Below are 55,690 nucleotides of genomic sequence, written 5' to 3'. Positions count from 1 at the left end.
TACGGCCAGTACCCCGACGCCGGAACCGTCCCGCGCCATGTCCGGTTCGCCCGTGCCATCCAGCAGGTGGCGGCCAAGGCGTCGATCGCCACGCTGATCCTGCTGACGGTGCTGTTCTTCACCGTCGTCGACCGCTCCGTCCCCTCGGACCGCTTCGTCGCCGACCACGCGGGACAGTGGGGAGCCACGCTGTACATGAGCGTGTTCTACCTCTACCTGGGTGCCGCGTCCGCCGTCTGCGCGTACCAGTGGGCGCTGGCCACCGCCGGTGCCGGGCTCCGTCATCTGCGGGTGGGCCTCGGGATGATGACCTTCGCCATGTTCATCGGGGTCGGCTACACCGTCAGCCGGACCCTGTTCCTGTGGGTCAGCGTCGTCGACACCCCGAGCGAGTCCTTCGCGCTCCACTTCGACGAGATCACCGAGGCCGCACAGGTGGTGCTCTTCGCCTTCTTCGCCGTGGGCGCCTCCATCCCCGCCCTCAGCAAGGGGCGGCGGCGCGCGAAGCTCTGGCGGGCCCAGGTCAAACTGCACGGTCTCTGGCGCGAGTTGATGACCGCCTTCCCCGAGCAGCCCTTCGACCCCCCGGCCTCGCTGGTCCGCGAACTCACCCGCTTCGACACCCCCGCGGACCTGCGGATCGACCGCTGGGCCGCCGACATCGCGGACGCGGTGGAGAAGCTGCGCCACTACGTGCCCGACACCCTGCTCCCGGCCGCGAAGGCCGCCGCCGCGGCGGACGGCGGCGCGGACCCGGACCGGGCGGGCCCGCTCGCCGAGGCGTACTGGATCAAGGCCGCGCTCACCGCGAAGAACAGCGGTGTGCCCGCCTCGACCGCCGCCGCGGTGGAGACCCAGCACGCCACCGACCAGGACGGCGAGGTGGCCTGGCTGGTCCGGGTGGCCACCGCGTACCGGACGGTCCCGCAGGACCGGGCGGCGCAGGTGCTGGCGGATGCCGCACCCGCCCCGTCCACCGCAACCGCAGCGCCCCGCACGGCCTCCACCGAGGAGACAGCATGACCTCCACCGACACCACCGAAACCACCGACGCCCCCGCATCGCCGTACACCGGCGCCGCGCGCACCGTCACCGACGTCTTCCAGCCCCGCAACCTCCTGCTGACCGGCATGCTCGGCATCGGCCTGGCCGCCGCAGGTCACTGGACCGGCCTGCTCTGGGGATTCCTCGGCGCCCTGTGCGCGGGCCTCGTACCCGCCGGGTACATCGAGTGGGAGCGGGGGCGCGGCACCTGGGGCGACCGCCATGTCGTCGACCGCACCAAGCGGGCCCCGATCTTCTTCGTCATCCTCGGCTCCATCGGCACCGGCTCGCTGGTGATGGTCCTGGGCCACGCCCCCACCGGCATCCTCGTGGCGATGCTCGCCCTCTGGGCGATGACCGTGATCCTGCTGGCCGTCAACACGGTCTGGAAGATCTCGGTGGACGCCGCGGTCGCCTCGGCCGTCGTCGCCCTGCTCGCCGCGGTCCACTCGCCGTGGTGGCTGTTCGCCTACGTGATGACGGTCGCCGTCTGCTGGTCGCGCGTCGCGCTCGGATACCACTCGGTGGCCCAGACGGTCGCCGGGGCGTCGCTGGGGGCCGCGACGGCGGGCGCGTTCCTGCTCGTCTGATCCGGACCGGTCCGCCGCGCGCGCCCCGGCGACCCGGCCTAGCGTGGCGGACATGCGGGTACTGGTCACCGGCGGAGCCGGGTTCATCGGGTCGCGGATCGTCCGCGCGCTGCGGGCGGCGGGGCACGAGCCGGTGGTGCTCGACGCGCTGTTGCCGCAGGCGCACGGGGACCGGGGTGAGGTGCCCGCCCCACAGGACGGTGAGCCGACGGTCGTCGCGGACGTGCGGGACCGCGACGCGGTGGCGGACGCGCTGACCGGTGTCGACGCGGTGTGCCACCAGGCGGCGATGGTGGGGCTGGGCCGGGACTTCGCGGACGCTCCGGAGTACGTCGGGTGCAACGACCTCGGCACGGCGGTGCTGCTCGCCGCGATGGCCGGGGCCGGGGTCCGCGATCTGGTGCTCGCGGGCTCGATGGTGATCTACGGGGAGGGCCGCTACGACTGCCCGCGCCACGGCCGCGTCCGCCCCGGGCCGCGGGCGGCGGCGGACCTGGCCGCGGGCCGGTTCGAACCGCGCTGTCCCCGCTGCGGCGCGGAACTGGTGCCCGGCCTCGTCACCGAGGACGCGCCCGCCGACCCGCGCAATGTGTACGCGGCCACCAAGCTGGCCCAGGAGCATCTGGCCGCCGCCTGGGCGCGCGCGACGGGCGGAAGGGCGGTGTCGCTGCGCTATCACAACGTGTACGGCCCCGGAATGCCCCGCGACACCCCGTACGCCGGGGTCGCCTCGTTCTTCCGCTCGGCCCTGGCGCGCGGCGAGCCGCCCCGGGTCCACGAGGACGGCGGCCAGCGGCGGGACTTCGTCCACGTACGGGACGTGGCCGCGGCCAACACCGCCGCGCTGGAGGCCCTCCCGGTACGTGAACCCGCCAGCTTCACCGCGTACAACACGGGGAGCGGGGAGCCGCACACCGTCGCCGAGATGGCCTCGGCCCTGTCCGGCGCGCACGGCGGTCCGGCCCCGGTGGTCACCGGCGAGTACCGCCTCGGGGACGTACGCCACATCACGGCGGACTCGGGGCGGCTGCGCACGGAGCTGGGCTGGCTGCCGGAGGTGGGGTTCGCGGAGGGGATGACGGAGTTCGCGACGTCCCCGCTGCGGCAGTGAGCACCGTGCCCGCCGCCGCCCCCGTGCCTCCCAGCGACATCGTCCTGCCCTGTCTCGACGAGGCCGCGGCCCTGCCCCGGGTGCTGGGCGCGATCCCCGACGGCTGGCGCGCGATCGTCGTCGACAACGGCTCCACGGACGGCTCGGCCGACCTGGCCCGCTCGCTCGGCGCGACCGTCGTGCACGAGCCGCGGCGCGGCTTCGGCGCCGCCTGCCACGCCGGACTGCTCGCCGCCGAGACGGAGTTCGTCTGTTTCTGCGACTGCGACGGCTCCCTCGACCCCGGCCTGCTCCCCGCCTTCGTACGCCGGATCGCCGCCGGGGAGACCGATCTGCTGCTCGGCCGCCGCCTCGTCCGGGGCCGCGGCGCCTGGCCGCTGCACGCGCGGGCCGGCAATCTCGTGCTCGCCCGGCTGCTGCGCCGCCGCACCGGCCTGCGGCTGCACGATCTCGGCCCGATGCGCGCCGGGCGGCGGACGGAGCTGCTGGGGCTCGGTCTCACCGACCGCCGCAGCGGCTATCCGCTCCAGATGGTGGTCCGCGCGGCGGACGCCGGACTGCGGATCGCGGAGACCGGCGTCCCGTACGCCCCCCGCACCGGGAAGTCGAAGGTCACCGGCACCTGGCGGGGTACCTGGCAGGCGGTGCGCGACATGCGCGCGGTGCTGCTCGAACCACCGGCCGCGGCAGCCGCCCGAGGGACGCCCCGATGAGCGCTCCGGCCCTCCCCTCCGGCCCCACGACCCTGCTGGTCATCGCCAAGGAGCCGCTGCCGGGCCGGGTCAAGACCCGGCTCACCCCGCCGTTCACGCCCGCCCAGGCGGCCCGGCTCGCCGAGGCGGCGCTCGCCGACACCCTGCGGACCGTGCGCTCGCTGCCCGCCCGGCGCCGCGCCGTCGTCCTCGAAGGGCGGCCGGGGCCATGGCTGCCGCCCGGCATCGAAGTGCTCCCGCAGGGCACCGGCGGCCTCGACGAGCGGCTCGCCGCGGCCTTCGCCGCCGTCACCGGCCCGACGCTCCTCATCGGCATGGACACCCCCCAGATCACCGCCGCCCACCTGGCCGCCGCGCTCGGCCCGGCCGCCTGGGACGGCTGCGACGCCTGGTTCGGCCCGGCCGACGACGGCGGCTTCTGGGCGCTGGGTCTGGCCTCCCCCGCCCCGGAGCTCCTGCGCGGTGTGCCCATGTCCGTACCCGAGACCGGCGCGGTGCAGCGCGGGCGCCTCGTCGCCGCCGGGCTGACCGTGCGCGATCTGCCCCGGCTGCGTGATGTGGACACCGCGCGGGACGCCGAGGCCGTCGCCGCCGCCGCGCCGCACGGCCGGTTCGCCGCGACCCTCGCCCGGCTGACCCGGCCGCCGCTCCGGTAGGCGGCGACCGGTCAGCCGCCCTTCCCGGCCCCGCGCCACCGCCGCACCGCCCTGCCCGCGAGCAGCAGCGCCGAGCCCGCGAACAGCACGGCCGTGATCAGCAGCCAGTTGCCCAGGAACGGATCGGGGGACAGCCCGCTGTACGGCTCGTACCGCACGGCATGACGAGTGATCAGCGGAAACCACATCAGCAGGAGCAGACCGGAGAGGAAGGCCGGTACGCGGACGTGGTTGACGAGCCCCGGACGATGCCCCATCGACCGGCGCACGACCAGGTCCGCCGACGCGTACAGCGGCAGCAGCACCAGGTCGTGCAGGAACGCGGAGCCGATGAACCACACCGCCACCGCGAACGTTTCGCCCGCCAGCAGCCGTACGCCCGCATAGCCCGCGAGGGCGAACGTGGCGCCCAGCAGCAGGAGATGCAGCGGACCCTCCCCGTACCAACGCGCCACAACCGCCCGGGGGTTCATCCGTTTCATCCGGCCCGCCCGCTTCCCGCTCACAGCGCCCCGAACGACAGCCGCGCCACCCATTTGGTGTTCAGCACACCCGGAGCGGCCGGGACGATGATCCGCGCCGGGTAGCCGTGATCCAGCGACAGTTCCTCGCCGTTGACCCCCAGCGCCAGCAACGAGCGGGGGTCGCGCACCTGGTTGTCGCGGAGCGCCGCACGGCGGAACGCGCCACCGCGCTGGACGGACTCCACCAGCACCCCCGGCGGCCGGTCCGGGTACCCGGCGAGTGCCGCCAGGTCCCTCAGCCGCACCCCGCGCCACCACTGGTCCGATGTCCCCCAGCCCTCCACGCAGGCGATCGGGAGCGCCGCGCTGTACTGGTCCATGGCCAGCAGCTGCGCCCGGCTCAGCCGGATCTCCCCGGCGGGCCCGCTGACGGTGAGCCGCCAGCCCGCCCCCGTGTCGGCCCGGGTCACCCCGACGGAGGCGGCCGTCTTGTTGATCTGGAAGCCGCTCGGCCCCTGGCCGGGCTCGGCACCGCCGTGCGGGGTGAGGAGGGCGATCTGCCGCAGCGGGCCGTCGAAGCTGCGGCCCGCCGAGGTGATCAACAGGAGCAGCGACCCGGCCCCCACCATGGCGAACGCGCCACGCCGGGAGACGGTCGGTGCGGCAGGATCGGGCGCGGCGAGCTCATCCGTTTCGCCTGGCGCCGAGCCCTCGATCCGGCCGCCCCGCAGCACCCGCAGGGCCCGGGGCAGCTTCAGTCCGGTGTGGGCGAGGAACGCGGCGAAGAACACCCACGCCCCGTAGAAGTGCAGCTGGTAGAACGACCCGGGGAACACGTACTCCAACTGGATGTTGAGCAGCCCGGTGACGAACTCGAACAGCGCCCCGCCGACGAGCAGCAGCAACGACAGCCGTTCCAGCGCGTGCCCCACGGACCGGACCGGCGGCAGCGCGAACAGCTTCGGGATCACCGACCACAGCTTCGCCAGCAGCACGGGGACGAGCACGATGCCCACCGTGACGTGCAGCCCCTGTGTCAGCCGGTACAGCCAGTGCGGACCGGTCGGCCAGGCGAAGAGATAGAACCCCAGCAGGCCCTTGTCCGGCGTCTCGTCGTCGACCGGCGCGAGATCCGGGTTGTACGCGGCGTACGACAGCAGGCCCGTCACGAACAGCAGGGTGAGCCCGGCAAGCAGGACCAGCCCGAGCACCGCCGTGAACCGGACGCCGCGCACCGGGCTGCGCCAGAACCCCGGCGCGGAGGGGAGCGGGAAGCGGAAGGCCCTGCCGAGACGTCTGTCGCCCATGGCCCGAAGCTATGCCGCGGACACCGGGCGGGCGCCGTACGACTCCTGGCGGGGCCTCGGTGTCACTCTTCGGGACGGGCAGCCGGAGCAAGACCCGCCGGTCCGGTGACGCGGCCCGGTGGCACCGCCCGATGGCGCCGCGCCCTGCATAGCGTGACCGCGTGAAGACCCCCACCGGCACCGCGGACCGCACCGGCCGCCGCCGCGACCTGCTCGCCGCCGCGGCGGGCGTGCTGCTCGTCACCGCGGCCGTGCTCGTCGGCCGGTCGATCCGGAACGCCGACCGGATCCTGTCCGTCCACTGGCCTCCCCTGCTGGCGTCCTGGCACCCGCACGCCGGCCCCGGCACCCCGGCCGCCCTCGCCGTCGCGGCGGCCGTCGTCGCGTACGGGCCGCCGCTGGCCGACCGGATCCGGCCGCGGGCGCTGCCCCCGGCCGCCTGGGCGGCCTCGCTCGCCTGGACCTTCTCGCTGGCGCTGATCGACGGCTGGGGCCCCGGTGTCGCCGAACGGCTCACCACCAGGAACGAATACCTGTCGGCCGTCGACCGCTTCCAGGACATCGGCGCCGCCCTGCGCGGCTTCGACCAGCACATCCTGCTCGGCTCCCCGGACAACTGGCCCACCCATGTCGCCGGTCATCCGCCGGGCGCCACGCTCACCTTCGTGCTGCTCGACCGCATCGGGCTCGGCGGCGGGTCCTGGGCCGGGACCTGGTGCATCGTGGTGGGCGGCTCCGCCGTGCCGGCCGCCCTGATCGCGCTGCGCGCGCTGGCCGGCGAACGCCTGGCGCGCCGTGCCGCCCCGTTCCTGGTCCTGGCACCGGTCGCGGTGTGGGCCGGCACATCGGCCGACGCCTATTTCACCGCCGTCGCCGCCTGGTCGGTGGCGCTCCTCGCCGTGGCCGCGACCCGTTCGGGGCACCTGCCCCGCCTCGCCGCGCTCGGCTCCGGTCTGCTGTACGGCCTGACCTGCTACCTCAGTTACGGACTGACGCTGATCGCGGTCCCGCTCCTCGCCGTCCTCGTGCTCAGCCGCACCGCCCGCCCCCTCCCGTTCGTCCTCCTCGGGGCGCTGGTCGTCCCGGCCGTCTTCACCCTGGCGGGCTACGACTGGTGGGAGGGCTACCGGCTGCTGATCGAGCGCTACCACCAGGGTGCGGGCGGGCTGCGTCCGTACTCCTACTGGGTGTGGGCGAATCTCGCCTGCACCACGATCGCCGCGGGCCTCGCCACGGTCGCCGGCCTCCGCCGCGCCCTGGCCGGTGCCCCGGCGGCCGTACGCGCCCTGCACGGCGGCGCCCCCTGCCCGGCCGGGCAGCTGATCCTGCTCGCCCTGGCGGCGCTCGCGGCGCTCCTGGCCGCCGACCTGTCCGGGCTGAGCAAGGCGGAGACGGAACGTATCTGGCAGCCCTTCATCCTCTGGCTGCTGCCTGTCGGCGCCCTGCTGCCCACCGCCACCCGGCGCGGCTGGCTGACCGCACAGGCCGTCGTCGCCCTGCTCGTCAACCACCTGCTGTGGACCGGGTGGTGACGGAGAAGCCACCGTTGAAACGGCCGTCCGGTGGGGTACAGGTGCCCCGTGCCGAACTTCGAGATCACCACCGCAAGCGCCGACGACCTCACGATGCTCGCCGAATGGGCGCACGAGGAGAGCTGGAACCCCGGACTGACCGACCACCACGCCTTCTTCGCCGCCGATCCGCGCGGCTTCCTGATCGGCCGCCTCGACGACGAGCCGGTCTCCTGCGTCTCCGTCGTCCGTTACGGCTCCGGCTTCGGGTTCCTCGGCTTCTACCTGACCCGCCCGCACCTGCGCGGCCGGGGGTACGGCAGCCGGCTCTGGCAGGCCGGCATGGCACGGCTGGACGGGCGCAACGTCGGCCTCGACGGAGTGGTGGCCCAGCAGCCCAACTACCGCAAGTCCGGCTTCCGTTCCGTGTGGACGAACATGCGCTACGAGGGTCTGCCGCCCGCCGGCCTGCCCGCCCCGGCCGGTACGGAGCTCGTCGACGGCCGCTCCGTACCGTTCGACCGGCTCGCCGCCTACGACCGCCGCTTCTTCCCGGCCGACCGCGACAGCTTCCTCGCGCCGTGGATCGCCCACCCCACGCGCACCTCGCTGGCCGCCGTCCGCGACGGGGAACTGTGCGGTCTGGCCGTGCTGCGCCCCTGCCGTACGTCGTCCCGCATCGGTCCCGTGTACGCGGAATCACCCGAGGTGGCCGGCGCCCTGGTCGGCGCACTGGCGGCCACCGACCCCGGCGTCCCGGTCGCGATCGACGTGCCCGACGTCAACCCGGCGGCCGTGCGTCTCGCCGAACAGCTGGGCCTCACCCCGTCGTTCGAGACCGCACGGATGTACACCGGCCCGGCACCGGATGTCGACCACACCGGGCTGTTCGGCATCACCAGCCTGGAGCTGGGCTGACACCGGCCGGACGGGGTCAGGTGGCGTCGGGCGTCCACGCCTGCGGGTTCCGGGTGCGGGAGGCCAGCACCGCTATGTCGTCCTCGGCACCCGGCCCGAACCGTTCGAGGACCTCGTCCAGCAGGTCGTCGAGGCTGCCGCCGGCCGGCAGCGCCAGCTCCTTGAGACGGCCGACCGAGACATCGATGTCCTCGCCGCGCCGCTCGACCAGACCGTCGGTGTACAGGAACAGCACCGTGTCCGGCTCGAACTCCAGCCGTGTCGTCCGGTACCCGCCGAACCCGGTCCCCAGCGGTGGCCCCACCGCCATCTCCTCGCACACCCGGGCCCCCGCCCGCGGATCGATCAGCACCGGCGGCAGATGCCCGGCGCTCGCCACCTCGCACGCCCCGCCGAACCGGTCGACGACGGCCAGCAGACAGGTCGCCGCCCGGTCCAGGCCGGACCGCTCGACCATCCGGTCCAGCTGTTCCAGGATCCGGTGCGGCGGCAGTTCGTCGTCGGCGAGCATCCGCAGCAGGGAGCGGTAGTGGCTCATGGCGACCGCCGCCTCCACCCCGTGCCCCATCACATCGCCCATCGCCTTGAGGTGCCGGCCGTCCCGCAGCGGGATGACGTCGAACCAGTCGCCGCCGACCATCACGCTGCGGTCGGCCGGCAGATAGCGGGTGGCGATCTCGATGTGCGGGTGCGGCGGGCGCGGTTCGGACAGCAGGGAGCGCTGGAGCTCCAGGGCGATGGTGTGCTCGTGGGCGTACCGGCGGGCGTGGTCGAGATCGACGGCGGCCCGGCCGGCGAGTTCCCGGGCGACCACCACGTCCTCGTCCGTGAAGACCGGTGAGTCGCCCGCCCGGATCAGGCCGAGGATGCCGAGCGGGCCGCTGCGCACGGTGACGGGCACGATGACCGCCGAGTGCATCCCGAGGGCGCGGTAGGCGGCGAGCCGTTCGGGGCCGGGGGCGGAGCGGACGAGCTGTTCGTCGGAGGTGAGGTTCTCCACCACCGGCTGGTTGGCCGCCAGACAGCGCTGTACGGCCGCGCCCTCCTGGTAGTCGAGGTACTCGCCGGTCAGCCCGAACCCGTCCAGCTCGTCGTCCAGTCCGGGCACGGCCCTCAGCGCCGCCCGTCGCAGCCGCAGCACCCCGGGCGGTGCGGGCCGGACCGGTGCGGCGACATCGGGCGGGAACACCTCGACCGTCGCGAGGTCCGCCAGCCCCGGCACGACGAGGTCGACGAGTTCGGCGCAGGTGGTGTCCATGTCGAGCGTGGTGCCGATCCGGGCGGCCGCGGTGTCGAGCAGGGTCAGATGCCGCCGGGCCTGCTCCAGCTCGCGCTGCTCCTTCTCCGCGGCCATGACCTCCAGCACGATCCCGGCCAGGCCCACGACCCGCCCGTCGGACTCCAGCCGGTGGAACGCCCCGTGCCAGTACCGCCGGACCGTGGCGTCCCGGGCGGTGAAGCCGCTGATGGTGATCTCGCGTGGCTTCCCGTCGGCGAGCACCGCCCGCATCATGTCCTCGCGCGCGTCGAGCCCCGGAAGGACCTCGGCGACGGTGCGTCCGAGGTGTTCGGCGGCCGGGATGCCGTTGATCCGTTCGAGGGCCGGGTTGACGTAGAGATACCGCAGCCCCGTGTCGAGCACGCCCACCCCGGCCATGGTGCCGTCGACCAGGGCCGCGAGGCCGCGGGAGTCGAACGGCACACGGCTGTCGGTGTACGCATCGGCCTGCACGTCAACCTCCTGGGCGGGCGCGGACCACCCGCTGCCCGGCCCTCAATCGTCGGCCGCCCGCCCCCGCCGCGCATCCGCAGACGGGAGCCGCCGGGCCGCCGTCCGCCGTGCGGACCGGGTCCCGGGGCAGGCGCGGGCCCCGGCCCCGCGTCAGGCCAGCGGGTGCGAGGTCCGGCCGGACGCCTCGTCGATCTCGTCGTGCGCCTTCGTCAGCATCTTCATCGCCAGTTCATTGAGCGCTCTGGCTCCCGCGATCTCCTCGCCCACCCTCGGCTGGTCCTTGTCGGAGGGGTGACGGCTCGCGTATCCGTGGGCCCGCACCTCGGTCCCGTCGGGCAGCCGCACCAGGGCCGCCGCGCGGGTGCGGTGGGTGTCCTCGTCGAATTCGAGCTCCACATGCCACCCGACAGTTGTCATCACCATGACGATCACCTCCCTACCAGGGTGCTCCCGTTCCCCCGCCCCTGCACCACGGCACCGGCCCCCGGCCCCCTCACGCCTCCAGCAGGTCCAGGTCGAGGGTGCCCGCCACCGCCGGGGCGTCCGGCGGGAGCCGGAGGGCGGTCGCGACCGGCCCGGGGAGCGGGCCCAGGCCCAGCAGACCGGTGACGATCCGGGCGGTCAGCGCGTGCCACTCCCCGGCGCGCCGGAGCATCGCGTGGTCGCTGCGCCGGATCGCGATCAGACAGGCGCGGGCACCGGCCGGCCGGGCACGGGCCGTGAGGCGCTGGGACGCGCGGGGGCTCGTGATGCGGTCGCGGGTGCTGTGCAGCAGGACGACGTCGCGGCCCGCGAGCTGGTCGACCGGATCGTCCGCCGGACACCACGGGGCGAGGCCGACCACCCCGCGCACCAGCGGGTGACCGGCGGCGCGCAGGGCGGCGCGGGCGCCCATCGAGTGGCCGACCAGGACCACCGGGATCTCCCCGGCCTCGCGGCCGAGGGCGTCCAGGGCGCGTACGGCGTCGTGCAGCGGGTCCTCGCGGGGGCCGTTCCAGCCGCGGTGGGCGTAGCGGGCGGTGCGTACGAGAACGTCTCCGCCGCCCGTCGCCCCGGCGATGGTCCGGGCGAAGGGGCGCATCCGCACGCCGGGCAGATTCAGCGGGCCGGGCAGCGGCGCGGCCAGGCCCGTCTCCGCGCCACCGTGCAGCAGGAGCACGGCCGCGGACGGGCGGACGGCGGGCGGGGGGACGGCGGACGGCGGTGCTGCCATACGTACCTCCTGGTGCGGGAGACCGGACCCGTACCGAGCATGCTGTAAGGAACACGGACGGAAAAACCCGGCAGCACCGGACCACGGAGGAACCGACATGGGATCGTCACCACAACTCGGCCTGATCGCACCGGACTTCACCCTGCCGGGCGGCCGGCTCGCCGGCGAGGACTTCGAACGCCGCGACTACGACCTCGCCGCGGCGCGCGGCCGTGCCGTGGTCCTCGCGTTCTACCCGGGCGACAACACGGCCGTGTGCACCAAGCAGCTCTGCTCGTACTCCTCGGGCATGGAGGCCTTCGGCGAGCTCGGCGCGGAGGTCTGGGGAATCAGTCCACAGGGTGTGGACAGCCATGAGTCGTTCGCCCGCGCCCACGGCCTGCGGATGCCGCTGCTCGCGGACACCGGGCGGGAGACCGCGCGGGCGTACGGCGTCGCGGCGCCCGGGATCGGGGTGCGCCGCGCGATCTTCCTCATCGGCCCGGACGGGGTGCTGCGCTGGAAGCATGTCGCGCTGCTCGGTGCCACGTACCAGTCGCTCGACACACTGACCGAGCAGCTGTCCGGCATCAAGAACGCGTAAAAGATTGCCGGAACCCGGCAGTACGGGCCGCCAGGCACGTATGGGATCATCCAGCCAGTTCGACGGAAAAATTCGGGGGATTTCGGAGATCTCGGGGAGGGTGATCACGTGACCTTGTTTCTCGGTCTCGGCATTGCGGGAATCGTCCTGCTCGTGCTGTCCCTGATCTTCGACGGAATCCTCGAAGGTCTCTTCGGAGGCGTACTGGACGGCCTCTTCGACGGCCTCCTGTCCCTCCCGGTCATCGCGGGATTCCTCTCGATGCTCGGCTTCGGCGGCGCGATCGTGCTCGGCACCACCGGCGCCGGCACGGTCGCCGCGACCGCCGCCGGAGCGCTGGCCGGGCTGGTCGCGGCCTGGCTGACCTGGAAGTTCAGCCGGGCCCTGATGCGGGACCAGACCAGCGCCACACCGCGCAGCGACGACCTCGTCGGCACGTCCGGGTCGGTCGTCACGGCCATCCCGGCCGACGGCTACGGCGAGGTCCTGCTGCGACTCGCGGGCCAGCACGTGAAGCTGGCGGCGAAGAGCGCGGTGCCGGTCGCACGCGGCACCGAGATCTGGGTGGAGGCCGCGTTGTCGGCCACCTCGGTCGCGGTCCGGCCCGTCGAGCGCTGAGCCCGGCCCGTCGAACGCCGTGCCCGGCCCGTCGGGCGCCGAGTCCGACCTGTCGTGCACCGACCACCGCCCGAGCCGATCCACCGTGCCGCACCGCGGCACACCGCCCGAAACCGAGCTGCCGTCCCCTCAGGGAGGCAGGGGGGACACCCTTATGAGCCCAGTCGTGACCGCAGTCGCCGGAGTCGTCGTACTCCTGGTGCTGCTCGCACTCGTCGTCATCACCCGCTACAAGGTCGCCGGGCCCAGCGAGGCGTTCATCATCACCGGCCGCCGCGGCAAGAAGTCGACCGACCCGGTGACCGGCCGCACCAGCATCGACAACAGCGGCCAGAAGGTCGTCGTCGGCGGCGGCGTCTTCGTCGTCCCGTTCGTCCAGCAGAAGTTCACCCTGGACCTCTCCAGCCGGCACATCCCGATCGCGGTGCGCGGCGCCGTCACCCTGCGCGGTGTGAAGTCCAACCTCGAAGGCGTCGCGATCGTCAAGGTCGGCGGCAGCGAGGAAGCGATCCGGGCCGCGGCCCAGCGCTTCCTCCAGCAGCAGGACGGCATCGTCGGCTTCACCCAGGAAGTGCTCTCGGGTGCGCTGCGCGCCATCGTCGGCCGGATGTCGGTCGAGGACATCATCCGCGACCGGGCCGCGTTCGCCGGCCAGGTGGCGGAGGAGGCCGAGGCCAGCCTCTCGGGCCAGGGCCTGATCCTGGACGCCTTCCAGATCCAGGACATCACCACCGAGGGCTCCTACCTGGAGGACCTCGGCCGCCCCGAGGCCGCCCGCGCCAAGCAGGAGGCGGACATCGCCGAGGCAATCGCCAAGCGGGCCTCGGAGCAGGCCCGGCTGAAGGCCGCCGAGGAGATCGCCATCGCCGAGCGGACCTACTACCTCAAGCAGGCCGAGATCAAGGCCGAGACGGAAGCCGCCGCGGCCAAGGCCAACGCGGCGGGCCCGCTCGCCGAGGCGGCCCGCCAGCAGGAAGTCCTCGCCGAGCAGGAGAAGGTCGCCCAGCGCCAGGCCGCGCTGACCGACCGCGAGCTCGACACCAAGGTCCGCAAGCCCGCCGACGCCGCCCGCTACCAGGCCGAGCAGGAGGCCGAGGCCCGCCGGATCGCCCAGGTCAAGGAGGCCGAGGCGGACGCCGAGCGCTCCCGGCTGACCGGTCAGGGCGAGAAGCTGCACCGCTCGGCGCTCGCCGACGCCGTCCGCATCGAGGGCGAGGCGGAGGCCGCGGCCATCGCGGCGAAGGGTGCGGCCGAGGCCGAGGCCATGCAGAAGAAGGCCGACGCGTTCGCGCAGTACGGCGACGCGGCCGTGCTCCAGATGCTGGTCGAGGTGCTGCCGCAGGTCGTCGCCAAGGCGTCCGAGCCGCTGAGCGCCATCGACAAGATGACCGTGATCTCGACGGACGGCGCGAGCCAGCTGTCGCGTACGGTCACCGACAACGTCGCCCAGGGCATGGAACTCCTCAGCTCCACCACGGGAGTCGACCTCGCCGCCCTGCTGAAGAACCTCAAGGGCTCGGGCTCCGGGGCGGAGGTCCCGGCCCAGCCGGAGGCCGCCGCCCAGGACGGCAGTCAGAACGGCAAGATCGAGATCACCGACTGATCCGGCGGACCAACGCCCGTACGTGCCCGGACGATTGCACATCGTCCGGGCACACTCGGTTCCGGACTCAATCGGCCAGATCCACCCGCACGGTCAGCAGGTTCGTACCCACCGCCCGCACGACGGCGCTGTTGTAGCGCGGCAGGGTCCGGAGCCGGGCGCGGGCGTCGTCCTGGGGCAGCGGGTGCGCGATCCCGTCGTACCAGTGACCCTCGATACGGACCCGGACCCGGGGATCGGCCCGGATGTTGCGGATGTACTGCGACTTGTCTCCGTACTCCGAGACCAACCAGAACTCCTGGCCCACGCGCCGTCCGCCGACCGGGGTGCCGCGCGGCAGACCGGAGGTCCGGCCCGTCGTCTCCAGCAGAATCTGCGATCCCGACCGCCTGGCCAGCGGGTTCACCACGTGCCGCTGGAGCGAGGTGACCGCCCTGAACTTCAGATCCCGAAAGTCCGCCATCGCGTGTCCCTTCCACCTGTCGCCGCCTACGGGCATCCCGGCCGGCCCCCGTGACGACTGCGCCCGCACGCCTACGACGCTACGCCCCTGTCGCCGCATCGCGGACGTCGCCGGAAGCGCGCGTGGCGGCGGGACCCGCGGGCGGACCCGTTTCCGCCCCTCGCCCTCGGCCTCGCTCCGGCCCCTGCTCGCCCTCGATGATCGCCGCGACCCGCTCCCGCCACGGCAGCGGATCGGGCTCGCTCTCCATCTCGGCCCGCCGGGCAGCCCAGTAGACCCGGTTCGCCTCACGGGCACACGGCCCGCACAGGGTCTCGTCCCCGACGGGGCGGAACACATGCTCCTCGCCCTCCCCCTCGCAGACGATGAACTCCCTTACCGGCGGCGGCGCGACGGGTCGGGCCGGGGCGGCCACCGGCGCCGGGAGCTTCTGGACGAGCCGGTGGCGCAGGAACCCGACAGCGGACCGTACGCCGTCCCTGGGCAGCTCACTGGTCAACGCCCGCCGCAGATCCGCAGCACTCACGCCGCGCCGGATCCACTCGGCAGCGACCTCGGCCAGCCCCCGCGCCTCCCGGACCCCGAGGTGCAGTTGCGGATTCGCATGCCGCAGCGAGAGCAACACCCGCTCGCCCTCCCCGACTTCGCAAGCTACGAACTCTTCGAACGCTTCCGACACTTCGGACGCTTCAGACGCTTCGACCTCTTCGGAGGGTGGGTGGGAGTAGTTCTCCCCACGTTCTTCATCTACCGGTTCATAACCACCGACCGCCCGGCCCCCCGGCTCACCGACGGCCGGATTCCGCGCACCCGGACGGGCGGCCGGGGCCGCAGGAGCTGATAGGGCTGATGGGGCACCAACCCTTTCGTTCCGCACCGCGGCAGCCTGTTCAACCGTCAGGGGCACATTGGCAAAGAGCTGGTCGGTCACCCAGAACCCGCGATCCCCCTGCCGCCTCCACTCGTGCACGAACCCGACCGCGATCAGCTGCCCCTTGGCCCTCTGATACGCCCGTCCCGTGATCCCGAGCTGCTTCGCGTGGTCACTGAGCGCCTTGTCGGCCTGCTCTTCGGGAAGCCCCTGTACGTACAGGAGAAGAATCTTCGCGTCACTGCTCAGACGCGGATGCCGCACGACATCGTGCGAAGCCTTCGTGTAGCGCCGAGAGGGCGCGATAGCATGCCAAAGCATCCCGGTGGACTCTCTCCACTCGTGGTGAAGGCCCTCGGAATGGTGCTGCTAACACCTCCGGGGGCCGCCCCATGCGCAGGAACACACAGAGCGTGATGACGCGATCACGGTACCGCATGAAATCGGCGCCTTGCGCCACAACCGGAAATCCCCGACCCAACCCGCCCGGCCCACCCAAAACAACCCTTCCCAGGGCGACTTGACCAACCCCGGAAGCCGACCGCGAGCCACGGGGGCGAGCGAGGCGGCGCGGTGTTGTGCGGCGGAGTGCGACTGGGGCGCCTTCTCCACGGTTGCCCACGCCGGACCGTCCAGCTACAGGCATTACAGATGCGTTCTCCGCCGGGTCAGTGATCGGAGGCGGCCATGGCTCGTTACAGCGTTCTTGGCCGTGCTGAGAAAGTCGAACCGAATCCCTCGCACCAGTGCGCGCTCGCCGCGACCGCTCGGATGGCGCCGGAGTCGGTCGAGCTGCTGGTGCGCACCTCGGATGGCGGTGAACTGATACTGCCGGGGGAACTGGTCCGCATCCTTCTGGCCTCGGCCGGTGAGCTGGCCCGCGGACATGCGGTTATGGTCCTGGCCTCCGAGGTGCAATTGTCCCCCACTGAGGCCGCTGAACTCCTGGGCCTGTCCCGGCCGTTCGTCACCCGCTTGCTTGATGCCGGCGACATCCCCTCGACGAACCTGCCCGGCAGCAGCCACCGCGTGGTCCGCCTCGCGGACGTGCCGGCGTTCCAGCAGCGGCGTGAGCGCCGCAGGGAGGGGCGGCGTCAGATCGCCGATGCTTTGGAGGGCGTCGAACCGCCCTATCGTTTGCGGGCGGGTGGATCCTGACCTGCGGCAACCGTGCCTCCGCCGCCTTGCTGGATGACGATGACACGACTGGCGCTGACCGCTGTTGACTGGCTGTACTGGTGCTCATCTGGTGCGCCGTGGCCGCCGTTCAGTCCTCCGACATCGCTCGGTCAGGCGATCGCCCTACCACCGTCGACCGACAGCTGTAGACCCGCAGCTCCGGCCTGCTGTGGAGGGATCAGCCTGTTCGAGCCGGACTGGCTTTGAGAGTGAACCCCCCGGCTTGCTAGGGCTCGCTTGAGGGAAATGGGCCAAGTCGCAGACGGTCGGCCCGCGTAATCCATTACTTTGACGACAGTATTTTTCACTAAGGCTTCTGACCATGCGCGTCGAGTAACGCCGAGATCAGATCTGGGACTGAACTATGCGGATTTGGTGGCGCGTGCTTCACCTTGACCTTCTCGCACCTAGAGGCATTATTCATGGCTTCCGGGTACTTCTCGTAAGGGAATCCACTCGGCATGTCTTTTCCGGAGAATCCCTTTTTTCGCAAGAGTTCAGAAAGCGTGCTCGCATTTATCCATGACGTGCGGTTCTCGAAATGCCAAAGTAACCAAATTTCGAAGCACGGCGAGCTGACCGCTATTTCGATGCTCGCGCGGCCAGCTTCGATGCATGCTCTCTCAAGACTGGCGTGTTCGTCCACATCAACCACGCACCAGACCGCATCGAAGGGGTCTCCGCCTTTCCCTTCGAGATCCCGAAGTCTTTTCGCTTCGCTTACCACACTCAAAGGATCTCGACCGACTCCGACTGGTTTGATGCTGACCACTCGGATGGCTTTGGCTTTTATTAATGCGGTGAACTTCTCGAAATACTATGGCTCCGTGTTGATACCTTCAGTGGCGATGAGAATCTTTGTGTGCTCGATCCTCCTGTTTTTCGACTTTGAAATTCTCTGAGGGCCCCGCAATTGGCGACGGCTCATGCTTGCGCCTCCATCTGCAGTGACGCAAGCAACTCTTCCCAGGCAAGCGTGGGGACCGCTCCGTATCTTCCGCCGAGATACCGGCGCTCCACGTTGTGGTCCTTCTTGACGGGAAAATCTGTCAGGGGGTATAGCTCCGTGACTCCATCTGGTGATTTTTCGGCAAACCACATCTCCTCCCTGTCCAGGCCATCACCCGAGAGATGCCCCATCAGAGAAGTGTCGTGTGAGGTAAATACAATCTGAGCGCCGAGCGGGTTGATCTTCGCGGACTTGAACATGGCGATGAGTGCCGATGCGAGCCTTGGGTGCAGGCTGGAATCGAGCTCGTCCACGATTAGTACCCCACCGTACCTAATCTCTCGTAGCGCAGGCAATGCAAGAGAAAGCCATGCAACCGTACCGCTACTCTCGTCGCTTAGGTCAAGATTGTGGGAGTCGTCATCGCTGGATGATCCTTGATGCCAAAAACTGATCACCTTCCTTTGCTCTTCCAGGAAGTCGGCGAAGAATTTTTCTTCATCATCCCCCTCCTCCAGGACGACCTTCATTGCCCTACGCATGTTCGACTGGGTCTTCTCATCGATCTCAATTTCCTCCAGCGAGAGGCGCTGAATCCCCAGGTCGGCGAAACGTAGCAAAGTTTGAGCCTGCCCCAGAGTCTCCTCTTCTTCAATCCATTTCTTTACCGACCTGATTCTGCTCTGTTTATAGAATTCGGAGAATGCGGCGTAGCGCAAATGCCTGGTCAGATAGTGGTGAATTCCCTGCAATTGCCCATGATTTGCCATGCTTGCCGTGGAGAGGTAAAGGTTACGGGCTCCCATCAGGCGGGCGATTCGAACGTTCTCACCCTTCAGGTTCCTACTAAAAGTCAAATCTTTTGGACTCGGGCCACTCCTGTCGAAAAGGGTGCGGCGTCGCCCCTCCGGAAATGAATAAAGCCACTCGGAAGCGACCCCTGTGGAGTTACTTTCGAATCCGTACGCGTAACGCGTCCCCTTGACCGTGAAGTCGAATTCATAAGCGGATGTTTCCTTTTTCGAGTCCTCGTCAAGCAGGAAGGGGGCGTGAGGAAAGGAGTCTCGATCACTCCATGTGGCGGAATGATTAATGGCTTTCGCGGCGAAATCCATTGCATCTAGAAGTGTGGTTTTGCCTGATGCATTCGGTCCGAAGATGCCGATGGCACGGTTCGTCACCGAGCCCCAGTCACCGTCCTTGGGGCGCACCCCTTCGAAGCTTGACTTGGTGAGCACGAGTTCAGTGGTGTCACGGATGGACTTGTGGTTGGTGACGCGGAACCTCAGAAGCATGACTACCTCACTAGCTAGGTGCAGTTTCATCCTTTTATAGGACGTTAGCCGCCCTGATCGCTCTTCAAACCGTATGCCTTGTGTAGCTACACCGCTAGCGCCGTCTGACTAGGTCGACGGAGCGGCCCTGGGCTGGAGTTGCTTTGGGGCGAGTGATCACGGCCCCGTAAAATGATGACGAGTCGGGCAGCCAGGTGGACCTGCCTGTAGAGCACGATGTTGGGGCCATGATCTTCGAGGCTCGCCCCTAAGTGGCTGCCCAGAGCCGTGGAGCCGACCGCCCCAGCCACAGCGGGTTTCTCCTCCCACCACGGTGCTCGCTCCAGCCGCGCGGCCGGCACAGCCGGGGCCAGAGCGGGCCGGAGGCAAGCGTCAGGCCCTGGCGGTGAGCCGGGGAGCGCGCGGCGAGCGTTGCGAGGCGCCTTGATGAAGTAGGAAAGTTCTACCGCGCTGGAAGCGGACACTCCCGGCTTCGGTCGTCAGGCTCCCTGCCGTGCCGCCAGCGCCGGGATCGTAGCGATCTTCTCCGCCGTAAGGGCCGGCCAGTCGACTCCTGACGGCCGGTGAGGGGTCGGGCAGACGATGGTCTCCTCGGGCGTCACGATCAGGTCGACGCTCACGTCGTGCACGGTGGTGGGGATCGGAGTCCCTGTCACCTGGAGTGCGTGGACGGTGGTGACGACCACAGTTTCCGGCGTCACCAGACCGGCTTCGGTGAGCAGGGCAAACTCGATGTCGGAGTAGCCTGCGCCCTTGCCGATGCGGGCGCCGTCGCGGTCGACGGCGACGCTGCCCAGGATGATCAGGTCCAGGGGGCGGAGGGCGTCGACCTCGACAGTGGGGGCGACAGTAGCTGCGTTGTAGCTGGCTGCGGCCTCGGTGGGTGGGACGGTGAGGGCGGCCGGGTCGAGGAGGTAGAAGGGCTTGAGGGTGGCCAGCTTCGGGACCGCCATGTAGACGGTCTTCCCCTCCTCCAGCGCCCTTGCCCGGACCGGAAGTTGGGCCTTGTCCGGAACGGCCTTGACGACGTTCGCGCGCTGCCAGGCCGGGAGCGCCGCGAGTCGGGCCGCGGCTTCCTCGGCACCCCTGAAGTTGGGGATACGGCCGTGGACGGAGTCGCCGTGGACGGCGCCTGCGGCGGTGAGGGCGTCCCAGACCTGCGTGCGTACCGCCTGCTTGGCGTGGGCCAGAGAGCTGGCTGCCATTGGTGTCTCCTTCTCTCTTCTCTCGGAACTCGTTCCCGCACTGCGGCAGCGGGCCGGCGAGGTCTGGCACCGGATGACGACCGACGGGACGACCAGCCGCTGACCGACGGTGGCCCTTGTCGATGCGAGAGTCACCCCGAACCAGGCAGGTGGATGCCGATCGGCGAGCGCGGGCTGACCGAGACCCTGCCGGTGCTGCGCGCGTCGGCCGAACTCCTCTGAGCAGGGGGAGGGAAACCCCCCACACAGGCCGATCTCGGCTGATATACGCTGCGCCTGACTTGATCGAACAGTTCGGCGAATCCGTGTCTCCGGATACGCCTGCCCGGGGGGGCATTCCTATGACTTCGCAGTCCCGCGTGGTGCTCGGCATCGCGCTCACTCCCATCCTCGCCCTGGCGGCTGCCGCCCCGGCCGCCGCCCATCCCACCGCCACGGTCGCGGCCCCGGCCACCGCCGGCACCACCGCCACGGCCGCCGTCGGGACGTATGCGCCGGGCCCGTGGGGCACCCGCACCCTGCACGCCCCGAACCCCGCCCCTGCCTCCGCCTCGGGCGGGCTGAACGTCCTGGAGTCGGCCGGGAACGGCGCCCTCGTCTCCCTCACCGGTGACGGGCTCTCCCGTTCCACCCGGATCCGGCCCGCCGGCAGCACCCGTTGGCTCGCCCCGCAGACCTGGCCGGACGCAGGCGGGTACAACACCGAACTTGTCTCGCTCGGCGACGGCTCGGTGCGCCTGGTCTGGCGGGCCAAGCGCGCCGACGACCACAACAACTACTGGCTGAAGGTGGCCACCCTCGCGCCCGGCGCGACCGCCTTCTCCGAGCCCGAGTACGTCGCCGCGGTCCCCGAGAAGGGCTATCACCACCTGGCGGCGGCCCCCAATGGCCGGCTGGTCGCCGTCTGGTCGGTCTCCGGTGTGGTGAAGGCCGCCGGGAAGACCGGCCCGCAGGCCGAGTGGACCGCTCCGGCCGACCTCAACGTGCAGCCGCCGTCCGGCAGCCGGAACATTTCCGCCATGGACCTGGCGGTGGCCAAGGACGGCACCGCTCTGCTGGTGTGGCAGTGGCAGGCGAGCAAGGCCGTCGTCGCGCTGGAGAAGGCCCCCGGCGCGTCCGCCTGGACCGCGGTCAAGGGCTTCCCGGTCCCGGGCGTGGACCTGGCGCGCCCGAAGGTGTTCGCCGGTCCGCAGGGCGGCTTCGACGTGTTCTACGACGACAACGCGCACCTCATGCACACGCGCCGGTCCGCCGGTGCCACGCAGTGGAGCACCCCTCGGTCCGCCGCCAACTACGGCAGCACGTACGGGATGACGGCGCCCGTCCACCTGCCCAACGGCGACCTCTTCGTCGCCGGCGGGCCCGGCTACTCGACCGGCCCCTGGTACGCGGTGCGCTCGGCGGCCACCGGTGCCTGGCAGCCGTACACGCAGCCCTTCTCCACGCACAAGAAGGTGCGCGCGGTGAGCGCGGCCGCCACCTCGGGCGGCACGGTCACGGTGACCTGGCGGGAGGGCTACTCGGGCGAGGAGTACACGATGGCCGCCGTCTTCAAGGGCGGCACCTGGTCCGCCCCGCGGCGGCTGAGCGCGACGAGTGCCCAGTCCACCGGGGCGCCCCAGGTGGCCGCCGACGCGCTCGGCCGGCCCGTCGTGCTGTGGGACGAGTACAAGCTGACCGGGACGAACAGCATCGTCCTGGACGGCGTCCAGGAAGCCACCACCACCAGCCGCGCGCTGCCCAAGTGGGGTGACTACACGGACGACGGCAAGCCCGACCTGTTCGGCCGGAACAGCACCGGGCTGAAGGTGTACGCGGGCACTGCGACGAAGCTGTCCGCGGGGCAGCGCGCGAGCAGCTGGCCGGCGGGCACGCTCGTGCTGCCGTACGGCGACCTCGACGGCGACCGCTGCAACGACGTGTTCGTCCGCTACCCGAAGGGCGAGGCCCGCGTCTACCCGACGGTCTGCGGCGGGCTGCCCGACCAGCAGTCGTTCCACGTCAAGGTCTCCTCGGACTGGAGCGGATACAACGCGGTCGTCTCGCCCGGCGACGTGACGGGCGACGGCCGGGCCGACCTGCTGACCCGGTCCGCCTCGACCGGGAAGCTGTACGTGTACGCGAACAACGGCGCGGGCGGCTTCAAGGCCCGCTCGCTCGCCGGGTCCGGCTTCGGCGGCTACAAGAAGCTGCTGGCCGCCGGGGACCTCGACGGCGACGGCAAGAACGACCTGCTGGCCCTCGACGCGTCGAACGAGCTGTGGCGGTTCCGAGGGACCGGCACCGGCACCTTCAAGCCCCGGTCGCTGGTCTTCAAGGACTGGGGCACCTCCTACAAGGACGTGGTCGGCGGGCTCGACCTGTCCGGTGACGGCCGGGCCGACCTGATCTCCCTCGACAAGACCGGCCGCGCCTGGCTGAACCAGGGCAACGGCCAGGGCGGCTTCGGCAACCGGTCGCAGGCCGGCAAGACCACGAACTGGTCGGACATCCGCATCTCCTGACGGTAAGTCCACTTCTATGGACGGCGCTCCGGCGCGGTGTAGACAAAGAAGAAGCCCCGGGCCGCTGGCCCGGGGCTTCTTCGTGGAGCGGGTGACCGCAACCGATGACGGATACGCGCATGGGGCCGACGAGTCAGGTCCCAGTGCCGGCCGCACCATCGCCCGTTCTCGTCCACCCGGCGCGGCCACTGGGCGGTCCGCAACCTGAGTCGAGCCGGGTCGGCAACCCTCCACACACATGCCGGGGCGCGCTGACGAAGGTCCACCGAGGCTTCAAAGCTGCCGTCAACACGCCCCACTCGGCTGGTCGGTGGAGCCAAAAGAACTCCTTGCACTGAAGCCAAAAAGTGCATACAGGCAAGAGGTCCTCCGGGTCCAGGTGGACACTTTTTTGATCTAGACGGTCACACGGGCCGCTCGCTCGCGGAGTTCCTGGGCCTCCGGAACTCCGTTGTGCCGACGCAGGCGGACGCGCATGTCCTGGAGAGCGGCCTGGACCTTCACCGAGCGGATGCCGTCGGCGCAGTCGAGGAAGTCGCGCCAGGTGGCCATGGCGCCGTCGATGTTGCCTTGCCGCAGGCGGACGCCGCCAAGGTCGGCGAGGACGATAGCGCGTGTACGGCGGCGGTCGAGGTCGTGGATGTCGAGAGCCAGGTGGAGGCGTTCCTCGGCGGCGTCGAGGTCGCCGAGGCGGGAGAGAATCATGCCGGATTCGTGGGCCCAGCGGCCGGGTGAGTAGTGGGCGGCCCAGGAATCACCGACCGCGGCTGCCGGCTTGGCGATGGCGGTCTCGGACCTGGCGAGATGCTTGATGGCCATGCTTCGGTCGTCGTCCTGGGCAGCGGCGTTGGCGAGGGTGGCCTCGTAGTAGGCGACCGCGCGCGGGTTGTCGAGGTGTCGGCCGTATTCGACGCAGGCTTCGCCGAGCTGGACCGCCTCGGCCCGATAGCCCAGATCGACACACTGGACGGCCAGCCCCCGCAGTGCGGTCGCCGAAAGCTCTGGATCGTCGGCCTCGGCGGCCAGGCGGAACGAGTGCGCGTAGTAACGCTGGGCAAGTCCGCGCAGTTCGGGGGTGTCTCCCTCGTCCTGGGCCATCCAGCCGGCGAGATGGACGAGCTGAGAGGTCGCGGCGAACAGCTCGTGGCCGGTGGCCTCGGTGAAGCGGCCCTCCAGCCAGGGAGCTACGTCCTGGGTGAGGTAGCGGACGGCCAGGTGGCGGGCGTGGCCGCCGCCGAGCTCGGAGGCCGAATCGCCGAGGGCCTTCACCATGTGACGCACGGCCGACACTTCGCCCTGGCCGACGCGGACGGCTCCGGAGGGGACGGTCCTGGTCCGGCGGGTGATGCTGTCCATGTCGGGCAGACCGAGCGCGGACAGGGCGTATCCACTGGACGCGAGGATGAATTCCCGACGCTCCACGTCGCTCCTTCCCAGGTGCAGGACTGATGCCACGGTATCGGCGTGGAGTGCCACCGGCATGGCCTCCGGAAGGTTGATCGCCTCGGGGTCCAGCCCCAACACGCCTGGAACTACTCCCTCGACGTGAACCTCACCGCCCACTACCGCATCTGCCACGCGGTGACCCCCGGGATGGTCGAACGCCGGTGGGGCCGGATCGTCAACATCGGGAGCGTCAACGCCCGCGTCGGACGCACCGACCTCGTCGCGTACAGCACCGCGAAGGCCGGGCTGCTGGGCTTAACCCGTTCCCTCGCCCGCGAACTCGGCCCGTACGGCGTCTGCGTCAACACCGTCCTGCCCGGAGCCATCCAGGTTGAGGCCGAGACCGCCATCCCGACCCAGTTCCGGGCCCGTCCCGCAGACCAGATCCAGCGGCAGTACGTTCCCCGCCGTGGGCGGCCCGAGGACGTAGCGGCCCTGGTCGCGTTCCTCGTCGGCCCCTCCGCGTCGTTCATCACTGGGCAATCCGTACACGTCGACGGCGGCTGGCTGCTGCACTGAGACCGCCAACAACCAAGGAAAGAGCACCACATGATCGAGCGAGTCCGCGCTGTCCTCGTCACCCCGAACAAGACGATGCTGGTCATCCGCCGCACCCGGCCCGGCATCCCCGTCTACTGGGTCCTGCCCGGAGGCGGAGTCGAAGCCACCGACGAATCCCGGGAGGCCGCCCTCCACCGGGAGATCCACGAGGAGATCGCCGGCAAGGCCGACATCGTCCGCCTCCTGCACACGCTGGAGACCGACGACGAGCGACAACTCTTCTACCTCGCCCGCATCGAGGCATGGTCCTTCGACGACCGCACCGGACCCGAGTTCAGCACCGAAGGCCGGGGCGAATACGCCCTGGAGGAGATCCCGCTGACCGTGGCCGGAATCGACAGCATCGGTCTCAAGCCCGAAGAGATTGCTCGCTTACTGCGGGGCGCGATCAGCGACGGAGTTCTTACCGATGCGAGGGCCACCCCGAACTAGGGCTGCCAGCGGGCTGGAGCATTTCGACCGACGAGGTACTCCACCGCATCTCCGGACCCGGCCCGGCGATGGCCGCGATCAGCGACGATCCGGGCCATACCGGGCAAGACCCGATCCGCCGCCCGAACTCATCGCTCACGCGCGAAGCGCACCGGATGCGAACCCGGCAGCCCCGCGCCCCACAGGCGGCGGGACCCTCCGGATAAGGTAATGCGTAGATAAAGAGATCACCAAGTGCGTCAAGAGCCGCCGCACCTCTCGGGAGGAAGCCATGGGAACCCACCGCACCACGCTGCCCGGAGTCGGTGTGCAGTACGACTACACGACCGAGTCGGGCCAGCACATCTCCGTCGTCGTCCACCACGACGGGCGGCGGTTCATCGGCTTCTACGACCAGGACGACCCCGATTCCTGCCGGCTCTCGGTACCCCTGACACCACAGGAGGCCACCGGCCTCGCGCACCTCATCGACGCCGCGCCCATCGACGCCGTACGCACCGAGGGCATCGACCTGGTCACCGAGCACATCCCGCTCGGGACGCGCTCGCCGTACGGCGGGCGGCTGCTCGGGGACACCAAGGCCCGGACCAGGACGGGGGCCTCGATCGTCGCCGTGCTGCGGACCCACAGCGCGCATCCGTCCCCCGGACCGGACTTCCGGCTGGCCATCGGGGACACGCTCGTGGTCGTCGGTACACGTGAGGGCGTCGACACGCTCTCCGAGATCATTGCGGAGGGCTGACCGTGCACGACACGACCGCACTGCTGGTGGAGCTCGGCTCCGTCATTCTGGGGCTCGGACTCATCGGACGGTTCGCCGGACGCATAGGGCTCTCGCCGATCCCGCTCTACCTGCTGGCCGGGCTCGCCTTCGGCGAGGGCGGGCTCCTGCCGCTGGGGGCCAGTGAGGAATTCACCGCCGTCGGTGCCGAGATCGGCGTCATCCTGCTGCTGCTCCTGCTCGGCCTGGAGTACAGCGCCTCGGAACTGGTGACCAGCCTCAAGACCCAATACCCGTCCGGGGCCGTGGACTTCGTGCTCAACGCGACCCCGGGAGCGGTGGCGGCGCTGCTGCTCGGCTGGGGGCCGGTCGGAGCGGTCGCCCTGGCCGGGGTCACCTGGATCTCCTCGTCCGGGGTCATCGCGAAGGTGCTCACCGACCTCGGGCGGCTGGGCAACCGGGAGACGCCCGTCATCCTCGGCGTGCTCGTCATCGAGGACCTGTCGATGGCCGTCTATCTGCCGCTGCTCACCGCGATGCTCGCGGGCGTGGGCCTCGCCGGGGGCAGCATCGCCCTGCTCATCGCGCTGGGCACCGTCGGGTTCGTGCTCTATCTGGCGCTGCGGCACGGGCGGTTGATCAGCCGCGCGGTGTCCTCGGACAATCCGGAGATGCTGCTGCTGGTCGTCCTCGGGCTGACCGTCCTGGTGGCCGGTGTGGCACAGGAGTTGCAGGTGTCCGCCGCCGTCGGCGCGTTCCTGGTCGGGATCGCGCTCTCGGGCGAGGTCGCCGAGGGGGCGCGCAAGCTGCTGACGCCGCTGCGGGACCTGTTCGCCGCCGTCTTCTTCGTGTTCTTCGGGCTCTCCACCAATCCGGCCGAGATCCCGCCGGTGCTGCTCCCCGCGGCGCTGCTGGCGATCACCACCGTCCTCACCAAGATCGCCACCGGTTGGTACGCGGCCCGGCGGGCCGGAATCGGTTCGCGCGGACGGTGGCGGGCCGGCGGAACGCTCGTCGCACGCGGTGAGTTCTCCATCGTCATCGCCGGTCTCGCGGTGGCGACCGAACCCCGGATCGGGCCCATCGCCACCGCCTACGTCCTCATCCTCGTCATCGTCGGACCGCTCACCGCCCGCTGGACCCAGCCGGTCGTGGCCAGGATCCAGGCATGGCGCGGCCGGGACGGCGGCAGCGGCGGCAGCGGCGGCGGGAAGGGGAGCGGCGAACTCCCCGCGCCGCGTCCGGTGCCCGCCGCGCCGGCCGTCCAGGAGGAGTTCGCCTCCTCCGCCGACTGAGGCCGGACGTACGGGCCCGGCGGACGACCGTCCGACGGGCCCGCCCGGCTCACAACGGGGTCGCCGCGTGCAGGATGCCCACCAGCGTCACGGCCGCGTTGAGCGACGACAGCGCCGAGGCCGCCGTGCCCACCGTCGCGACCAGCGCCGCGAGGGCGACGTGGGCGGACGACGGCGGCCACAGCCGGACCGGCGGGACCGGGGCGAGCAGCGCCGCGACCCGGCGCGGCACGGGGCCCGCCGGGGCCGCGAAGGCGGCGAAACCGGCCGAGACGTCCGGGGCGCGGTGCGAGTACAGCGCCGCCTTGCCGACCGCGACGGCCACCACCCGCCGGTCGCCGACCGCGCACGCGGCCTCCTCGTCCGCCCACCGTTCGGTGCTGAACGACACCGCGGTACGCAGCGGCAGCAGGAACGGGTTGGCGCGCGCCGCGAGTTGGGCGGCCAGCAGATAACGGTGGTGCCGGGCGGCCAGATGGGCCCGCTCATGGGCGATCAGGGCCCGCCGCTCACGGGCGTCCAGGCACTCGGCCATCGCGGTCGAGACGACGACGCGGCCCGGACTCCCGGGCAGCGCGTAGGCGTACGGCTCCGGGTCCGGGAGCACCGCGACGTCGCCCGAGACGACGGAGGGCGCGGCGGCCAGCGCGCGGCGCGCGCCGATCCGCAGCCGCAGATGACGGTAGACCGTCCACCCGCACGCCACCAGCACCGCCGCCAGCGCCCCGATCGCGACGATGCCCGCCTTCACCTCGTACGGCACCGCGTCCCGCACCTCCGGATCCGACCAGCTGTCCGGCAGCGGATTGCCCGGCAGTTGTGCGGTACCCACCACCATCAGCAGACCCAGACAGAGCGTGCTGCACAGGGCGAGCATCGCGCCGACGACGGCGAGCAGCCGGGTCGCGATGCGGGGGTGCAGATGCTGTTCGGCCAGGCGCGCGATCGGCAGCGCGGTCAGCGGCAGCACGAGCGGCAGACAGACGAAGACACCCATCGGCGGGCTACAGGCCTTCCGTGTCACGGGGGTTGCCCGGGTCGTCCGGGGCGTCCGCCCGCGCCAGAAGTGCGCGCAGCCGCTCCTCGTCGCCGGGGGAGAGGTCCGAGATGAAGCGGGCGAGCACGGCGTCCCGGTCCCGTTCGCCGTCCAGCACCCGGCGCATCCGCAGGGCCGCGAGACCGGCCTCGTCGGAGGCGGACGTCCAGGTGTAGGAGCGGCCCTCGCGGGACCTGGTCACGGCCTTCTTCGCGTAGAGGCGGGAGAGGATCGTGATGACGGTGGTGTACGCGAGGTCGCCTTCGAGGTGTTCCTGGACCCAGCCGGCCGTCGCGGGGCCGTTCGCCGAGTGCAGCACGGCGAGGACCTGGGCCTCCAGTTCGCCCTGCCCGCGCCTGCGCAGCCGCCGGGCCGCGGGGTGCACGGCGCCGGGGAGCGGTGCCACGGGGGCGGGCACTCCGTCGCGCGGTGGTTCGTTGTCCGGGTGGTGGCCGGGCCTGGCCGAGTCCATCGGGGGTCCGCCCTTCTGCGATGCCGCGTCGGCCGCGGCGTCGCAGCATCTTACTGACCGCTGTTCCCGGGCGCGCTTCCGGGACACAGCGGGTGCCGCTGCTGCGAGTGCCGTGACCGGCAATGTTTGCCCGGAAGGAGCGTCGTCCAGTGCGTGTGATCGCAAGGCGGCCGGGAGTCCTTGTAGCGGAGCCACCGGGGCTTCCGGCCAACGCGGCGAGCGTGCGTGCTGGACGACGCGACGGGGCAAAGCTTGCCGGGTGGGGCACTTGCTTCTACACGTCTGTAGAGTTGGACCTCAATCCGGCAACGCACCGCAACGCAACGTATGGAGACGTCATGGCACTGTGGGATCGGATCAAGGAATCCGCCTCGTCGATGCAGTCGCAGCTGGAAGCGAAGAAGAACGACCTGAAGAGCGGGGCGTTCCGCGACGCGAGCATGGCCATGTGCGCCCTCGTCGCCGCCGCCGACGGTTCCATCGACCCGTCCGAGCGCCAGCGCGTCGCCTCGCTGATCGCCACCAACGAGGTCCTGCAGAACTTCCCGGCGGACGATCTGCAGCGCCGCTTCAACGACTACGTGAACAAGCTCACCGCCGACTTCGCCTTCGGCAAGGTCAGCGTGCTCCAGGAGATCGGCAAGGCGAAGAAGAAGCCCGCCGAGGCGCGTGCCGTCATCCAGATCGGCATCGTCATCGGCGGCGCCGACGGCGACTTCGACAAGTCGGAGCAGGCCGTCGTGCGCGAGGCGTGCTTCGCCCTCGACCTCCCGCCGCACGAGTTCGACCTGTAGCTCGTCCCGTCCGCCGGACCGGCTGCCCGGTCCGGCGCCCCGAACCGCCGGAAGAAACGCGGACCGACTGACCACCGGTCGGCGTCCGGCAGGCCGGGGATGCGCGACTCCCCCCCTGCGCATCCCCGGCCACCTCTCTCCGGACCCCGCATCCACCGCACGCGCGACGACGGGTGCGGGGTCCCGTGACGTCCCGCCCCACCCCGCCCCGTCACAGTTCCTTGGCGGGCCAGTCCAGCAGCCGGGCCCCGATGACCGCCGTCTGCAAGGTGTAGCGGTGCATCGGGTCGGACGGGTCGGAACCGGTCAGCTGGTGGATCCGCTCCAGCCGATAGGTCAGCGCCCGCACGCTCAGCGACAGCCGGCGGGCCGTCTCGGCGGCCACACAGCCCGCGTCGAAGTAGACGTTGAGCGTCTTCAGAAGCGGCTCGGCACCGCCGCGGGCCTGCTGGAGCGGGCCCAGCTCACTGCGCACCAGATCGGCCATCGCCTGCCGGTCCCGGGTCAGCACCGGGTAGACCAGCAGATCGGCGGCGTACAGCACCGGATCGTCCAGAGCCATCCGCTCCGCCAGATCCAGCGCGTCCAGCGCCTCGTCGTAGGACTGGACCACGCCGCCCGGCCCGTGGTGCGGGCGGCCCACCGCGACCCGGCCGCCGTCCGTCGCCGCGTGCGACTGCTTGGCGAAGTACCGCAGGACATCGGGCTGGCTGCCCGGCGCGATGCAGACCAGCCGCCCGTCCTTCGTCGTGAGCAGGATCTTCCGGCCGCTGAACCGGGCGAGCAGCGCCGCCTCGACCGTGCGCGGTACCGAGTCGGTCTCCGTGTACGCCTCCGGGCCCGTCGCCACCGCGACCGCGTGGGCGCGCGAGAGCCGCAGGCCGAACCGGGTGGCCCGCTCGGCGAGCCGGCCCAGATCGCTGCGCCCGTACAGCAGATCGTCGATGAACTCGCGGCGCGCCGCCTCCTCCCGGCGCACCGTCATCCGCTGGGCCCGCTCGAATCCCTCCGCGAAGGCGTCGACGGCCTGCTCGACCGCGGCCAGCACCGAATCCGTGGACGCGCCGCCGGCGGCGGAGGCGAGCGGCCAGGCGGTGCGGGTCTCGGCGAGATGACGGACGACCAGGGCGCGCAACTGGAATCCGGACTCGGCGGCCTCCCGGCCCAGCAGGCGGCGGTCCTCCAGCTCGTCCCGGGTGAGCCGGCGGCCGGTGGCAGCCACATCGGCCAGCATGCGGGCATAGTCACCCAGAAGCTCATCGGGTATTTCCGGCTCCGGCACGCATTCTCCTTCAGTCCTGACGCGGCATTGACGCTCACTCAACGCATACCGGCCGGTGCCGGTGCCCGGCATCAAGGAAGGGTAAAGATTGCCGGACTCCGGCAGTGCGGTGCGATGCCCCCGAATGACACGATCCGGTCAGCACCAACCGGGGGAACACGGGGGGACACGGGGGACGACCCGGCTGCTGCGGCACCGTTTCAGGCGGCGCCGCAGCACCTGGGTCACCGTCGGCCGCCCGGCAGGACATGGGGGTGGACGGATGCAGGAGTTCTTGAGCGCGGCGACCGCGTTTCCGGCCGTTCTGTTCGGCGCCGCACTGGCCGTCGTCGTCTTCTTCTGGCTCCTCGTGCTGGCCGGTGCGGCCGACCACCACTCCTTCGACGGCGACCTCGACACCGACCTGGCCGGGATCGGCGGGGTGCCGGTCACCGTCTCGGTGTCCGTGATGGTCGTCGTCGGCTGGTTCGCGAGCCTCACCGGTACGGTCCTGCTGCACCGCGGCGAGGCCACCGGGCTCACCCGGGCCGCGCTCGCCTGTGGAGTGCTCGCCGGGGCGCTGCTGCTCGGCTGGATCGTGCTGCGGGTGCTGGTGCGCTGCTTCCGTCGGCGCTTCCCGGACGAACCTCCTCCATCGCGGCAGGACTTCCTGGGCCGGGTCTGCACGATCCGTACCGGTTCCGTCAGCTCCGACTTCGGCCAGGCCGAGGTCACGGCGGACGACGGCTCCACCGCGATCGTCCAGGTCAGGCTGCTCGCTCCGGCGGACGACACGGTCCTCGCCGCGGGCAGTGCGGGACTTCTGTACGCGTACGACGACGAGGGCGAGTTCTTCTGGGTCTCGTCCTACGACAAGGCGCTGGACCCGGGACCGCCGACGCCCCGACCACGCACGGCGCCGCGCACGGGTGCGCGCCGGACCCCGCGCCGTAGCGGCTGACCGGCCGGACCGCCCGGACCGACCACCGCGGTCGGCCTCCCGCACCGCCCGTCGCGTCGCCGCCGTCGCGCAGCCGGTCGCCCGCCCTCGGGCCCGCCGCTGCCACAACCGCCGCACCCCCCTTCCTTTCACCACCTTCCTCACCAGCCGCCAAGGACTGTCATGGATGCCATCACCCTGGGCTTCGGTGTGCTCGTAGCCGTTGTCCTGCTCATCGCCGTCGCCCTGCTCCTCGTCGTCAGCCGGCTCTTCCGCAAGGTCGAGCAGGGCAAGGCGCTGATCATTTCCAAGACCAAGAAGGTCGATGTCACCTTCACCGGGGCCGTCGTCCTGCCGGTGCTGCACAAGGCCGAGACCATGGACATCTCGGTGAAGACCATCGAGATCCGCCGCACCGGGCGCGAGGGCCTGATCTGCCAGGACAACATCCGCGCCGACATCCACATCAACTTCTTCGTGCGGGTCAACAAGACCGTCGAGGACGTCATCAAGGTCGCCCAGTCCATCGGTACGGAGCGGGCCAGCGACAAGGTGGCGATCCAGGAGTTCTTCGGCGCGAAGTTCGCCGAGGCGCTCAAGACCGTCGGCAAGCAGCTGGACTTCGTCGACCTCTACACCAAGCGCGAGGAGTTCCGGGACCGGATCATCCGGGTCATCGGCACCGACCTGAACGGCTACCACCTCGACGACGCGGCGATCGACTTCCTCGAACAGACGCCGATGACGCAGCTCGACGGCGCCAACATCCTCGACGCGCAGGGCATCCGCAAGATCACCGAGCTGACGGCGATCGAGCACGTGCGCACCAACGAGTTCCAGCGCACCGAGCAGAAGGAGATCACCCGGCAGGACGTCGACGCCCGCGAGACCATCCTGGAGCTGGAGCGCCGGCAGGCCGAGGCCGAGATCAAGCAGCGCCGCGAGGTCGAGACGCTGCGGGCCCGCGAGGAGGCCGCCACCGCCAAGGTCCAGGAGGAGGAACGGCTGGGCGCCCAGGCCGCGTTCATCCGCACCGAGGAGCAGCTCGGCATCCAGCGCGAGAACCAGGCCCGGGAGATCGCCGTCGCGCAGAAGAACCGTGAGCGCGTCATCGCCGTGGAGAACGAGCGCATCGAGAAGGACCGGCTGATCGAGGTCATCGGACGCGAGCGGCAGACCGAGCTCGACCGGATCGCCGCGACGAAGGAGGTCGAGGCCGAGCGCCGCGAGGTCGCCGATGTGATCCGGGAGCGGATCGCGGTGGACCGTACGGTCGCCGAGCAGGAGGAGTCCATCAAGACGCTGCGGGCCGTCGAGGAGTCGGAGCGCACCCGCAAGTCGGTCATCATCGCCGCCGAGGCGGAGGCCCAGGAGAAGCTGGTCAAGGACATCAAGGCCGCCGAGGCGGCCGAGGCCGCGGCCACCCACCTGGCCGCCGAGCAGCTGACGCTCGCCGAGGCCCGGCTGAAGACCGCGGACCTGGACGCCCAGGCGAAGCTGCGGCTGGCCGAGGGCATCCAGGCGGAGTCCGCGGCGCCCGGCCTCGCGGAGATCCAGGTGCGTGAGGCGGAGGCCGATGTCATCGAGAAGGCCGGTCTCGCCGAGGCCGAGGCCACGTCCGCCCGGCTCAAGGCCGAGGCGGAGGGTGCCAGGCTCAAGGCGCTCGCGACGGCGGAGGGCACCCAGGCCCAGGCGACGGCCGACGCGGCGGTGATCGGCGAGAAGCTGAAGGCCGAGGCGGCTGGCCTGACCGAGAAGGCGGCGGCGATGGCGGCACTGGACGACGCCTCGCGCGGGCACGAGGAGTACCGGCTGCGGCTCGCCGCGGAGAAGGAGATCCGGCTGGCCGGCCTCGATGTGCAGCGGCAGGTGGCCGAGGCGCAGGCGACGGTGCTGGCCACCGGCCTGGAGAACGCCGACATCGACATCGTCGGCGGGGAGTCGGTCTTCTTCGACCGGCTGGTCTCGTCCATCTCGATGGGCAAGAGCCTCGACGGGTTCGTGGAGAACTCGGACACCGCGAAGGCCCTCGCGGGTCCGTGGCTGAACGGCACGTCCTCGTTCACGGACGATCTGACCCGGGTGCTCGGGTCGGTGTCCACGGGCGATGTGCAGAATCTGACGGTGTCCGCGCTGCTGATGCGGATGATGCGGGCACCGGGCGCCGGGGTCGCACCGGGCCAGATCCAGCAACTGCTGTCCGCTGCGAAGGAGTTGGGACTGGCCGACCTGCCGGTCTCGGCGATGGCCGGGGCGGATGTCCCCGCGGTGACCGCAGCGGCGGACGCCTCCGCCGTACCCGTCTCGCGGAACGGGTCGACGCCGGTCGCCTAGGGCCTTTCGGCTGGATCAGGCCGGGCTCGGATCGCCGGACGGGCGGGGCACCCGAAGCCCGTCCGGCGACGGAGGAAACAGCGCGGCCGGAGGCTGCGCAGCCCGACAGCCGGACGCACCACCCGCACCACACGTCTCGTAACACCTCGCAGGGAGAGCCGTACGTATGGACACCGACACCACGACCGCAGCGCCCACCGGCGGCCCCGTGGACGCGGGGACGTACGACGTGCTGCGCCGCCGGCTCGGCGACCGGGCCGCCGAGCTCGCGCGCCGCGCCGAGGAGCTCAACACCCGGCGCACCGAGGAGTTCGGCTCGACCGAGCTCCGGCTCACCGGCACCGAGCAGATCCGCACCGAGCGCGCGGCCGTGCCCCGCGACCTGGTGGCCGTCGGCGGGCGGCTGCTGTTCGGCTTCGAACGGGGCCCGGGGTCGGCGGATCCGGCCGAGGTGGCCGACGTACTGGCCCTGTACGGGCCGGAGTTGGGGTCGCCCGTCGCGGACGGGCCGCTGGCCGACGAGAGCTTCGTACGCGAGTTCACGGGGCTGCACCGCTACTACCGCGACGCCCGGCTGCTGCGGCTGCGCCGGGTGGACGGAAAGCTGCTCGCCGTCTTCCGCACCGGCGAGAGCGCGGACGGCGTCCGGGTGCTGCGCTGGGCGCTCGGCCCGGACGGTTCGCCGGGCGCGTTCCTGGACGCGCGCGGCGACCGCGACCACGTCTTCCCGCCGTCGCACGACTTCACCTGGACCGTCGCGGGGCGCGAGTCGCACGTCCTCGGCCGGCACCCGCACATCGCGGTGGGCGGGGACGGCGCGGACGCCGCCGTGCTCTTCGTCGACACGCTCGGTGGCACCCTCACCGTCAAGACGGTGAACGACACCGACACTCCCGACGGGATCTACGAGGAGCCGGTCGCCGAACCCCTCCAGTCGCTCGCCGACGCGGAGGTCGAGCACGCCACGATCGGACCGCTGGTCCTGCTCCGGGTCCGCCCGTACAACGAGGAGTCCTGGCGGTACCTGGTCTTCAACTCGCTGCTCGGGACCGTTCTGCGCCTGGACGGCATCGGGCCGGCCTGCCACCGGCTCCCGGAGGACCAGGGGATCATCTTCCCCGGCGGCTACTACCTCACCACCGGCACCGCCAAGACCTTCGACATCGCCGAGCCGCTCACCGACCCGGTCTTCGAGGGCGCTGTCCGTTCCCCGAACGGCGAGGACGTCCTCTACGTCTTCCGCTCCCCCGACGACGGCCGCGGCCTGCTCCTGCCCTACAACCTGATCCGGCAGGAGGTCGCCACCCCGCTCCAGGGCCGCGGCCACGCCCTGCTCGACGACGGCACGCTCGTCCTGCTGCGCACCATCGCCACCGGCGACGAACCGGCCCGGGTCCACCCCTTGCAGCGCTGGCGGACCCCGTACGTCTCCGACACCCACGCGGCCTCCCGCCCCGCCGGGACGGGCCCGCTGGCCCGGGTCGGCAACGCCGATCTGGTGCGCGGGATCTCCGACTGCCTGGCGCTGGCGCACAGCGCCGCCGAGACGACCCCGACCGCCGCCGTGTACGCGCAGCTGGTCACGGACTGCACCCGCGCCACCGACCGCTACCACTGGCTCACCGACTCCGAGCTCGGTGCGCTCGCCGATCCGTTGGCAGAGCTGAAGGCCACCGCCCAGCAGGTCCTGACCGAGTTCGAGACGGTACGGGAGCTGACCCGGCAGGCCGCCGAAGCACTCGACGGGGCGGCCGACCGGATCACCGCGCTCGTCCGCCGCATCCGCGGCGAGGCCCCGCGCTCGGCCGCCGCCTGGGTGGACCGGCTGACCGAACTGCGCCGCGCCCACGGCCACTTGGCGACGCTCTCCGAGATGCGGTACGCGGACACCGGGCGGATCGCCGAACTCTCCGCCGCGACCGCCGCCGACCTGGAATCGGCCGCGCAGCGCGCCGTCGCCTTCCTCGGCCGGGACGACGCCTTCAGCGGCTACCACGAGGACATCGCCGGCCTCACCGCCGAGGCGTCCGCGCTCGCCACCGTCGCGGACGCGGCGGCGCTCGGCGAGCGGCTGAACGGGATGACGGAGGGCCTGAGCACCGTCACGGATGTCGTCGCCGGTCTCGACATCGGGGACACGAGGGTCCGTACGTCGATCCTGGAGCGGATCGCCGAGGTCCTCGGCGGGGTCAACCGGGCCCGCGCCACACTCGAAGCACGCCGCCGCGAACTCCTCGACCACGAGGGCCGCGCCGAGTTCGCCGCCGAGTTCGCCCTGCTCGGGCAGGCCGTCACCGGGGCCATCGCCGCCTCGGACACCCCCGACGCCTGCGACGAACAACTGGCACGGCTGCTCCTCCAGTTGGAGAACCTGGAGTCACGATTCGCGGAGTTCGACGACTTCCTCGCCGAGCTGGCCGAGCGCCGTACGGAGGTGTACGAGGCGTTCTCGGCCCGCAAGCAGACCCTGCAGGACGCCCGCGCCCGGCGCGCCGAGCGGCTGGCGGATTCGGCGGCCCGGGTCCTGGAGACCGTCTCGCGGCGGCTGTCCGCCCTGCCCGACCTGGACGCCGTCCACACCTACTTCGCCTCCGACCCGATGGTCGCCAAGGTCCGCCGCACCGCCAAGGAGCTGCGCGGACTGGGCGATCCGGTGCGCGCCGAGGAGCTCGACGGGCAGTTGCTGGCCGCCCGCCAGGAGGCCGGCCGGGCGCTGCGCGACCGCAGTGAGCTGTACGCGGACGGCGGCGCCACGATCCGGCTGGGACGGCACCGGTTCGCCGTGAACACCCAGCCCTTCGACCTGACGCTCGTCCCGCACGGGGACCGGCTCGCGTTCGCCCTCACCGGCACGGACTACCGCTCCCCGGTCACCGACCCGGAGTTCGAGGCGACCCGCCCGTACTGGGAGCAGACCCTCCCCTCCGAGTCCCCGCGGGTCTACCGGGGCGAGCACCTGGCCGCGCGGCTCCTCGACGAGCGGGGCGCGGACACCCTCGCCGCCCTCGACCCGGCCGAACTCGCCGCTCTGGTACGGGAGTCGGCCGCCGCCGCGTACGACGAGGGTCATCAGCGCGGCGTGCACGACGAGGACGCCACCGCGATCCTCACCGCCCTGCTGCGGCTGCACTCCGGGGCCGGCCTGCTGCGCTGCCCGCCCGCCGTACGGGCGGCGGCCCAGCTCTTCTGGGCGTACGGCACGGACGAGGCCCGGCGCACCTCATGGACCCGGCGGGCGCTCTCGCTGGCCCGCGCCCGCGAGACCTTCGGCCTCGCCCCGGCGGTCGACGCCCTTCAGGAGGAGTGGGCGGCCGTCATCCCGGGCGACGAACCGTCCGCCGTCGCCGCGTATCTCTTCGAGGAGCTGACGAGCGGCCCGGCCGGATTCGTGACCAGCGCCGCCGCCCGCACCTTCCTGGACAAGTTCCGCCGTACGACCGGGACTTCGGCGTACGACGAGGATCTCGCCGCGCTCCGCGACGACCTGCCGGCCCGCCGCCAGCTCGTCGAGGGCTGGCTCTCCTCGTACGCCGCCGCGAGCGGCACCGTGATCGACGCGGGCGATCTCGCGGAGGCCGTCGCCGTGGAGCTCTGCCCGGATCCGGTGCTCGACCGGTACGACTGCGAGGCCCCGCTGACCGCGCGGGTGGACGGTCTGCTCGGCACCCACCCGCGCATCGACCGGGGCACACTGACCGTCCGGCTCGACGAACTCCTCGCCCGCACCGCCGGGTTCCGCACCGTGGCCGTCCCCGGGTTCCGCGCCTACCAGCGCCGGCGCACCGCGCTGGTGAACGCCGAGCGGACCCGGCTGCGGCTGGACGACCACCGGCCGCGCGTCATGTCGGCGTTCGTCCGCAACCGGCTGCTGGACGAGGTGTATCTGCCGCTGATCGGCGACAGCCTCGCCAAGCAGCTCGGCACCGCCGACGCCGACCGGCGCACCGACTCGCAGGGCCTGCTGCTGCTCGTGTCACCGCCCGGCTACGGCAAGACGACGCTCATGGAGTACGTCGCCGACCGGCTCGGCCTGGTCCTCGTCAAGATCAGCGGACCGAACCTCGGCCACGACGTGACCTCGCTCGACCCGGCCCAGGCCCGCACCGCGACCGCCCGCCAGGAGATCGAGAAGATCAACTTCGCGCTGGAGTCCGGCAACAACACGCTCCTCTACCTCGACGACATCCAGCACACCTCACCGGAGCTGCTCCAGAAGTTCATCCCGCTCTGCGACGCCACCCGCCGCATCGAGGGCGTGCGGGACGGCGAACCCCGCAGCCACGACCTGCGGGGCAAGCGCTTCGCGGTGTGCATGGCGGGCAATCCGTACACGGAGTCGGGCGAGCGGTTCCGCATCCCCGACATGCTCGCCAACCGGGCCGACGTCTGGAACCTCGGCGAGGTGCTGAGCGGCCGCGAGGACGTCTTCGCGCTGAGCTTCGTCGAGAACGCGCTGACCGCCAACCCGGTGCTGGCCCCGCTCGCCGGCCGTTCCCGCGACGACCTCGTCCGGTTCGTACGCCTCGCCTCCCACACCGCCCCGGCGCCCGGCGCGGACCGGCTGGACCATCCGTACACCCCCGCCGAGGTGGACCGGATCGTCGCGGTCCTGCGCCATCTGCTGACCGCCCGGGACACGGTGCTCGCCGTGAACGCCGCGTACATCGCCTCGGCGGCGCAGACGGACGCGACGCGCACCGAGCCGCCGTTCCGGCTCCAGGGCTCGTACCGCAACATGAACAAGATCGCCGAGCGGATCGTGCCGGTGATGAACGACGCGGAGCTGTCCGCCGTCATCGAGGACCACTACGCGGGCGAGGCCCAGACGCTGACGAGCGGCGCGGAGTCGAACCTGCTGAAGCTCGCCGCGCTGCGCGGCCGGCTCAGCACCGAACAGTCCGCGCGCTGGTCCGCGATCACCGCCTCCTACGTCCGCACCCAGGCGCTGGGCGGCCCGGACGGCGACCCCATGACCCGGGCCGTCGCCGCGCTGGGGCTGCTCGCGGACCGGATCGCGGCGGTCGAGTCGGCGATCGTGCGGGTCGCGGACCCGCGCCATCTGCTCACCAACCCGCAGGCCCGGCACGCGGCGCCCCCGCCTGCCGAGCTCCCGCCCGCCGAACCGGCAGAAGACCACTGACCGCACGCTCGCACAGGAGAGGAACAAGGCATGCTGGGTCATGTGCCCCCACTTCCCCAGCAGCCCCAACGTTCCCCGTTCAGCGGACACATGGTCGTCTGCGGCGACGACGCACTGGCCAGGCGGCTCGCCGTCGAACTGCGCTATGTCTACGGGGAACGGGTAACCCTCGTGCTCCCGCCCGGACGTGACGCGCGACGACCGGAACTGCCCTTGTCGGGGCGGGGTTTGGCGGCGGCGCTGTTCGGACGCATGTCGTCGGCGATGAACCGCAACGGCGGGGGCGGCGGGGGCGGGGCCGACGCGCTCGGCGACGACACCAACGCCGGGGTCGAGGCGGTCCGCATCCTGGAGGCGCCGGAGCCGTCCGACGAGGCCTTCGAGGAGGCGGGCGTCGAATCGGCCGCCGCGCTGGCGCTGGTCTACGACGACGACGAGCGCAACATCCGCGCCGCGCTGACCGCGCGCCGCCTCAACCCCCGTGTCCGGCTGGTCATCCGACTCTACAACCGCAAGCTGGGCCAGCACCTGGAGACCCTGCTCGACCAGGCCGCGGCGGTCGCCACTCCCGGCCTGGACCGGACCGCGCTGGACGCCTCCACCACCGTCCTCTCCGACGCCGACACCGCGGCCCCCGCCCTCGCGGCGACCGTCCTCACCGGCTCCAGCAAGGTCATCCAGGCGGAGGGCCTGCTGCTGCGCGCCGCCGAGCGCACCCCGCCCGGGGGCGGCCAGATCGCCGACCCCGGCCTGTGCACCCTCGCGCTGCTCTCCTCCACCACCCATGACCCGGCGGGCACCGAGGGCTCCGACAGCAGCGGCGACGAGGGGCCCCGGCTGCTGCCCGACGAACGGCAGGTGGCGGCGGCGACGGGGCGCGGCACGATCGTCCTGGAAGCGGTCAGCCAGGCCGGCCCGCCCGGTCCGACGCCCCGGATGGGCGGCCGGGGCGCACCGCTCGGCCAGGTCTTCTCGCGGCGGCTGCGCTGGTCGGCGCTGGGCGTCGGCCTGGCTGTCCTGGCCCTCGCCGTCGCCTCCACGCTCACCACCGGCGACGATCCGGTACACGCCGCGTATCTCACCCTGCTCGACCTGTTCGCGATGGGCGACCCGGCGATCGGCGACAAGACGGCCCGCCAGATCATCCAACTCCTGTCCGGAGTAGCCGGGTTGATGCTGCTCCCGCTCCTGGTGGCCGGTGTCCTGGAAGCCTTCGGCTCGCTCCGCACGGCATCCTCGCTGCGACGCCCGCCGCGCGGCCTGTCCGGCCATGTGGTGCTGCTCGGCCTCGGCAAGATCGGTACGCGGGTCCTCGTCCGGCTGCGCGAGCTCGGCATCCCCGTGGTGTGCGTGGAGGAGGACCCGAACGCGCGCGGCATCCCGGTGGCCCGGCGGCTGCACGTACCGGTGGTCCTCGGCGACGTCACCCAGGAGGGCGTCCTGGAGGCGGCGAAGATCCAGCGCTCCCGCGCCCTCCTCGCCCTGACCAGCATCGACACCACCAACCTGGAGGCGGCCCTCTACGCCCGCTCGGTCAAGCCGGACCTGCGGGTGGCGCTGCGCCTGTACGACGACGAGTTCGCCACCGCCGTCTACCGCACCCTGCGCACCGCCCACCCCCAGGCCGTGACCCGCTCCCGCTCCGTCTCCCATCTGGCCGCCCCGGCCTTCGCGGTCGCCATGATGGGCCGGCAGATCCTGGGCGCGATCCCGGTCGAGCGGAAGGTGATGCTCTTCGCGGCGGTCGAGGTGGCGGGCCATCCGCAACTGGAGGGCCGCACGGTGGAACAGGCGTTCCGGGCGGGCTCCTGGCGGGTCCTCGCCCTGGACGCCACCCCGCCCGAGGACCGGCGCCCGAACCTGACCACGCCCACCCCGCCCGCCCCGGACCACCCGTCCGGCCTGGTCTGGGACCTGCACCCCGGGTACGTACTGCGCCCCGAGGACCGCGTGGTGATCGCCGCGACCCGCCGGGGCCTGGCCGAACTCCTGCGCAGACGCCGCCCGGTGGCCCCGAGGGCGTGACGGGGCGGATACGGATCAAAGCGGGCAGGGCGGGCACGGGGCCGGCCGAAATCCACATGCCCGGCGTTCCCCCCGCCCCCTACCCTGCCCTCCATGGACACGGCCCCCGGACTCCTGAACGTGATCGACGTCGAGGCGACGTGCTGGGACGGGCAGCCGCCGCCCGGTGCGGTGAGCGAGATCATCGAGATCGGGCTGACCGTCGTCGACCTCCACGCGGCCAATGGGGTCTCCCCTGCTCGAACGGAGTTGAGAGCTCGGGGAAGGGTTGCCCGCCACCGGATCCTGGTCCGGCCCGCCCGGTCCACGGTCAGCGCCTTCTGCACCGAGCTGACCGGCCTCACCCGGGCCGAGGTGGCCACGGGCGTCTCCTTCGCCGAGGCCTGCCGTCTGCTCGCCGCCGAGCACGCATCGGGCATACGTCCCTGGGCCAGCTGGGGCGACTACGACCGTAACCAGTTCACCCGCCAGTGCCGGGCCACCGGCACCCGCTATCCGTTCGGCCACCGCCACACCAACGCCAAGCTCCCCTTCACCTCCGCCTACGGCCTGCGCAAGCGCCCCGGCATGGCCCAGGCCCTGGAGGTGGCGGGCCTCCCCCTGGAGGGCCGCCACCACAGCGGCGCGGACGACGCCTGGAACATCGCGGCCCTGATCCTGGAGGTGGCGGCCCGGGGCGCCTGGCCGGAGCCCACCGCCTGAGGGGCCAGGCCCTGTCGTCGAACTGCGGTCGTCGCCCGCACGGCAGACGGCAGTTTGACGACAGGGCCTAGAGCCCGCCGCCCATCACCCCCCGCACCTCGTCCAGCGTCGCCGCCGCGATCTCGTTGGCGCGCTCGTTCCCGGCCCGGAGCACCGACCGTACGTACCCCATGTCCCGCGCGTACTCCGCCCGCCGGGCCCGGATCGGCGCCATCCGGCTGTTGACGGCCTCGGTCGCGGTCCGCTTGAGGGCGGCCGCGCCACCCCCACCGATCTCTTCCGCCACGGCGTGCGGGTCCCGGTCCAGACAGAGCGCCGCCAGCAGCACCAGCGAGGAGACCCCGGGCCGGTTCTCGGGGTCGTACGTGATGTACCGCTCGGCATCCGTCTTCGCGCCCTTGATCAGCCGGGACGTCTCGTCCGCGTCGGCCCCCAGCGCGATGGAGTTGCCCCGGCTCTTGCTCATCTTGGTGCCGTCGGTGCCGAGCAGGAGCGGCGCGTCGGAGAGCAGCGCGTCCGGTTCCGGGAAGACCGCCCCGTACCGCTCGTTGAAGCGCCGGGCGACGGTCCGCGTGACTTCGAGGTGCGGCAGCTGGTCCTGCCCGACGGGGACGAGGTTCCCCTTGCAGAACAGGATGTCGGCGGCCTGGTGCACGGGGTACGTGAACATCAGCCCGCTGACGGCCGACTGCCGGGAGTGCGCGATCTCGTCCTTGACGGTGGGATTGCGGTTCAGCTCGGCGACGGAGACCAGGCTCAGGAACGGCAGCATCAGCTGATTGAGCGCGGGCACCGCGCTGTGGTTGAAGACCGTCGAGCGTGCCGGGTCGATCCCGACAGCCAGATAGTCCAGCAGCATCCCCTCCATGTGCTCGCCGAGCCGGTCGGCGACGTCCCGGTCGGTGAGCACCTGGTAGTCGGCGATGATCACGAAGACGTCCACCCCGAGCTCCTGGAGCCGGACGCGGTTGTGGAGGGTGCCGAAGTAGTGCCCGAGGTGCAGCGGCCCGGTGGGCCGGTCCCCGGTCATCACCCGGAACCGGTCGGGCGCCTGCCGAATCCGCGCCTCCAGCTCGGCGGCGCGCTGCTCGGGCGATGCGGTGGTGACGGTGCTGCTCATGGGATCTCTCTCTCCCCGCGATGCTGGTTGCGTGGAGGACGGCCCGCCGTGATCACCGGCTTCCGTACCCGTACGAGGGCAGAGAAAAGGGCCGTCCATATCGAACGGCCCTGGTTCCGTGCAGAGGGGAGGTGGCCGCTCCTAGAAGGAGCGCCACCAGTTTCGGCACGGTACGGAGGTCATGGACCGAGCGTAACGGAACCGAACTCCGCCCACACGACCTTTCCGGGCCCGCGGCGCGCCCCGTACCCCCACCGGTCCGCCGGCTCACCCACCAGCACCAGCCCCGACCGCCACATGCGCCACCCCACCGAGAACCGGGCTCGGCCCCGCCTCGATCTCCTGCTGCGCCGGCCCGGCAGACGTCTTCCCCGCCGGCAGCCCTTGGGCCGTCTCTTTCGGATCACGCCTGGCCAGCGCCCCACTCCGCCCGTACCCAGGCCAACTGCGCCTCGCTCAGTGGCGGATCGAAGCCTTCCGGGAACAGCAGCATGGCCGGCTGCGGCCACATGTTCTCCGGTCCGTGCTCCTGACAGTTCAGAGCGATGAGGTGCGGCCCTTCCCCGCAGGACTCGTGCCGGTAGGGGCGGTCATGCGCCTGGCAGAAATACCCGAACACCGAGCAGTCGTCGTCACTCGGTTCGTGGAAGCCGGGGTCACTGACGATCACGGACACCGGCTCCTGCCGGTTGAACCGAGGGATGGCCGGGGATCACACCACAGCAGTCGAGGAGGGAGCACCCGCCCATCCTCCACCGAGTCCGAGCCATTCGGATCAACGAGTCGTTGGTCCGGTCATGTTGATTCAGCGACACGCCCTCCGGCGGCACCTCAGCACCTCGCCGCGCGACAGCCGGACGGACGCCGTTCAGGCACCGGACAGCGGGCGGACGGTGAGGATCTGTTCGGCGTGGCCGATGGGCCCTCGGAGGTCGTGCAGGACACTGCTGGTGAGTCCCTGTCCCGACGGACCGAAGGCAGCGGTGGTGTCCAGTCCGGTCCACGGTCCTTCCGGCTGTCGGTGCAGATGGATCGTCAGGTCGAGGTTCGGGAACATCCACGCGGTGGGGTCCTGCTGGACGGCGATGCCGTTCGCGGTGTCCACGAGCGCGATGTACGAGGCGAGGGCGCTGCTCGGCTCGCCGGCGACCAGGTCGACGAGCGAGGACACCCAGGCCGCCGTGCGTCCCTTGCGGAGCGGAGGCATTCGACGGACGTCGATGGACGAGACATAGCCTCCGTTCCACCTCTCGTTCATTGCCCAGGGAGTGAGTTCTTCGGGGGCGGGGAGTCGCTCGTGGGGACTGTCGGCGACGGCAGAGGTGTCCAGGGACGCCAGCAGCCAGGCACGGGCGCGGACGACCGGACGGCCGCCGATGACCACGGTCGCTTCGAGGAGTTCGATGGTCCGGCCGGGACGAACGGTCTCAACGGTGATCTCGCACTCGTCGAGGGCGATGCGGCCGAGGATGTCGTAGCTGATCCTGGCGAGCACGAGATTCCCCGGCCGCGCCGTGAGGTGCCGTTCGAGGGCGTGCACGACGAGCCCGGCCAGCGGGCTGAAGTGCTGTTCATCGGTGTTCCACGCGCCCCCTGCGTGAGCCGTGGGTTTGTAGGAGTGTTCGCCCGTCCGCTCGTAGTAGCTCTCGCGCGCGGCGACGCCTGTGGTCACGGGATCCGTCTCCTTGAACAGGGCAGGCGATGCATGGGATAGCTGCATCTATCACGCATCGTAGGGAGCACCCCCCTCGCCGAGCACCGTGATCTCACGCACAAGCGGTCGAGCAGGACGACGAATCGGTGCCGCCGAGAGCCGGCCTGAGCGAAAACGACATGGGGATGCCGGCCGGGACCCGTCCACGGGCGAGCCCTGGCAGTGCGCGCCACGGCACCGCGAGACTACGTGGCATACGGGTTGCTGATGGTGTGATGTCGACGCGCGATGGCCAGCACCCGCTCCGGGAACCGCGGCCCGGCGACGTAGTGGCGGCCTTTCGTCCGGCCCACGGCCGTCAGCAACTGCGCCTTGGTGAGTGCCTGCAAATCCCGCGTGGCCTGCTGCGCGTTGATCGCTTCGGCCTTCTCGTAGCGGCTGCGCCGCACCCGGCCGACCATTGCCACCTCGTGCAGCGCGGTGACCTGCCGCTCCGTGACTCCGTGTGTACCCGTCCCCTCCATCAGTTGCATCCAGCAGTCGTTGGAACGGTCGACACGGCGTTGCACCCGCTGAGTCTGCTGGTGGTAGGCGAGCAGGTTGAACTTGATCCAGGGCAAGGTGTCGCGCTCCGGCGACCAGACCGGTCCTCCGACCTCTCGCAGCACCTTGTAGTACTCCCAGGTGTTGCCCGGCATGCCCAGCCATTCCTCGATCGAGGAGAACTCGGGGGCGAGAACGCCGCCGCTCGTCCTACAGCTGCCCCAGCGCCTCGTCGAACGCCGCGCTCCAGCCCGCCGCCGCGCCCCGGTTGTCCTCCGCCCTCGACAGGAGCAGGACCCTGGCGGGTACGTCGGCCGCCGCGTAGGCGGCGAGCTTGTGGTGGCCGTCGAGGACGGCGGCCAGCAGGAAGCGTTCGGGGTACTCGGCCTGGGCGTAGATGTCGTCGACCCAGGCCAGCGCCAGGGCGGCGGGGCGGTGGCCCGCCGTGATCGCCGAGGCGTACCGGGCCACCGTGTCCGCGTCGAGCACGTCCAGCGGCTGGGACGGGAACAGTACGCCGTACGTCGGGGTCTCGCCGGGGATGCGGTCGCGCAGCTGGAAGTGGTCGGTGCCCGGCCAGTCGTCGAGAGGGTCTCCGGTGTACGGCTCGGCGCCCACGCGCAGCGAACGGCGCCGGACCCACCACGACACCGCCGGATCGGTCACCCGCTCCAGGACGAGGTCGGCCAGGTGGGCGCGGTAGTGACCGGTCGGGAGCTCCTCGATAAGGGGAGCGGCCGCGTCGAGGGCGCCGGAGCCCAGGTCGTCGAGGTCGGCCAGCGCGGCGCGCAGGCGGTCCGCGCCCTCCCGGGCCGTCCGGGGCGGCCAGCCGAGGAGGGACATCGTCGTCTCGCAGGTGTCACAGTCCGAGCCGACGTGATAGACCCGCTCCCCGTCGATACGGAGGGACTTGTCCCAACGGGGCCAGGACGAGCCGGGCCGGGGCGGGTCGTAGTCGATCCGGACCCTGCCCCGGCCGTCCTCGACGGTGAAGCGTGCGTGGCGCGGGGAGTCGAGTGTGACCGGGCCGATCGACGGCGGGTAGCGGTGGTCGAGTCGGCGCTCCGACCAGGCCCGGCTCACGAGCTCGCCGTACTCGCCGTCCGGAGGAGTCAGGGGCAGCAGCGGGCTCTGGCCCGTCAGGGCGACCAGGGCGTGGTGCACATCGCCCGCCGGTGTCCGCTTCTCCGCCAGCTCCCGCAGCAGGTGGGGTATCGCGGCGGGGTCGTCCAGCAGTTCCAGGGCCACGACGAAGAAGCCGCGCACCAGTCCCGTCAGGCCGGGGAGGCGTCGCGCGATCGGCACTGTCCACTCCCGTGCGCCGAGCCGCCCCAGCGCCACGGCCGCGCGCCCGCGCAGCCGCTCGTGGTCCAGCAGCCCGCCGAGGAACGGCGCGAAGCCGACGTCCGCGGACAGCCCCACCGCGTCCACCAGCGGTTCCACCGCGCCGAGCTCCTCGGTGAGCCGGTGCAGCTCGGCCGCCGGAAGGCGGAGTCCCCGCTGCACCGCCGCGTCCAGCAGCTCCACCGCGCCGTCGCCGCCGCTCCCGCTCAACAGGCGCAGGAACACCGGGACGGCCGGGTCGCCGAGGGACCCGAGCAGCCAGGAGAGGTGACGCCGCTCGTCGTTCGCCGCCTTGCCGTAGCGGGCCTCGACCACGGCGGGCAGGTCGGCCGGGGCGTCCTCGGCCAGTGCGAACAGGGCGCTCCAGACATCGTTCGCCGCGAGCGCCGTGTCCAGGCGCGCCCGTGTGGTGCCGTTCATGTCCCCCACCCCGCTCACTTCACTTCTTGGCGTGCTCGCCGACGTAGAACAGGATCCAGATGAAGCCCGCGAAGAGATGCGTGGCGAAGACGTAGACGAAGACGCGCAGGGCGACGCCGCGCTCCTTCCAGCGCTCGCTCTCGCCGCCGCTCCCGCTCACAGCCCCGCCTCCGTAGAAGGCGCGGTCCGTGGCCGGTCCGCGCATCCCGTCCAGGGTACGCAGCGGCCCGAGGACCCCCGTGGAATAGGTCAGAGGGGTGCTCCGTTGTAGGGTGTGTTCACATAGTTCAATGTTCAATCAAACCGGAGGCGGACCATGGAGTTCGGGATCTTCACCGTCGGGGACGTCACCACCGACCCCACGACCGGCAGGACGCCGAGCGAGCACGAGCGGATCAAGGCCACCCTCACCATCGCGCAGAAGGCCGAAGAGGTCGGCCTGGACGTCTTCGCGACCGGCGAGCACCACAACCCGCCGTTCGTCCCGTCCTCGCCGACGACCACGCTCGGCTACATCGCCGCCCGCACCGAGAACCTGATCCTGTCCACCTCCACGACGCTGATCACCACCAACGACCCGGTGAAGATCGCCGAGGACTACGCGACGCTCCAGCACCTCGCGGACGGCCGCGTCGACCTGATGATGGGGCGCGGCAACACCGGCCCGGTCTACCCCTGGTTCGGCAAGGACATCCGTCAGGGCATCCCGCTCGCCATCGAGAACTACGCCCTGCTGCACAAGCTGTGGCGCGAGGACGTCGTCGACTGGGAGGGCAAGTTCCGTACGCCGCTGCAGTCCTTCACCGCGACCCCGCGCCCGCTGGACGGCGTCCCGCCGTTCGTCTGGCACGGCTCGATCCGCTCGCCGGAGATCGCCGAGCAGGCCGCGTACTACGGCGACGGCTTCTTCCACAACAACATCTTCTGGCCCATCGAGCACACCAAGAAGATGGTGGACCTGTACCGGCGGCGGTACGCGCACTACGGGCACGGCACCGCCGAGCAGGCCATCGTCGGCCTCGGCGGCCAGGTGTTCATGCGGAAGAACTCGCAGGACGCGGTACGGGAGTTCCGCCCGTACTTCGACAACGCGCCGGTCTACGGACACGGGCCCTCGATGGAGGACTTCACCCGGCAGACCCCGCTGACCGTCGGCTCGCCGCAGGAGGTCATCGAGCGGACCCTGTCCTTCCGGGACGCCGTCGGTGACTACCAGCGCCAGCTGTTCCTGATGGACCACGCGGGACTGCCGCTGAAGACGGTCCTGGAGCAGCTCGACATCCTCGGCGAGGAGGTCGTCCCGGTACTGCGCAAGGAGTTCGCCGCCCTGCGTCCGGCCGGGGTCCCGGACTCCGCGCCCGTCCACCCGGCCGTCGCCGCCCGCACCGCCACGAAGGAGGTCTGACCACCGTGTCCACCACGTCCGGCGTATTCGCCACCGAGCCCCTGCGCATCGTCGCCGTGTCGGCCGGGCTGAGCAGCCCGTCCTCGACCCGGCTGCTGGCCGAACGGCTGGCCGGTGCCGCCCGTGAGCGGCTGCTGGCCGAGCAGGACCGCGCGGTCGAGGTCCAGGTGATCGAACTGCGTGACCTGGCCGTCGACATCGCCAACCACCTGGTCACCGGCTTCCCGCCGGCCGCCCTGGACGGGGCGATCAAGGAGGTGGCGGAGGCGGACGGGCTGATCGCCGTCTCGCCCGTGTTCACCGCCTCGTACAGCGGACTGTTCAAGTCGTTCTTCGACCTGATCGACAACACGGCGCTGACCGGCAAGCCCGTCGTCATCGCGGCGACCGGCGGCACCGCCCGCCACTCGCTGGTCCTGGAACACGCGATGCGCCCGCTCTTCGCCTATCTGCGGGCCACCGTCGTACCGACCTCCGTGTACGCGGCGTCGGAGGACTGGGGCTCGTCCGGCGACGAGTACACCGACGGCCTGCCCTCCCGCATCCGCCGGGCGGGCGGCGAGCTCGCGGCCATGATCACGGGCGGCCGGGCGGCCTCCGGGGCGCCGAGGACGCTCGGGCTCGACGACGAGGTGGTGCCGTTCGAGCGGCAGCTCGCCGACCTCCGCCTGGACTGAAGGACCCGCCGACCGAAACCTTGTACCGGTTTGATTAGATTGGACCGAAAGATGCGTCGTACGAGTTCGCCTCGTACGACGCGTCCGCGCACTGAGCCGAACCGAGCTGGAGGCAGTGATGGGCAGGATCGTGGTGGGCGTTGACGGTTCCGAGTCGTCGGTCAAGGCGTTGCACTGGGCCGTACGTCAGGCGGAGCTGACCGGTGACACGGTGGAGGCCGTCAACAGCTGGGAGTACCCCGCGACGAGCTGGGCGTCGATGATGCCCGGCATGCCGGAGGACTTCGACCCGCAGGCCCTGGCGACCGTGGCCCTCACCGAGACGCTGGAGGAGGCCCTGGGCGCCGAGGGCGCGGCGGCGGTCAGCAAGATCGTGGTGATCGGCAACCCGGCCCAGTCCCTGCTGGACCGCGCCGAGGGAGCCAGCCTGCTCGTCGTGGGAGCGCGCGGCTACAGCGGCCTCAAGGCGACCCTGCTCGGCTCGGTCAGCCTCCATGTCACCCAGCACGCACCGTGCCCGGTGACGGTCGTACGCGGCTGACGACGGACGGGGCGGGTCCGCACGATCAGGTGCGGACCCGCCCTTTTTCGTACCGGTCCGAGAGGCCGGGCCCTCACGCGCCCCGGCCGTCCGGGGGCCCGGAACGGCGCGGCAGCAACGGCCAGGTGGCGGAGAGCTTCATCGCCGCCTCGGTCACCGCGGGATCGCTCGACCGCTCCATCGCCCCCTCCAGAAAGGCGTGGGCCGCCGCCTCGTACAGGTCGTCCGTGGCCCGGACCCGGGCTTCCACCGCCTCCCGGCGCTGGGCCGAACGGTCCTGCGCCGACCGGTCGAGCGAGCCGGCGCGATCGGCGGCGGCGCGGGCCTCCTCCCGCTGCCTGACCCTGTCGGCCCGGCGCTCCAGGGCCGCGCGGTACGCGTCCAGGTAGGGGTGTTCCCTGAGCAGCCCCAGCAGGAAGCCGATGCCCCCGGACAGGAAGAGCAGGGCCACGAACATCCAGGTGATGGTGTGCGGGGCCAGATGGAGGCTGTCCACCAGTGTCGGCCGTGCGGCGAGGTCCTCCGCACCGCTGAAGTCACCGAGGTCCGACGGGACATCGATGGGGTCGGGGTGCTTGAGCACCAGCCTGGCCCGCAGGTCGCCCAGGGCCCAACCGGAGAACCCCCAGACCCCCAGCAGGGCCAGCGCCGGGAGGGCGGCGGCCTTGACGGATCCGGTCGCCGCGCGGCTGCGCAGGGTCCGCCCCGCCAGGTGCGGCAGGAGCACCATCAGTACGGCGGTGGAGATCGCCAGCGTGCCGGACAGGAAGTCGCTGCCCGTGCTGCCCGTTCCGTGGAAGGGCTGGAAGGCGATCCAGTAGATCGGTATCTCGACCGCCGCGATGGCGAGCAGCATGGCCCAGGTCAGCCACGCGGGCATGCCCGGACGTGCGGGCATGCCCTCCCAGCCCGGGTCGGACGGCGGAGCCAGGTCGCCGAGGAACTCCGCCTCCCGCTCCTCCCTCGGGGCGGGGCCACGGCCGGTGGCCGGCCGGCCGGCGTCCGCGTCCCCGGCGGGATCGAGCGACTGCCAGTCGTCGTCGGCCGAACCCTCGTCGGGCACCGGCGCGGGCCCGCGCCGCCCGGCGGGGGCCCCGTCGTCGCCGCCGGGCGGCGTCCCGTCCGGGCGGGACGCCGCAGCGCTGTCCCCGGTGGCCTCCGCGTCGGGGAACCGGGCCTGGATCCAACGGAGTTCGACCCGCTCCCGGACACCGTCCCGGAACCGTTCCCACCGCACCGCGCGGGCCGCGAGCCGGTTCAGCTGGCGCCAGGACGACCGGACCTGTTCGTCGGCCTCCCGCAACAGCTCGTCCTGCAGCCGGCTCTCCACCTCGGCCGCTTCCACGTCCGACCTGGCGCGCGCGTCCCGCAGGAGCGCCGCCTCCTCCATGTCCGCCGCCTGTTCCCGCAGCTGCGCCTGCAACATGTCGCGCACGGAGGCGAGTTCGGCGAAGTAGGGCACCCGGCCGCCGCTGTCGAGCACCCAGGGGTCGAGTGCGCCCGACCGGGCGGCCCGGCCGCGCACGACGGGCCGCCGCCGGCCCGTGACCGCCCCGGCCCCACGCTTGCGGGCGTCTCTGATCAGGCGCCGCTGCTGCCGGTCCGTCAGGACCAGGGGGTGGCGCCTGGGCCCCGCCTCCGGCTCCGCGACCCGGCGGTCCGCGCCCTGGCTTCCGGCCCCGGCGCGCAGCGGCCCCGGAATCCGGAGCCGCCGCCGGCGCGGCTCCCCGGGGTCACTTCCGGTAGTCGTCGTGGACATGCGCCTTCGCCCTCCCGCTCAGGATCTCGGACCAGAACGCGTCGAACGGCCGGTACTCGCTCGGCCTGGCGTCGTGGCGCATGCCGTAACCGACGGGATAGACGTCCATCCCGGTGATTCCCGGTACGCCCCGGTCGCCGAGCAGGGTGTCGACGGCCCGCTCCCGGCTCTCCTCCGTCGCGATCTCGCCCACCCTGAGCGTGAACTCCTTGTCGGCCTGCTCGAAGTCGCTCACCACCAGCAGGCTCGGCGTCCCCTTGCCGGACGGCATGGCGTCACCGATCCGCGCCAGGCCCCCGAGCACATCCGAACCCCCTTGCGTGCGGGCGCACTTCAGCATGGTGAGCGCGCCCTTGAGCGCCAGGACCCGCGCCGACCTGCGCATGCTGTCGCGGTCGGAGGTCTCGTCCCCCGGCGGATCGAGGTCGATGTCCCCGACCCGGCAGGAGGAGGTCTGCGAGGACCGCGTGACCGGGGCGAACGCCAGGGTGCCGCAGTGCCGTTCGGTCAGGAAGGGGACCAGCGTGGACTTGAGTTTCGCCTCGGCGTCGAAGCCCCGGCTGCCGGCCGCTCCGGAACCCGAACCGTCGACGACCAGCCCGCACGGCGTGCGGAGTTCCTCGCCCCCGGAGGACGAGGAGCAGCCGGCGACGGCCGCGATCGACGCGGCGAGCACCAGGGCCGAGGCGGCGCGCCGGAAGCGGCCGGATCGGTGTGGTGGCCCGGCGACGGGCGGACGGCCGGGCGGATGGGGCACGTTCATCGCTTTCTCCGTGTTCGTGCGATGGTTCACGGTTTCCTGGAATTCGCCGGTGGTGACCGGTCGCCCCGCGGCGCGCGCCGGTGGCACGACCGGTGTCGGGCGGGTCATCCGCGCCCCCGTCCCGGGCCCGCCGCCGCCCCGTGCGGGGCGGCGGGATCCGCGCCCCGCACGGGCTGTGCGTCGAGGATGGCCAGCGCACGGGTCACCGGGTGATCGGTCCGACCCCGGGCCGGGGCGGCCCACAGCCCACCGTCCACCCGCAGCCAGTCGTCGGTGTGCTGCCAGGACTCGTCGAGAGCGATGTGGCCGGGCAGCAGGTGCGGGTGGTCCAGCGGGAACGGCCGCTCCCCCACATGTGGCTGACACTCCGTCAGAACCGCTGTCCAGTACCGCGCGAGCCGCTGGTTCGCCTCGTGGGTCAGGACGGCGGCCCGGCCCCGGCACACGCCCGCCGAGGCCCGCCACACACCGATGAGTTCGCCGTACCGGGCGAGGGCGGCCGGCGCGGGAGCCTGCCGCACGTCGTACTGGGTGACCACCCGCACGGACTCGGCGTGGATCCGCGCGCACAGCTCGCGTTCGTCGTGCAGCAGCCGCGAGCGCAGCTGGTCGGCCCCGCGCGAGGCACTCGCCCGTATCCCCTGCACATGGGGGGTCAGCAGTTCCGGGTACGGATCGGCGGCGCCCCGCGGCAGGGCGTCCGGGTGCGGCAGCGAAGCGAGCCGGGCCCGCAGACCGGGCGCGTCCCTCCGGCCCTGATACCTGTCGTGGAATGCGATGATCCGGCCGACCCAGGCATACCGGGCCGGACTTCTGAAACGGTTCGTGTCGATTCTCATGGCGGAATCCCCTTCCCCCGTGCAGTCGCCATCCGGCAACCGCCTTTTCTCCGTTCGAGCGCGCTCCGGCGGCTTCTCTCGCACGGCGTGGTCCGGTCCGTCGTCCCCCGCCGCGCCCGCCCCTGGCGGTTCACCGGAAGAACCCCGAAGCTGAATCGGGGAACGGAGCGTAGCCGACCGGGTAAGGGAAATTCCCGGCCTTTCGACCGCGCATTCGGCTCCGCGGGCATTTCCCGGAACACATCCGGAATCGGCCCGGAAAGCGACCGGAGCGCACCCGGAAACGCCCGGAAATCCACCGGAAGAAATGTGCCGCGCGCCGCCCGTTCGCTCGATACTCGTTCTCGACGAAGTCTCCGGCGCCCGCTCGGTGTTGCCGGAGCGGACGGCCCGGCGGGAAGGGGGAGGACGGATGCGGGTCAGGGTCGGCGGGACGCACTTCCCGGTGGAGACGCTGGGGCCGGGCCGGCGGCTGGGCATCTGGCTGCAGGGCTGTCCGCTGGCGTGCCCCGGTTGCATGTCGCGGCACACCTGGGAGCCGGAGAGCGGTGAATCCATGGACGTGGGGGAGCTGTTGGAGCTGTGGCGGGCCGCGCTCGCCCACGGCGCCGCGGGCCTGACGGTGAGCGGCGGCGAGCCGCTCGCCCAGCCCGCGGCCCTGGCGGAACTGCTCCGGGGCGCCGCCCTGCTGCGTGCCGCGGGGACCCGCCCCGGCGCGACCGACGACGGCCTCCCCGCCGATCTGCTGGTCTACACCGGCTACGAGGAACCCGAGTTGGACGGCGCCCGGCGGGCCGCCCTGGCACCGGCGGACGCCGTGGTGACCGGGCGCTTCCGGATCGCCGAACCGACCGGGCTCGTGTGGCGCGGCTCCGCGAACCAGCGGCTGACGCCGCGGAGCGGCCTCGGCCGGGTCCGGTACGCGCCGCATCTGGACCGGGAGGCGGACGGGCCGACGGTACAGGTCGTCGTGGAGCCGGCGCGGGCGTCCGACGGGCCGTCCGGGCCCCCCTCGGTACGACTCTTCGGGGTGCCGCGGCGAGGCGAACTCACCTATTTCGAAAGGCAGTTGAGAGAGCGTGGGTTACGACTCAAGGGGCGGAGCTGGCGGCCGTGAGGAGTTGCGCCAGTTCGGGGCGCTGGGCCACCAGGTGCACCGTCCAGGACGGATCGCGGCTCAACTCCTCGTGGACGGCCCAGCACAGCCAGCGCGCCGCCTTCTCCGGCGGCAGTCCGTGCCCCGCGCCGAGCAGGGGAAAGCAGAGGGAGGAGAGCGGCGGGTCGTACCTGTCGCGTTCCGCGCGGGCCAGCCGGAAGCTGGCCGAGACCGCCTCCGCGAGGACGTGCGGATCGACTCGATAGCCGTGCCCGTCGCTCGTGGGGGAAGCGACGGCCGCGTGGTGGATGCGGCGCACGCCGCGCTCGGCGAGGGCTCCCGGCGAGGTCGGGACGACGGTGCCGGGGCGCACCGGGAGCCCGGACCGGCCGTGGGCCCGCATCCACTCGACCAGTTCACGGGCGAGGACGTCGTCGACCGTCTCGCCCGCCTCGTCGCGGATCGCGGCGGCCCTGCGCAGCGAGCCGGACACGGTGGAGCGGAACGTCTTGGACATCTCCAGATAGATGTTCTCCGAGGACACCAGGATGTCGATGTCCCGCAGCAGTTCGATGGACGCGACGTGCACGGTGACCCGGTGCACGGCGGCGGCCGACAGCGGTGGTCCGGTCAGCCGGGTCGGCGGGTCGGGCACCGGCTCCGGTGTCCGCGTCACCGGACCGCCGCCGCCGTCCGGGCCGGACGGGCCTGGCGGGCCGGGCAGACCGGGCAGGCCGGACGGAGGCGGTCCGGTGATGGCCGCCCGCGCCACCGCCAGTACCGCGAGCGCCAGTTCCGCGATCACCTCCTGCTCCTGGCTCTTGCGGAAGCGTTCGGACGTGACGCCGTAGACGGCTGCCGCGGCCTTGCGGCGTTCCTGGCCCGAAACGCCCCGCCAGTCCGGCAGCAGCCCGAAGGTGTGGGCCGCCGCCCTGGCGAGCGGGTCGCCCCGGGTGCCGTCGGCGGACAGGGTGCGTCCGCCGAGATGCCGCACTCCGGCCTTCAGCAGCGTCTCCACTCCGGCGGCCTCGTCGTCGAAACCCCCGCACAGGCCCGCGGCGACGGCCACTCTGATCAGCGCCTCGGGCCGCAGGGTGCGCAGGCCGGCCAGACCGGGCCGGCGCAGGGCACGCAGCTCCGCGGCCAGCCGCTCGGCGCCGGGCAGCGGCGGGGGCACCCGGCCTCCGGGCGCGGGCCCGGGGGGTTCTGGAGCGGACGAGGAGGGCTGGGTCTCCTGGCTCATGGCCGACACGATATGCCCGCCCGTCCGCCCGCGGGAGGGCCTCTGGACAACCTTGTCCGGCCGGGCGGTACGGCCACCGTCCCCGCCCTGCCCGGCCCCGTCACCGGAAGGCATGTCGCATGACTGTTCCGCCGCCCACGGAAGCGGAAGTCGACGAGGCCGGAACCGGCTACCGCGATCCGCGCGACGCGGAGACCCGCAAGGGCCTGGACCGGGTGCCGGCCGCACTGGGCGGACGCTTCGACCTCACCCAGGTACTGAGCAGCGCCCACCGGCCGTCCCAGGCCGTGGTGCTGCGGGTCAAGGACCGGGAGGCCCGGCACGCGTCCGCCGACGTCCCCCTCGTACTGAAGTGGTACCACCACCGGTTCGGCCCCGACCCCGGCGTCCGCCGCGTCCTGGCCGAAGGGCCGGGCGGGCCGGTCGCCGGGCTGCTGGAGAGCGGCACCGCCGACGGCCACCCCTACGACCTGACCCTCTCGTACGGCGAGACCGACCTCGCCCGCTACCACGCCGACCACCCCGGGCCGCTGCCGCCCGCCCTGGTCCGGGCCGTCGTGGAGCAGCTCCACGCGGCGCTGGTCGCGGTGCACGCGCG

The 55,690-nt window shown here is 71.8% G+C and carries 50 protein-coding genes and 1 pseudogene (2 of these 51 cut by a window edge); 27 read left to right on the top strand and 24 right to left on the bottom strand.

The window, feature by feature from the left end; genetic code table 11:
• The 5 genes in view from ACFV8T_RS08595 to ACFV8T_RS08575 are tightly spaced (at most 52 nt apart) and all read left to right on the top strand, a layout consistent with a single transcriptional unit that may run on beyond the window.
• Positions 1-1,023 carry the 3' portion of an MAB_1171c family putative transporter gene (locus tag ACFV8T_RS08595; RefSeq protein ID WP_385325789.1) on the top strand. Its footprint begins 276 nt before the window's first position, so only the last 1,023 of its 1,299 coding nucleotides appear in the window; its start codon lies beyond the left edge, outside the window; it ends in the stop codon at positions 1,021-1,023.
• Complete coding sequence (locus ACFV8T_RS08590) at positions 1,020-1,634, top strand: hypothetical protein (RefSeq protein ID WP_385325787.1); 615 nt, start codon at positions 1,020-1,022, stop codon at positions 1,632-1,634. The genes ACFV8T_RS08595 and ACFV8T_RS08590 overlap by 4 nt, the downstream gene beginning before the upstream one ends.
• A gap of 52 nt (positions 1,635-1,686) precedes the next feature.
• Entirely contained in the window at positions 1,687-2,745 is a 1,059-nt protein-coding gene (locus tag ACFV8T_RS08585; RefSeq protein WP_385325786.1) for an NAD-dependent epimerase/dehydratase family protein, read from the top strand.
• Complete coding sequence (locus ACFV8T_RS08580) at positions 2,742-3,458, top strand: glycosyltransferase family 2 protein (protein ID WP_385325785.1); 717 nt, start codon at positions 2,742-2,744, stop codon at positions 3,456-3,458. The genes ACFV8T_RS08585 and ACFV8T_RS08580 overlap by 4 nt, the downstream gene beginning before the upstream one ends.
• A complete protein-coding gene (locus ACFV8T_RS08575; protein ID WP_385325784.1) occupies positions 3,455-4,114 on the top strand; it encodes a DUF2064 domain-containing protein in 660 nt (219 codons plus the stop codon). Before ACFV8T_RS08580 ends, ACFV8T_RS08575 begins: the two co-directional genes overlap by 4 nt.
• An 11-nt stretch (positions 4,115-4,125) precedes the next feature.
• On the opposite strand, the gene ACFV8T_RS08570 is transcribed toward ACFV8T_RS08575, so the two are convergent.
• Together ACFV8T_RS08570 and ACFV8T_RS08565 are read right to left on the bottom strand one after the other, a co-directional pair.
• On the bottom strand, positions 4,126-4,596 hold the full coding sequence (locus ACFV8T_RS08570) for a hypothetical protein (RefSeq protein ID WP_385325782.1): 471 nt from the start codon (positions 4,594-4,596) through the stop codon (positions 4,126-4,128).
• A gap of 20 nt (positions 4,597-4,616) precedes the next feature.
• The gene (locus ACFV8T_RS08565) at positions 4,617-5,885 is read right to left on the bottom strand and encodes a molybdopterin-dependent oxidoreductase (RefSeq protein WP_385325781.1); all 1,269 of its coding nucleotides are present in this window, start codon (positions 5,883-5,885) and stop codon (positions 4,617-4,619) included.
• A gap of 161 nt (positions 5,886-6,046) precedes the next feature.
• On the opposite strand from ACFV8T_RS08565, the gene ACFV8T_RS08560 reads away from it, so the two are divergent.
• Together ACFV8T_RS08560 and ACFV8T_RS08555 are read left to right on the top strand one after the other, a co-directional pair.
• Complete coding sequence (locus ACFV8T_RS08560) at positions 6,047-7,417, top strand: hypothetical protein (RefSeq protein ID WP_385325779.1); 1,371 nt, start codon at positions 6,047-6,049, stop codon at positions 7,415-7,417.
• 48 nt (positions 7,418-7,465) lie between these two features.
• Complete coding sequence (locus tag ACFV8T_RS08555; protein WP_385325777.1) at positions 7,466-8,314, top strand: GNAT family N-acetyltransferase; 849 nt, start codon at positions 7,466-7,468, stop codon at positions 8,312-8,314.
• Between the two features lie 16 nt (positions 8,315-8,330).
• Here the strand turns inward: ACFV8T_RS08555 and ACFV8T_RS08550 are convergent, their stop codons facing one another.
• From ACFV8T_RS08550 to ACFV8T_RS08540, 3 genes are all read right to left on the bottom strand, one after another.
• Entirely contained in the window at positions 8,331-10,046 is a 1,716-nt protein-coding gene (locus ACFV8T_RS08550) for a SpoIIE family protein phosphatase (RefSeq protein ID WP_385325775.1), read from the bottom strand.
• Between the two features lie 150 nt (positions 10,047-10,196).
• Positions 10,197-10,469: a DUF1876 domain-containing protein gene (locus ACFV8T_RS08545; protein WP_385325773.1), complete on the bottom strand. Its 273-nt coding sequence runs from the start codon at positions 10,467-10,469 to the stop codon at positions 10,197-10,199.
• 70 nt (positions 10,470-10,539) lie between these two features.
• Positions 10,540-11,259 (bottom strand): alpha/beta hydrolase, encoded by a 720-nt coding sequence (locus tag ACFV8T_RS08540; protein WP_385325771.1) that lies wholly within the window; start codon positions 11,257-11,259, stop codon positions 10,540-10,542.
• A gap of 97 nt (positions 11,260-11,356) precedes the next feature.
• Here ACFV8T_RS08540 and ACFV8T_RS08535 point away from each other — a divergent pair, with 97 nt between their 5' ends.
• The 3 genes from ACFV8T_RS08535 to ACFV8T_RS08525 all read left to right on the top strand — a co-directional run bounded on the left by ACFV8T_RS08535 (position 11,357) and on the right by ACFV8T_RS08525 (position 14,063).
• Positions 11,357-11,842: a peroxiredoxin gene (locus ACFV8T_RS08535; RefSeq protein ID WP_385325769.1), complete on the top strand. Its 486-nt coding sequence runs from the start codon at positions 11,357-11,359 to the stop codon at positions 11,840-11,842.
• A 108-nt stretch (positions 11,843-11,950) separates the two neighbouring features.
• Positions 11,951-12,460 carry a hypothetical protein gene (locus tag ACFV8T_RS08530; protein WP_385325767.1) on the top strand — a complete coding sequence of 170 codons (510 nt, stop codon included), beginning with the start codon at positions 11,951-11,953 and terminating at the stop codon, positions 12,458-12,460.
• A gap of 154 nt (positions 12,461-12,614) precedes the next feature.
• Entirely contained in the window at positions 12,615-14,063 is a 1,449-nt protein-coding gene (locus ACFV8T_RS08525) for a flotillin family protein (RefSeq protein ID WP_385325765.1), read from the top strand.
• Between the two features lie 67 nt (positions 14,064-14,130).
• Here ACFV8T_RS08525 and ACFV8T_RS08520 read toward each other — a convergent pair whose 3' ends face one another.
• Entirely contained in the window at positions 14,131-14,526 is a 396-nt protein-coding gene (locus ACFV8T_RS08520; RefSeq protein ID WP_385325763.1) for a nitroreductase/quinone reductase family protein, read from the bottom strand.
• Between the two features lie 79 nt (positions 14,527-14,605).
• The gene (locus tag ACFV8T_RS08515; RefSeq protein ID WP_385325761.1) at positions 14,606-15,151 is read right to left on the bottom strand and encodes a hypothetical protein; all 546 of its coding nucleotides are present in this window, start codon (positions 15,149-15,151) and stop codon (positions 14,606-14,608) included.
• 933 nt (positions 15,152-16,084) lie between these two features.
• On the opposite strand from ACFV8T_RS08515, the gene ACFV8T_RS08510 reads away from it, so the two are divergent.
• A complete protein-coding gene (locus ACFV8T_RS08510) occupies positions 16,085-16,555 on the top strand; it encodes a helix-turn-helix domain-containing protein (RefSeq protein ID WP_385325760.1) in 471 nt (156 codons plus the stop codon).
• A gap of 328 nt (positions 16,556-16,883) precedes the next feature.
• On the opposite strand, the pseudogene ACFV8T_RS08505 reads toward ACFV8T_RS08510, so the two are convergent.
• From ACFV8T_RS08505 to ACFV8T_RS08495, 3 genes and pseudogenes are all read right to left on the bottom strand, one after another.
• A pseudogene (locus ACFV8T_RS08505) lies at positions 16,884-17,381 on the bottom strand (RloB family protein); the annotation flags it as partial.
• 119 nt (positions 17,382-17,500) lie between these two features.
• Positions 17,501-18,820: an ATP/GTP-binding protein gene (locus ACFV8T_RS08500; RefSeq protein WP_385325758.1), complete on the bottom strand. Its 1,320-nt coding sequence runs from the start codon at positions 18,818-18,820 to the stop codon at positions 17,501-17,503.
• A gap of 479 nt (positions 18,821-19,299) precedes the next feature.
• Entirely contained in the window at positions 19,300-20,025 is a 726-nt protein-coding gene (locus ACFV8T_RS08495; RefSeq protein ID WP_385325756.1) for a 5-formyltetrahydrofolate cyclo-ligase, read from the bottom strand.
• Between the two features lie 341 nt (positions 20,026-20,366).
• Between ACFV8T_RS08495 and ACFV8T_RS08490 the strand changes: the two genes are divergently transcribed.
• Entirely contained in the window at positions 20,367-22,529 is a 2,163-nt protein-coding gene (locus ACFV8T_RS08490; protein WP_385325754.1) for an FG-GAP repeat domain-containing protein, read from the top strand.
• Between the two features lie 396 nt (positions 22,530-22,925).
• On the opposite strand, the gene ACFV8T_RS08485 is transcribed toward ACFV8T_RS08490, so the two are convergent.
• The gene (locus ACFV8T_RS08485; protein ID WP_385325753.1) at positions 22,926-24,053 is read right to left on the bottom strand and encodes a tetratricopeptide repeat protein; all 1,128 of its coding nucleotides are present in this window, start codon (positions 24,051-24,053) and stop codon (positions 22,926-22,928) included.
• Positions 24,054-24,074: 21 nt separating this feature from the next.
• Between ACFV8T_RS08485 and ACFV8T_RS08480 the strand changes: the two genes are divergently transcribed.
• From ACFV8T_RS08480 to ACFV8T_RS08465, 4 genes are all read left to right on the top strand, one after another.
• On the top strand, positions 24,075-24,494 hold the full coding sequence (locus tag ACFV8T_RS08480) for an SDR family oxidoreductase (protein WP_385325751.1): 420 nt from the start codon (positions 24,075-24,077) through the stop codon (positions 24,492-24,494).
• A gap of 30 nt (positions 24,495-24,524) precedes the next feature.
• Positions 24,525-24,968, top strand: a complete 444-nt coding sequence (locus ACFV8T_RS08475; RefSeq protein ID WP_385325749.1) for an NUDIX domain-containing protein — start codon at positions 24,525-24,527, stop codon at positions 24,966-24,968.
• A gap of 271 nt (positions 24,969-25,239) precedes the next feature.
• Positions 25,240-25,710, top strand: coding sequence for a TrkA C-terminal domain-containing protein (locus tag ACFV8T_RS08470; RefSeq protein WP_352274180.1), 471 nt, complete (start codon positions 25,240-25,242; stop codon positions 25,708-25,710).
• Positions 25,711-25,712: 2 nt separating this feature from the next.
• Positions 25,713-26,984, top strand: coding sequence for a cation:proton antiporter (locus ACFV8T_RS08465; protein ID WP_385325747.1), 1,272 nt, complete (start codon positions 25,713-25,715; stop codon positions 26,982-26,984).
• 49 nt (positions 26,985-27,033) lie between these two features.
• Here ACFV8T_RS08465 and ACFV8T_RS08460 read toward each other — a convergent pair whose 3' ends face one another.
• Both ACFV8T_RS08460 and ACFV8T_RS08455 read right to left on the bottom strand, forming a co-directional pair.
• Positions 27,034-27,981: a M56 family metallopeptidase gene (locus ACFV8T_RS08460; protein WP_385325745.1), complete on the bottom strand. Its 948-nt coding sequence runs from the start codon at positions 27,979-27,981 to the stop codon at positions 27,034-27,036.
• A gap of 7 nt (positions 27,982-27,988) precedes the next feature.
• Positions 27,989-28,492, bottom strand: a complete 504-nt coding sequence (locus ACFV8T_RS08455; protein ID WP_385325743.1) for a BlaI/MecI/CopY family transcriptional regulator — start codon at positions 28,490-28,492, stop codon at positions 27,989-27,991.
• Positions 28,493-28,830: 338 nt separating this feature from the next.
• Between ACFV8T_RS08455 and ACFV8T_RS08450 the strand changes: the two genes are divergently transcribed.
• The gene (locus ACFV8T_RS08450; protein ID WP_189543223.1) at positions 28,831-29,286 is read left to right on the top strand and encodes a tellurite resistance TerB family protein; all 456 of its coding nucleotides are present in this window, start codon (positions 28,831-28,833) and stop codon (positions 29,284-29,286) included.
• A 211-nt stretch (positions 29,287-29,497) separates the two neighbouring features.
• Here the strand turns inward: ACFV8T_RS08450 and ACFV8T_RS08445 are convergent, their stop codons facing one another.
• The gene (locus tag ACFV8T_RS08445) at positions 29,498-30,568 is read right to left on the bottom strand and encodes a PucR family transcriptional regulator (protein ID WP_385325741.1); all 1,071 of its coding nucleotides are present in this window, start codon (positions 30,566-30,568) and stop codon (positions 29,498-29,500) included.
• A 262-nt stretch (positions 30,569-30,830) separates the two neighbouring features.
• On the opposite strand from ACFV8T_RS08445, the gene ACFV8T_RS08440 reads away from it, so the two are divergent.
• From ACFV8T_RS08440 to ACFV8T_RS08420, 5 genes are all read left to right on the top strand, one after another.
• On the top strand, positions 30,831-31,508 hold the full coding sequence (locus ACFV8T_RS08440; RefSeq protein ID WP_385325740.1) for a hypothetical protein: 678 nt from the start codon (positions 30,831-30,833) through the stop codon (positions 31,506-31,508).
• A 162-nt stretch (positions 31,509-31,670) separates the two neighbouring features.
• The gene (locus ACFV8T_RS08435; protein ID WP_385325739.1) at positions 31,671-33,821 is read left to right on the top strand and encodes a flotillin family protein; all 2,151 of its coding nucleotides are present in this window, start codon (positions 31,671-31,673) and stop codon (positions 33,819-33,821) included.
• 166 nt (positions 33,822-33,987) lie between these two features.
• Complete coding sequence (locus ACFV8T_RS08430) at positions 33,988-38,961, top strand: DNA repair ATPase (protein WP_385325737.1); 4,974 nt, start codon at positions 33,988-33,990, stop codon at positions 38,959-38,961.
• A gap of 30 nt (positions 38,962-38,991) precedes the next feature.
• On the top strand, positions 38,992-40,986 hold the full coding sequence (locus tag ACFV8T_RS08425) for an NAD-binding protein (protein WP_385325735.1): 1,995 nt from the start codon (positions 38,992-38,994) through the stop codon (positions 40,984-40,986).
• Positions 40,987-41,079: 93 nt separating this feature from the next.
• Positions 41,080-41,688, top strand: a complete 609-nt coding sequence (locus tag ACFV8T_RS08420; RefSeq protein WP_385325733.1) for an exonuclease domain-containing protein — start codon at positions 41,080-41,082, stop codon at positions 41,686-41,688.
• Between the two features lie 67 nt (positions 41,689-41,755).
• On the opposite strand, the gene trpS is transcribed toward ACFV8T_RS08420, so the two are convergent.
• The 6 genes from trpS to ACFV8T_RS08390 form a co-directional block, all read right to left on the bottom strand.
• On the bottom strand, positions 41,756-42,808 hold the full coding sequence (trpS, locus tag ACFV8T_RS08415) for a tryptophan--tRNA ligase (RefSeq protein WP_385325731.1): 1,053 nt from the start codon (positions 42,806-42,808) through the stop codon (positions 41,756-41,758).
• A gap of 403 nt (positions 42,809-43,211) precedes the next feature.
• Positions 43,212-43,478, bottom strand: a complete 267-nt coding sequence (locus ACFV8T_RS08410; RefSeq protein ID WP_385325730.1) for a hypothetical protein — start codon at positions 43,476-43,478, stop codon at positions 43,212-43,214.
• A gap of 198 nt (positions 43,479-43,676) precedes the next feature.
• On the bottom strand, positions 43,677-44,480 hold the full coding sequence (locus tag ACFV8T_RS08405) for a thioesterase family protein (RefSeq protein WP_385325728.1): 804 nt from the start codon (positions 44,478-44,480) through the stop codon (positions 43,677-43,679).
• Between the two features lie 227 nt (positions 44,481-44,707).
• On the bottom strand, positions 44,708-45,160 hold the full coding sequence (locus tag ACFV8T_RS08400; protein ID WP_385325726.1) for a hypothetical protein: 453 nt from the start codon (positions 45,158-45,160) through the stop codon (positions 44,708-44,710).
• Between the two features lie 55 nt (positions 45,161-45,215).
• Positions 45,216-46,769: a hypothetical protein gene (locus ACFV8T_RS08395; RefSeq protein ID WP_385325725.1), complete on the bottom strand. Its 1,554-nt coding sequence runs from the start codon at positions 46,767-46,769 to the stop codon at positions 45,216-45,218.
• Between the two features lie 19 nt (positions 46,770-46,788).
• Positions 46,789-46,929, bottom strand: coding sequence for a DUF6126 family protein (locus tag ACFV8T_RS08390; protein WP_256260242.1), 141 nt, complete (start codon positions 46,927-46,929; stop codon positions 46,789-46,791).
• A 156-nt stretch (positions 46,930-47,085) separates the two neighbouring features.
• Between ACFV8T_RS08390 and ACFV8T_RS08385 the strand changes: the two genes are divergently transcribed.
• The 3 genes from ACFV8T_RS08385 (at position 47,086) to ACFV8T_RS08375 (ending at position 49,392) form a co-directional block, all read left to right on the top strand.
• Positions 47,086-48,174, top strand: coding sequence for an LLM class flavin-dependent oxidoreductase (locus tag ACFV8T_RS08385; protein WP_385325723.1), 1,089 nt, complete (start codon positions 47,086-47,088; stop codon positions 48,172-48,174).
• A 5-nt stretch (positions 48,175-48,179) separates the two neighbouring features.
• The gene (locus ACFV8T_RS08380; RefSeq protein WP_385325721.1) at positions 48,180-48,851 is read left to right on the top strand and encodes an FMN reductase; all 672 of its coding nucleotides are present in this window, start codon (positions 48,180-48,182) and stop codon (positions 48,849-48,851) included.
• Between the two features lie 118 nt (positions 48,852-48,969).
• Complete coding sequence (locus ACFV8T_RS08375) at positions 48,970-49,392, top strand: universal stress protein (protein WP_072487767.1); 423 nt, start codon at positions 48,970-48,972, stop codon at positions 49,390-49,392.
• A gap of 73 nt (positions 49,393-49,465) precedes the next feature.
• Here the strand turns inward: ACFV8T_RS08375 and ACFV8T_RS08370 are convergent, their stop codons facing one another.
• The 3 genes from ACFV8T_RS08370 to ACFV8T_RS08360 all read right to left on the bottom strand — a co-directional run bounded on the left by ACFV8T_RS08370 (position 49,466) and on the right by ACFV8T_RS08360 (position 52,753).
• Entirely contained in the window at positions 49,466-51,151 is a 1,686-nt protein-coding gene (locus tag ACFV8T_RS08370) for a hypothetical protein (RefSeq protein ID WP_385325719.1), read from the bottom strand.
• Positions 51,126-51,914, bottom strand: coding sequence for a hypothetical protein (locus ACFV8T_RS08365; protein WP_385325718.1), 789 nt, complete (start codon positions 51,912-51,914; stop codon positions 51,126-51,128). The genes ACFV8T_RS08370 and ACFV8T_RS08365 overlap by 26 nt, the downstream gene beginning before the upstream one ends.
• A gap of 104 nt (positions 51,915-52,018) precedes the next feature.
• Positions 52,019-52,753 (bottom strand): hypothetical protein, encoded by a 735-nt coding sequence (locus tag ACFV8T_RS08360; RefSeq protein ID WP_385325717.1) that lies wholly within the window; start codon positions 52,751-52,753, stop codon positions 52,019-52,021.
• A 412-nt stretch (positions 52,754-53,165) separates the two neighbouring features.
• Between ACFV8T_RS08360 and ACFV8T_RS08355 the strand changes: the two genes are divergently transcribed.
• Positions 53,166-53,870, top strand: a complete 705-nt coding sequence (locus ACFV8T_RS08355; RefSeq protein WP_385325716.1) for a 4Fe-4S single cluster domain-containing protein — start codon at positions 53,166-53,168, stop codon at positions 53,868-53,870.
• On the opposite strand, the gene ACFV8T_RS08350 is transcribed toward ACFV8T_RS08355, so the two are convergent.
• The gene (locus ACFV8T_RS08350) at positions 53,845-55,092 is read right to left on the bottom strand and encodes a macro domain-containing protein (protein ID WP_385325715.1); all 1,248 of its coding nucleotides are present in this window, start codon (positions 55,090-55,092) and stop codon (positions 53,845-53,847) included. The two genes, ACFV8T_RS08355 and ACFV8T_RS08350, sit on opposite strands and share 26 nt — an antisense overlap.
• A 119-nt stretch (positions 55,093-55,211) precedes the next feature.
• On the opposite strand from ACFV8T_RS08350, the gene ACFV8T_RS08345 reads away from it, so the two are divergent.
• Positions 55,212-55,690: the 5' portion of a protein kinase gene (locus ACFV8T_RS08345; protein ID WP_385325713.1), read on the top strand. The gene runs 1,882 nt beyond the window's last position; the window shows 479 of its 2,361 coding nt (coding positions 1-479); its start codon is at positions 55,212-55,214; the stop codon falls past the right edge of the window.

Source organism: Streptomyces sp. NPDC059832 (assembly GCF_042731715.1).
Taxonomy (GTDB): Bacteria; Actinomycetota; Actinomycetes; order Streptomycetales; family Streptomycetaceae; genus Streptomyces.
The sequence above is the reverse complement of the archived record's forward strand: the minus strand, read 5'-3'. Positions and strand labels throughout refer to the sequence as shown.

What these genes read in the sequence shown, in the direction of transcription:
- ACFV8T_RS08590 (WP_385325787.1), top strand. Translation starts at nt 1,020, where the DNA reads ATGACCTCCACCGACACCACCGAAACCACCGACGCCCCCGCATCGCCG.
- ACFV8T_RS08585 (WP_385325786.1), top strand. Translation starts at nt 1,687, where the DNA reads ATGCGGGTACTGGTCACCGGCGGAGCCGGGTTCATCGGGTCGCGGATC.
- ACFV8T_RS08575 (WP_385325784.1), top strand. Translation starts at nt 3,455, where the DNA reads ATGAGCGCTCCGGCCCTCCCCTCCGGCCCCACGACCCTGCTGGTCATC.
- ACFV8T_RS08570 (WP_385325782.1), bottom strand. Translation starts at nt 4,596, where the DNA reads ATGAAACGGATGAACCCCCGGGCGGTTGTGGCGCGTTGGTACGGGGAG.
- ACFV8T_RS08565 (WP_385325781.1), bottom strand. Translation starts at nt 5,885, where the DNA reads ATGGGCGACAGACGTCTCGGCAGGGCCTTCCGCTTCCCGCTCCCCTCC.
- ACFV8T_RS08545 (WP_385325773.1), bottom strand. Translation starts at nt 10,469, where the DNA reads ATGGTGATGACAACTGTCGGGTGGCATGTGGAGCTCGAATTCGACGAG.
- ACFV8T_RS08540 (WP_385325771.1), bottom strand. Translation starts at nt 11,259, where the DNA reads ATGGCAGCACCGCCGTCCGCCGTCCCCCCGCCCGCCGTCCGCCCGTCC.
- ACFV8T_RS08535 (WP_385325769.1), top strand. Translation starts at nt 11,357, where the DNA reads ATGGGATCGTCACCACAACTCGGCCTGATCGCACCGGACTTCACCCTG.
- ACFV8T_RS08525 (WP_385325765.1), top strand. Translation starts at nt 12,615, where the DNA reads ATGAGCCCAGTCGTGACCGCAGTCGCCGGAGTCGTCGTACTCCTGGTG.
- ACFV8T_RS08520 (WP_385325763.1), bottom strand. Translation starts at nt 14,526, where the DNA reads ATGGCGGACTTTCGGGATCTGAAGTTCAGGGCGGTCACCTCGCTCCAG.
- ACFV8T_RS08510 (WP_385325760.1), top strand. Translation starts at nt 16,085, where the DNA reads ATGGCTCGTTACAGCGTTCTTGGCCGTGCTGAGAAAGTCGAACCGAAT.
- ACFV8T_RS08500 (WP_385325758.1), bottom strand. Translation starts at nt 18,820, where the DNA reads ATGCTTCTGAGGTTCCGCGTCACCAACCACAAGTCCATCCGTGACACC.
- ACFV8T_RS08495 (WP_385325756.1), bottom strand. Translation starts at nt 20,025, where the DNA reads ATGGCAGCCAGCTCTCTGGCCCACGCCAAGCAGGCGGTACGCACGCAG.
- ACFV8T_RS08490 (WP_385325754.1), top strand. Translation starts at nt 20,367, where the DNA reads ATGACTTCGCAGTCCCGCGTGGTGCTCGGCATCGCGCTCACTCCCATC.
- ACFV8T_RS08475 (WP_385325749.1), top strand. Translation starts at nt 24,525, where the DNA reads ATGATCGAGCGAGTCCGCGCTGTCCTCGTCACCCCGAACAAGACGATG.
- ACFV8T_RS08470 (WP_352274180.1), top strand. Translation starts at nt 25,240, where the DNA reads ATGGGAACCCACCGCACCACGCTGCCCGGAGTCGGTGTGCAGTACGAC.
- ACFV8T_RS08460 (WP_385325745.1), bottom strand. Translation starts at nt 27,981, where the DNA reads ATGGGTGTCTTCGTCTGTCTGCCGCTCGTGCTGCCGCTGACCGCGCTG.
- ACFV8T_RS08455 (WP_385325743.1), bottom strand. Translation starts at nt 28,492, where the DNA reads ATGGACTCGGCCAGGCCCGGCCACCACCCGGACAACGAACCACCGCGC.
- ACFV8T_RS08450 (WP_189543223.1), top strand. Translation starts at nt 28,831, where the DNA reads ATGGCACTGTGGGATCGGATCAAGGAATCCGCCTCGTCGATGCAGTCG.
- ACFV8T_RS08440 (WP_385325740.1), top strand. Translation starts at nt 30,831, where the DNA reads ATGCAGGAGTTCTTGAGCGCGGCGACCGCGTTTCCGGCCGTTCTGTTC.
- ACFV8T_RS08435 (WP_385325739.1), top strand. Translation starts at nt 31,671, where the DNA reads ATGGATGCCATCACCCTGGGCTTCGGTGTGCTCGTAGCCGTTGTCCTG.
- ACFV8T_RS08430 (WP_385325737.1), top strand. Translation starts at nt 33,988, where the DNA reads ATGGACACCGACACCACGACCGCAGCGCCCACCGGCGGCCCCGTGGAC.
- ACFV8T_RS08425 (WP_385325735.1), top strand. Translation starts at nt 38,992, where the DNA reads ATGCTGGGTCATGTGCCCCCACTTCCCCAGCAGCCCCAACGTTCCCCG.
- ACFV8T_RS08420 (WP_385325733.1), top strand. Translation starts at nt 41,080, where the DNA reads ATGGACACGGCCCCCGGACTCCTGAACGTGATCGACGTCGAGGCGACG.
- trpS (WP_385325731.1), bottom strand. Translation starts at nt 42,808, where the DNA reads ATGAGCAGCACCGTCACCACCGCATCGCCCGAGCAGCGCGCCGCCGAG.
- ACFV8T_RS08400 (WP_385325726.1), bottom strand. Translation starts at nt 45,160, where the DNA reads ATGCCGGGCAACACCTGGGAGTACTACAAGGTGCTGCGAGAGGTCGGA.
- ACFV8T_RS08395 (WP_385325725.1), bottom strand. Translation starts at nt 46,769, where the DNA reads ATGAACGGCACCACACGGGCGCGCCTGGACACGGCGCTCGCGGCGAAC.
- ACFV8T_RS08385 (WP_385325723.1), top strand. Translation starts at nt 47,086, where the DNA reads ATGGAGTTCGGGATCTTCACCGTCGGGGACGTCACCACCGACCCCACG.
- ACFV8T_RS08375 (WP_072487767.1), top strand. Translation starts at nt 48,970, where the DNA reads ATGGGCAGGATCGTGGTGGGCGTTGACGGTTCCGAGTCGTCGGTCAAG.
- ACFV8T_RS08370 (WP_385325719.1), bottom strand. Translation starts at nt 51,151, where the DNA reads ATGTCCACGACGACTACCGGAAGTGACCCCGGGGAGCCGCGCCGGCGG.
- ACFV8T_RS08365 (WP_385325718.1), bottom strand. Translation starts at nt 51,914, where the DNA reads ATGAACGTGCCCCATCCGCCCGGCCGTCCGCCCGTCGCCGGGCCACCA.
- ACFV8T_RS08360 (WP_385325717.1), bottom strand. Translation starts at nt 52,753, where the DNA reads ATGAGAATCGACACGAACCGTTTCAGAAGTCCGGCCCGGTATGCCTGG.
- ACFV8T_RS08355 (WP_385325716.1), top strand. Translation starts at nt 53,166, where the DNA reads ATGCGGGTCAGGGTCGGCGGGACGCACTTCCCGGTGGAGACGCTGGGG.
- ACFV8T_RS08350 (WP_385325715.1), bottom strand. Translation starts at nt 55,092, where the DNA reads ATGAGCCAGGAGACCCAGCCCTCCTCGTCCGCTCCAGAACCCCCCGGG.